The 56,115-nt window shown below is 58.5% G+C and carries 58 protein-coding genes (2 of these 58 running past the window's edge); 28 read left to right on the top strand and 30 right to left on the bottom strand.

What is annotated here, in order from left to right; genetic code table 11:
* The 12 genes from ACR3E6_RS03095 to ACR3E6_RS03040 all read left to right on the top strand — a co-directional run.
* Positions 1 to 124 carry the 3' portion of a DUF1737 domain-containing protein gene (locus ACR3E6_RS03095; RefSeq protein WP_171634933.1) on the top strand. Its footprint begins 83 nt before the window's first position, so the window shows 124 of its 207 coding nt (coding positions 84-207); its start codon lies off the left edge, out of view; its stop codon occupies positions 122 to 124.
* Complete coding sequence (locus tag ACR3E6_RS03090) at positions 124 to 1,152, top strand: MaoC family dehydratase (RefSeq protein WP_480485776.1); 1,029 nt, start codon at positions 124 to 126, stop codon at positions 1,150 to 1,152. The genes ACR3E6_RS03095 and ACR3E6_RS03090 overlap by 1 nt, the downstream gene beginning before the upstream one ends.
* Before the next feature lie 54 nt (positions 1,153 to 1,206).
* Positions 1,207 to 1,869, top strand: a complete 663-nt coding sequence (locus tag ACR3E6_RS03085; RefSeq protein ID WP_171171150.1) for a DUF1194 domain-containing protein — start codon at positions 1,207 to 1,209, stop codon at positions 1,867 to 1,869.
* Positions 1,870 to 2,083: 214 nt separating this feature from the next.
* Entirely contained in the window at positions 2,084 to 2,470 is a 387-nt protein-coding gene (gene sdhC / locus ACR3E6_RS03080; RefSeq protein WP_152456838.1) for a succinate dehydrogenase, cytochrome b556 subunit, read from the top strand.
* A gap of 13 nt (positions 2,471 to 2,483) precedes the next feature.
* The gene (sdhD, locus tag ACR3E6_RS03075) at positions 2,484 to 2,855 is read left to right on the top strand and encodes a succinate dehydrogenase, hydrophobic membrane anchor protein (protein WP_117870336.1); all 372 of its coding nucleotides are present in this window, start codon (positions 2,484 to 2,486) and stop codon (positions 2,853 to 2,855) included.
* 18 nt (positions 2,856 to 2,873) lie between these two features.
* Positions 2,874 to 4,679 carry a succinate dehydrogenase flavoprotein subunit gene (gene sdhA / locus ACR3E6_RS03070; RefSeq protein ID WP_480485773.1) on the top strand — a complete coding sequence of 602 codons (1,806 nt, stop codon included), beginning with the start codon at positions 2,874 to 2,876 and terminating at the stop codon, positions 4,677 to 4,679.
* 24 nt (positions 4,680 to 4,703) lie between these two features.
* The gene (locus ACR3E6_RS03065) at positions 4,704 to 5,303 is read left to right on the top strand and encodes a class I SAM-dependent methyltransferase (protein WP_171634926.1); all 600 of its coding nucleotides are present in this window, start codon (positions 4,704 to 4,706) and stop codon (positions 5,301 to 5,303) included.
* A gap of 147 nt (positions 5,304 to 5,450) precedes the next feature.
* Positions 5,451 to 6,077, top strand: coding sequence for a sulfotransferase (locus ACR3E6_RS03060; protein WP_480485771.1), 627 nt, complete (start codon positions 5,451 to 5,453; stop codon positions 6,075 to 6,077).
* Between the two features lie 31 nt (positions 6,078 to 6,108).
* Positions 6,109 to 6,888 carry a succinate dehydrogenase iron-sulfur subunit gene (locus ACR3E6_RS03055; protein ID WP_152456842.1) on the top strand — a complete coding sequence of 260 codons (780 nt, stop codon included), beginning with the start codon at positions 6,109 to 6,111 and terminating at the stop codon, positions 6,886 to 6,888.
* 121 nt (positions 6,889 to 7,009) lie between these two features.
* Positions 7,010 to 7,150 carry a hypothetical protein gene (locus ACR3E6_RS03050; RefSeq protein ID WP_171634922.1) on the top strand — a complete coding sequence of 47 codons (141 nt, stop codon included), beginning with the start codon at positions 7,010 to 7,012 and terminating at the stop codon, positions 7,148 to 7,150.
* A gap of 49 nt (positions 7,151 to 7,199) precedes the next feature.
* On the top strand, positions 7,200 to 7,394 hold the full coding sequence (locus ACR3E6_RS03045; RefSeq protein WP_171641649.1) for a hypothetical protein: 195 nt from the start codon (positions 7,200 to 7,202) through the stop codon (positions 7,392 to 7,394).
* A 46-nt stretch (positions 7,395 to 7,440) separates the two neighbouring features.
* Positions 7,441 to 8,304, top strand: a complete 864-nt coding sequence (locus ACR3E6_RS03040; protein ID WP_480485768.1) for an urea carboxylase-associated family protein — start codon at positions 7,441 to 7,443, stop codon at positions 8,302 to 8,304.
* Positions 8,305 to 8,341: 37 nt separating this feature from the next.
* Here the strand turns inward: ACR3E6_RS03040 and deoD are convergent, their stop codons facing one another.
* The 3 genes from deoD to ACR3E6_RS03025 form a co-directional block, all read right to left on the bottom strand.
* The gene (deoD, locus tag ACR3E6_RS03035) at positions 8,342 to 9,052 is read right to left on the bottom strand and encodes a purine-nucleoside phosphorylase (protein ID WP_171634918.1); all 711 of its coding nucleotides are present in this window, start codon (positions 9,050 to 9,052) and stop codon (positions 8,342 to 8,344) included.
* 17 nt (positions 9,053 to 9,069) lie between these two features.
* Complete coding sequence (locus ACR3E6_RS03030) at positions 9,070 to 9,387, bottom strand: H-NS histone family protein (RefSeq protein ID WP_480485766.1); 318 nt, start codon at positions 9,385 to 9,387, stop codon at positions 9,070 to 9,072.
* Between the two features lie 124 nt (positions 9,388 to 9,511).
* A complete protein-coding gene (locus tag ACR3E6_RS03025; RefSeq protein WP_480485764.1) occupies positions 9,512 to 11,479 on the bottom strand; it encodes a methylmalonyl-CoA mutase family protein in 1,968 nt (655 codons plus the stop codon).
* Between the two features lie 144 nt (positions 11,480 to 11,623).
* Here ACR3E6_RS03025 and ACR3E6_RS03020 point away from each other — a divergent pair, with 144 nt between their 5' ends.
* The 6 genes from ACR3E6_RS03020 (at position 11,624) to ACR3E6_RS02995 (ending at position 18,536) form a co-directional block, all read left to right on the top strand.
* Positions 11,624 to 12,988 (top strand): 1-acyl-sn-glycerol-3-phosphate acyltransferase, encoded by a 1,365-nt coding sequence (locus ACR3E6_RS03020; RefSeq protein WP_480485762.1) that lies wholly within the window; start codon positions 11,624 to 11,626, stop codon positions 12,986 to 12,988.
* A 136-nt stretch (positions 12,989 to 13,124) separates the two neighbouring features.
* Entirely contained in the window at positions 13,125 to 14,408 is a 1,284-nt protein-coding gene (gene ccrA, locus ACR3E6_RS03015; RefSeq protein ID WP_171634911.1) for a crotonyl-CoA carboxylase/reductase, read from the top strand.
* 368 nt (positions 14,409 to 14,776) lie between these two features.
* A complete protein-coding gene (locus ACR3E6_RS03010) occupies positions 14,777 to 15,496 on the top strand; it encodes a helix-turn-helix transcriptional regulator (protein ID WP_171634910.1) in 720 nt (239 codons plus the stop codon).
* An 83-nt stretch (positions 15,497 to 15,579) separates the two neighbouring features.
* On the top strand, positions 15,580 to 16,218 hold the full coding sequence (locus tag ACR3E6_RS03005; protein WP_171634909.1) for an acyl-homoserine-lactone synthase: 639 nt from the start codon (positions 15,580 to 15,582) through the stop codon (positions 16,216 to 16,218).
* 60 nt (positions 16,219 to 16,278) lie between these two features.
* Positions 16,279 to 17,811 (top strand): ATP-dependent DNA helicase, encoded by a 1,533-nt coding sequence (locus ACR3E6_RS03000; protein WP_480485759.1) that lies wholly within the window; start codon positions 16,279 to 16,281, stop codon positions 17,809 to 17,811.
* Entirely contained in the window at positions 17,808 to 18,536 is a 729-nt protein-coding gene (locus ACR3E6_RS02995) for an SDR family oxidoreductase (RefSeq protein WP_480485757.1), read from the top strand. Before ACR3E6_RS03000 ends, ACR3E6_RS02995 begins: the two co-directional genes overlap by 4 nt.
* 3 nt (positions 18,537 to 18,539) lie before the next feature.
* Here the strand turns inward: ACR3E6_RS02995 and ACR3E6_RS02990 are convergent, their stop codons facing one another.
* The 14 genes from ACR3E6_RS02990 to trpS form a co-directional block, all read right to left on the bottom strand.
* On the bottom strand, positions 18,540 to 19,307 hold the full coding sequence (locus ACR3E6_RS02990; protein ID WP_171634903.1) for a TIGR02186 family protein: 768 nt from the start codon (positions 19,305 to 19,307) through the stop codon (positions 18,540 to 18,542).
* A 2-nt stretch (positions 19,308 to 19,309) separates the two neighbouring features.
* Positions 19,310 to 20,230, bottom strand: a complete 921-nt coding sequence (locus ACR3E6_RS02985) for a sulfite exporter TauE/SafE family protein (protein WP_171634900.1) — start codon at positions 20,228 to 20,230, stop codon at positions 19,310 to 19,312.
* Between the two features lie 91 nt (positions 20,231 to 20,321).
* Positions 20,322 to 21,245 (bottom strand): sulfite exporter TauE/SafE family protein, encoded by a 924-nt coding sequence (locus ACR3E6_RS02980; protein WP_480485755.1) that lies wholly within the window; start codon positions 21,243 to 21,245, stop codon positions 20,322 to 20,324.
* A 90-nt stretch (positions 21,246 to 21,335) separates the two neighbouring features.
* Positions 21,336 to 22,304, bottom strand: a complete 969-nt coding sequence (locus ACR3E6_RS02975; protein WP_171634895.1) for an ABC transporter permease — start codon at positions 22,302 to 22,304, stop codon at positions 21,336 to 21,338.
* On the bottom strand, positions 22,304 to 23,398 hold the full coding sequence (locus ACR3E6_RS02970; RefSeq protein ID WP_171634892.1) for an ABC transporter permease: 1,095 nt from the start codon (positions 23,396 to 23,398) through the stop codon (positions 22,304 to 22,306). Before ACR3E6_RS02970 ends, ACR3E6_RS02975 begins: the two co-directional genes overlap by 1 nt.
* 1 nt (position 23,399) lies before the next feature.
* The gene (locus tag ACR3E6_RS02965; RefSeq protein WP_480485752.1) at positions 23,400 to 24,929 is read right to left on the bottom strand and encodes an ABC transporter ATP-binding protein; all 1,530 of its coding nucleotides are present in this window, start codon (positions 24,927 to 24,929) and stop codon (positions 23,400 to 23,402) included.
* A 95-nt stretch (positions 24,930 to 25,024) separates the two neighbouring features.
* On the bottom strand, positions 25,025 to 26,023 hold the full coding sequence (locus ACR3E6_RS02960) for a BMP family lipoprotein (protein WP_171634886.1): 999 nt from the start codon (positions 26,021 to 26,023) through the stop codon (positions 25,025 to 25,027).
* 139 nt (positions 26,024 to 26,162) lie between these two features.
* The gene (locus ACR3E6_RS02955; RefSeq protein ID WP_209834646.1) at positions 26,163 to 26,597 is read right to left on the bottom strand and encodes a GNAT family N-acetyltransferase; all 435 of its coding nucleotides are present in this window, start codon (positions 26,595 to 26,597) and stop codon (positions 26,163 to 26,165) included.
* The gene (gene tsaB, locus ACR3E6_RS02950; protein WP_480485749.1) at positions 26,594 to 27,184 is read right to left on the bottom strand and encodes a tRNA (adenosine(37)-N6)-threonylcarbamoyltransferase complex dimerization subunit type 1 TsaB; all 591 of its coding nucleotides are present in this window, start codon (positions 27,182 to 27,184) and stop codon (positions 26,594 to 26,596) included. Before tsaB ends, ACR3E6_RS02955 begins: the two co-directional genes overlap by 4 nt.
* A complete protein-coding gene (locus ACR3E6_RS02945; RefSeq protein WP_152456863.1) occupies positions 27,174 to 27,737 on the bottom strand; it encodes a NifU family protein in 564 nt (187 codons plus the stop codon). The genes tsaB and ACR3E6_RS02945 overlap by 11 nt, the downstream gene beginning before the upstream one ends.
* A gap of 69 nt (positions 27,738 to 27,806) precedes the next feature.
* Entirely contained in the window at positions 27,807 to 28,400 is a 594-nt protein-coding gene (locus ACR3E6_RS02940; protein WP_480485747.1) for a DsbA family protein, read from the bottom strand.
* A gap of 9 nt (positions 28,401 to 28,409) precedes the next feature.
* Entirely contained in the window at positions 28,410 to 28,865 is a 456-nt protein-coding gene (locus ACR3E6_RS02935) for a universal stress protein (protein ID WP_171634880.1), read from the bottom strand.
* 77 nt (positions 28,866 to 28,942) lie between these two features.
* The gene (locus ACR3E6_RS02930) at positions 28,943 to 29,806 is read right to left on the bottom strand and encodes a branched-chain amino acid aminotransferase (protein WP_209834642.1); all 864 of its coding nucleotides are present in this window, start codon (positions 29,804 to 29,806) and stop codon (positions 28,943 to 28,945) included.
* 59 nt (positions 29,807 to 29,865) lie between these two features.
* Complete coding sequence (gene trpS / locus ACR3E6_RS02925) at positions 29,866 to 30,894, bottom strand: tryptophan--tRNA ligase (protein WP_171641678.1); 1,029 nt, start codon at positions 30,892 to 30,894, stop codon at positions 29,866 to 29,868.
* An 86-nt stretch (positions 30,895 to 30,980) separates the two neighbouring features.
* Here trpS and ACR3E6_RS02920 point away from each other — a divergent pair, with 86 nt between their 5' ends.
* The gene (locus ACR3E6_RS02920) at positions 30,981 to 31,667 is read left to right on the top strand and encodes a rhomboid family intramembrane serine protease (RefSeq protein ID WP_171171106.1); all 687 of its coding nucleotides are present in this window, start codon (positions 30,981 to 30,983) and stop codon (positions 31,665 to 31,667) included.
* Here the strand turns inward: ACR3E6_RS02920 and murJ are convergent, their stop codons facing one another.
* From murJ to ACR3E6_RS02905, 3 genes are read right to left on the bottom strand one after another with little or no spacing between them, the layout of a single operon-like run.
* Complete coding sequence (gene murJ, locus ACR3E6_RS02915) at positions 31,668 to 33,209, bottom strand: murein biosynthesis integral membrane protein MurJ (protein ID WP_480485744.1); 1,542 nt, start codon at positions 33,207 to 33,209, stop codon at positions 31,668 to 31,670.
* The gene (locus tag ACR3E6_RS02910) at positions 33,206 to 36,025 is read right to left on the bottom strand and encodes a [protein-PII] uridylyltransferase (RefSeq protein WP_480485742.1); all 2,820 of its coding nucleotides are present in this window, start codon (positions 36,023 to 36,025) and stop codon (positions 33,206 to 33,208) included. Before ACR3E6_RS02910 ends, murJ begins: the two co-directional genes overlap by 4 nt.
* A complete protein-coding gene (locus ACR3E6_RS02905) occupies positions 35,985 to 37,145 on the bottom strand; it encodes a penicillin-binding protein activator (protein WP_171634868.1) in 1,161 nt (386 codons plus the stop codon). The genes ACR3E6_RS02910 and ACR3E6_RS02905 overlap by 41 nt, the downstream gene beginning before the upstream one ends.
* 88 nt (positions 37,146 to 37,233) lie before the next feature.
* Here ACR3E6_RS02905 and rsmI point away from each other — a divergent pair, with 88 nt between their 5' ends.
* The 3 genes from rsmI (at position 37,234) to gshB (ending at position 39,458) form a co-directional block, all read left to right on the top strand.
* Complete coding sequence (gene rsmI / locus ACR3E6_RS02900; protein WP_480485739.1) at positions 37,234 to 38,091, top strand: 16S rRNA (cytidine(1402)-2'-O)-methyltransferase; 858 nt, start codon at positions 37,234 to 37,236, stop codon at positions 38,089 to 38,091.
* Position 38,092: 1 nt separating this feature from the next.
* Positions 38,093 to 38,464, top strand: a complete 372-nt coding sequence (locus ACR3E6_RS02895) for a YraN family protein (protein ID WP_152456873.1) — start codon at positions 38,093 to 38,095, stop codon at positions 38,462 to 38,464.
* Positions 38,465 to 38,525: 61 nt separating this feature from the next.
* Positions 38,526 to 39,458 carry a glutathione synthase gene (gshB, locus tag ACR3E6_RS02890; RefSeq protein WP_480485737.1) on the top strand — a complete coding sequence of 311 codons (933 nt, stop codon included), beginning with the start codon at positions 38,526 to 38,528 and terminating at the stop codon, positions 39,456 to 39,458.
* Here the strand turns inward: gshB and ACR3E6_RS02885 are convergent.
* Genes ACR3E6_RS02885 through cobU form a run of 4 tightly spaced genes read right to left on the bottom strand, consistent with a single transcriptional unit; the run spans position 39,455 to position 43,053 of the window.
* Entirely contained in the window at positions 39,455 to 40,969 is a 1,515-nt protein-coding gene (locus ACR3E6_RS02885) for a YifB family Mg chelatase-like AAA ATPase (RefSeq protein ID WP_480485735.1), read from the bottom strand. The genes gshB and ACR3E6_RS02885 overlap by 4 nt on opposite strands.
* A gap of 47 nt (positions 40,970 to 41,016) precedes the next feature.
* Positions 41,017 to 41,898, bottom strand: coding sequence for a glutathione S-transferase (locus ACR3E6_RS02880; protein ID WP_480485733.1), 882 nt, complete (start codon positions 41,896 to 41,898; stop codon positions 41,017 to 41,019).
* 58 nt (positions 41,899 to 41,956) lie between these two features.
* Positions 41,957 to 42,535, bottom strand: a complete 579-nt coding sequence (locus ACR3E6_RS02875) for a histidine phosphatase family protein (protein WP_480485731.1) — start codon at positions 42,533 to 42,535, stop codon at positions 41,957 to 41,959.
* Entirely contained in the window at positions 42,532 to 43,053 is a 522-nt protein-coding gene (cobU, locus tag ACR3E6_RS02870; RefSeq protein ID WP_209834628.1) for a bifunctional adenosylcobinamide kinase/adenosylcobinamide-phosphate guanylyltransferase, read from the bottom strand. Before cobU ends, ACR3E6_RS02875 begins: the two co-directional genes overlap by 4 nt.
* A 99-nt stretch (positions 43,054 to 43,152) precedes the next feature.
* Here cobU and ACR3E6_RS02865 point away from each other — a divergent pair, with 99 nt between their 5' ends.
* The 6 genes from ACR3E6_RS02865 to ACR3E6_RS02840 all read left to right on the top strand — a co-directional run bounded on the left by ACR3E6_RS02865 (position 43,153) and on the right by ACR3E6_RS02840 (position 49,723).
* On the top strand, positions 43,153 to 44,031 hold the full coding sequence (locus ACR3E6_RS02865; protein ID WP_152456879.1) for an RNA polymerase factor sigma-32: 879 nt from the start codon (positions 43,153 to 43,155) through the stop codon (positions 44,029 to 44,031).
* Positions 44,028 to 44,852: a ChaN family lipoprotein gene (locus ACR3E6_RS02860; RefSeq protein WP_171634850.1), complete on the top strand. Its 825-nt coding sequence runs from the start codon at positions 44,028 to 44,030 to the stop codon at positions 44,850 to 44,852. Before ACR3E6_RS02865 ends, ACR3E6_RS02860 begins: the two co-directional genes overlap by 4 nt.
* Before the next feature lie 63 nt (positions 44,853 to 44,915).
* Positions 44,916 to 46,112, top strand: coding sequence for a bifunctional phosphopantothenoylcysteine decarboxylase/phosphopantothenate--cysteine ligase CoaBC (coaBC, locus tag ACR3E6_RS02855; RefSeq protein ID WP_480485728.1), 1,197 nt, complete (start codon positions 44,916 to 44,918; stop codon positions 46,110 to 46,112).
* A gap of 15 nt (positions 46,113 to 46,127) precedes the next feature.
* Positions 46,128 to 46,583: a dUTP diphosphatase gene (gene dut / locus ACR3E6_RS02850; protein WP_171634845.1), complete on the top strand. Its 456-nt coding sequence runs from the start codon at positions 46,128 to 46,130 to the stop codon at positions 46,581 to 46,583.
* Positions 46,583 to 47,632: a HesA/MoeB/ThiF family protein gene (locus ACR3E6_RS02845; RefSeq protein ID WP_480485726.1), complete on the top strand. Its 1,050-nt coding sequence runs from the start codon at positions 46,583 to 46,585 to the stop codon at positions 47,630 to 47,632. The genes dut and ACR3E6_RS02845 overlap by 1 nt, the downstream gene beginning before the upstream one ends.
* A gap of 75 nt (positions 47,633 to 47,707) precedes the next feature.
* Positions 47,708 to 49,723 carry a M3 family metallopeptidase gene (locus ACR3E6_RS02840; protein ID WP_480485724.1) on the top strand — a complete coding sequence of 672 codons (2,016 nt, stop codon included), beginning with the start codon at positions 47,708 to 47,710 and terminating at the stop codon, positions 49,721 to 49,723.
* 2 nt (positions 49,724 to 49,725) lie between these two features.
* On the opposite strand, the gene ACR3E6_RS02835 is transcribed toward ACR3E6_RS02840, so the two are convergent.
* The 6 genes in view from ACR3E6_RS02835 to ACR3E6_RS02810 are tightly spaced (at most 58 nt apart) and all read right to left on the bottom strand, a layout consistent with a single transcriptional unit that may run on beyond the window.
* Positions 49,726 to 50,658, bottom strand: coding sequence for a 2-hydroxyacid dehydrogenase (locus ACR3E6_RS02835; protein ID WP_480485722.1), 933 nt, complete (start codon positions 50,656 to 50,658; stop codon positions 49,726 to 49,728).
* A gap of 15 nt (positions 50,659 to 50,673) precedes the next feature.
* A complete protein-coding gene (gene rodA, locus ACR3E6_RS02830; protein WP_171634836.1) occupies positions 50,674 to 51,813 on the bottom strand; it encodes a rod shape-determining protein RodA in 1,140 nt (379 codons plus the stop codon).
* Entirely contained in the window at positions 51,810 to 53,759 is a 1,950-nt protein-coding gene (mrdA, locus tag ACR3E6_RS02825) for a penicillin-binding protein 2 (protein WP_171331337.1), read from the bottom strand. The genes rodA and mrdA overlap by 4 nt, the downstream gene beginning before the upstream one ends.
* The gene (locus tag ACR3E6_RS02820; RefSeq protein WP_171634834.1) at positions 53,756 to 54,292 is read right to left on the bottom strand and encodes a rod shape-determining protein MreD; all 537 of its coding nucleotides are present in this window, start codon (positions 54,290 to 54,292) and stop codon (positions 53,756 to 53,758) included. Before ACR3E6_RS02820 ends, mrdA begins: the two co-directional genes overlap by 4 nt.
* A complete protein-coding gene (gene mreC / locus ACR3E6_RS02815) occupies positions 54,285 to 55,187 on the bottom strand; it encodes a rod shape-determining protein MreC (protein ID WP_170346418.1) in 903 nt (300 codons plus the stop codon). Before mreC ends, ACR3E6_RS02820 begins: the two co-directional genes overlap by 8 nt.
* A gap of 58 nt (positions 55,188 to 55,245) precedes the next feature.
* Positions 55,246 to 56,115 carry the 3' portion of a rod shape-determining protein gene (locus tag ACR3E6_RS02810; RefSeq protein ID WP_039523195.1) on the bottom strand. Its footprint extends 177 nt past the window's final position, so only the last 870 of its 1,047 coding nucleotides appear in the window; its start codon lies beyond the right edge, outside the window; the stop codon is at positions 55,246 to 55,248.

Genomic DNA, 56,115 nt, shown 5'->3' with positions numbered 1-56,115 from the left:
GGAGCTGTACGGCGACCCGTCCTATGCCTTTGACTCAGCCAACAATGTAATGCGGTGTGCGCAGGCTGTGACCAAAGAGGTCGACGCCGACTATTCCCCCGACATGAAACTGGGACAGCAGTAATGGTAAAAACAAATCCGGGCCGATTTTTCGAGGATTATTCTGTGGGGCAGGTGTTGCATCACGCCGTGCCGCGCACAGTGACCGAGGGCGAACGCGGTTTGTATCACGCGCTTTATCCCGCGCGTCACGCGCTGTATTCTTCGGACGAATTTGCCCGGGATTGCGGTTTGCCGGAAAGTCCGCTTGATGATCTGGCGGCGTTTCATCTGGTCTTCGGCAAAACGGTTCCGGATGTCTCGTTGAACGCGGTTGCCAATCTTGGCTATGGCGAAGGCCGCTGGCTGAAACCCGTCTATGCCGGTGATACCCTGCGATCTGTGTCCGAGGTGATTGGCGTCAAACAGAATTCCAACGGGAAAACAGGTGTCGTCTGGGTCCGCACCCGTGGATTGAACCAATTGGACGAAGTCGTCATCGAATATGTCCGTTGGGTGATGGTGCGCAAGGCAGACGTGAATGCGTCAGCGCCCGAAACGGTTGTTCCCGAATTGAAGAAGGCCTTGACGCCCCAGGATTTGATCGTGCCCGAAGGTCTGGATTTCTCGAATTACGATTTCGCGTTGGCCGGTGAAGCGAATCGTTGGGGCGATTATGAAATCGGAGAGAAAATCGACCACGTGGACGGCGTCACCGTGGAAGAGGCCGAACACATGCTGGCCACGCGATTGTGGCAGAACACCGCCAAGGTGCATTTCGACCTGACGTTCCGCCCGGAAGGCAGGTTGATCTATGGCGGGCACGTGATCTCGATGGCGCGGACATTGTCGTTCAATGGGCTTGCGAACGCGCAGATGATTGTCGGCCTGAATGGCGGCGCGCATGCCAACCCATGCTTCGCGGGCGACACGATCAAGGCCTGGTCCGAAGTTCTGGATAAGGCGGAAACCGGTGTTCCCGGCGTGGGTGCGATCCGCCTGCGTCTGGTGGCGACAAAGGGTGGTGATCCGTTCGTGTTGAAGAATGACGAGGGCCGGTATTTGCCGGATGTTCTTCTGGACCTCGATTATTGGGCGCTCATGCCGCAATAGGCCTGCTGACGGTAATGTGAGCCATTTGCGTGCAAGCCGTGTTAGGCTTGCACCATGCATATTCTGCGCGCGATATTGACCAGCGTTTGTCTGGCGCCGGCGGCTCAGGCCTGCGATCTGGCGCTGGCCCTGGCGGTTGATGTTTCCGGCTCGGTCGACGCCAGCGAGTTTCGTATCCAGATGGACGGGTTGGCCGCTGGTCTGCGCGACCCGATCGTGTCCGAGGCATTGGTTCGTGGTCAGGCTCAGTTGATGCTGGTGCAATGGACCGGGTCGTCGCGCCAGCAGGTCACGATCCCCTGGACTCGAGTCGACAGTTTCGCGGCGCTGGATCGTTTTGCCGATCAGGTTGCCGAAGATCCACGCATCTGGCGGAACTTCTCGACTGCGATTGGCGAGGCGCTGCACACGACGCTGGACGCGTTTGAGTCCGTATCCGATTGCAAACGGAGACTGATCGATCTGTCGGGGGACGGCGTATCCAATGAAGGCGTCGAACCGACGCAAGTTCACGCGGCTTTGCGGGACCGAGGCATTGTCGTCAATGCGTTGGCCATTGAAGAAAGTGAACCGGACCTGACGGCCTATTTCTTTGAGAATGTCATCGTGGGCGAAGGCGCTTTTGTCGTTTCGGCCTCGGGCTTCGCGGACTACCCGGAGCGAATTCGCAAGAAACTGCTGCGCGAAGTGACGCAGCAAACAGCGGGCCTGAAATGACAGTCAGGAGATTCGTGATCACATGCCTTTGGTCTTGAAATCGCTAACATTGATGAAGGGGAATGTTAAATGTGATCACGACAATATTTTGTGTGATCACATACTTGAATAATCCGTCAAATTGCGCCGAATTTAGTGGCTTTTGCACCCGCAGCACGTGACAGTGTCGCAAAAAACAGTAAAACGTTCGGTAGCCAACCGAAAAGGAGCCGCCATGGCCGATGTAAATCGGGGCAACCGCCCACTTTCGCCGCACCTGTCGATCTATCGTCCACAGCTGACGTCGGTCACATCCATCCTGACACGCATCACCGGAAACGCGCTACTGCTGGCGGCGCTGCTGATCGTCTGGTGGTTTCTGGCCGCAGCAACGTCGCCCGAGGCCTTCGCCGTTGCGAACGGAGTGATTACTTCGGTGCTTGGCGATCTGGTGATGGCTCTGTCCGTATGGGGTCTTTGGTATCACACGCTGGCCGGTGTACGGCACCTGATCTGGGACAATGCGATTGGGCTGGACCTTCCCACAGCGACAAAGCTGGGCTGGGCCGTTGTCATCGGATCGGTCGTGCTGACCCTTCTGACCCTTGTCATCGTCGCGTGATTGGAGGCCTGACATGCGTTATCTGACCGACCGCAAACGCGCCGCTGGCCTTGGCTCGGCGAAATCCGGCACCGCCCATTTCTGGGCGATGAAAGTCAGCTCGGTGGCTCTGCTGATCCTTGTGCCTTTGTTTGTTTTCACCTTCGGCCCGGTTCTGGGTCAGCCGTTTGACGTGGTACTTGAATACTATTCGCGGCCCTTCCCTGCCATCGTGGCAGCACTGACGCTGGCAGTTGGCTTCAAACACTTCGCAGACGGTGCGCAGGTGATGCTTGAGGACTATGTTCACGGCACGCTTGAAAAGGTCCTGATCATTCTGGTGACCTGCCTGTCCTACGGTGCGGCTGCGGCCGGCATCTTCGCCATCGCGCGCATTGCCCTCTAATTCCCGGAGCTGAAAGAAATGGCTGCATACGAATACGAAACGCATGAATATGACGTGGTCGTTGTTGGCGCCGGTGGGGCCGGTCTGCGGGCGACATTGGGTATGGCGGAACAAGGCCTGCGTACGGCCTGCGTGACCAAGGTTTTCCCAACCCGTTCTCATACCGTGGCCGCGCAGGGTGGCATTGCCGCGTCGTTGTCGAATATGGGCCCCGACCATTGGCAATGGCACATGTACGATACCGTCAAGGGCTCGGACTGGTTGGGCGATACCGACGCGATGGAGTACCTTGCCCGCGAGGCGCCAAAGGCGGTCTACGAGCTGGAGCACTATGGCGTTCCGTTCAGCCGTACGGAAGAGGGCAAGATCTATCAGCGCCCCTTCGGTGGACACACCACTGAATTCGGAGAAGGTCCTGCGGTACAGCGCACCTGTGCAGCTGCCGACCGGACCGGCCACGCGATTCTGCATACACTGTATGGGCAGTCGTTGAAGAACAACGCCGAGTTCTACATCGAATACTTCGCCATTGACCTGGTCATGTCCGAAGACGGTCAATGTCAGGGTGTCGTCTGCTGGAAGCTGGACGATGGCACCATGCATGTCTTCAACGCCAAGATGGTGGTATTGGCGACCGGCGGCTATGGCCGTGCCTATTTCAGCGCCACCTCGGCCCATACCTGCACCGGCGATGGCGGCGGCATGGTGGCCCGTGCCGGGCTGGCCTTGCAGGATATGGAATTCGTTCAGTTCCACCCTACCGGCATCTACGGTTCGGGCTGTCTGATCACCGAAGGCGCGCGCGGCGAAGGCGGGTACCTGACAAACTCGGAAGGTGAACGGTTCATGGAGCGCTATGCGCCCCAGTACAAGGACCTCGCACCACGCGATTACGTTTCGCGCTCGATGACCATGGAAATCCGCGAGGGACGTGGCGTAGGGGCCGAAGGGGATCACATTCACCTGAACCTCAGCCACTTGCCTGCCGAAGCTCTGGCGGAGCGCCTGCCCGGTATCTCGGAAAGCGCCAAGATTTTTGCGGGTGTGGATGTCACGAAGGAACCGATCCCGGTTCTGCCCACCGTGCATTACAACATGGGCGGTATCCCCACGAACTATTGGGGTGAGGTTCTGAACCCAACTGCCGAGGATCCGACTGCGGTCGTTCCCGGTTTGATGGCCGTTGGCGAAGCCGGTTGTGCCTCGGTCCACGGTGCGAACCGACTGGGGTCGAACTCGCTGATTGACCTTGTGGTCTTTGGCCGGGCGGCAGCGATCCGGGCTGGCAAGGTTGTCGACGCCGAATCCCCCAACCCGGTTCTGAACCAGGTGTCGGTCGACAAGGCGTTTGACCGTTTTGATGCGGTGCGTAACGCCAGCGGTTCAATCCCAACCGCCGATCTTCGGCTTGAGATGCAAAAGACCATGCAGGCGGATGCGGCCGTGTTCCGAACCGCCAAGACCATGGCCGAAGGCGTCGAGAAGATGACGGCGATTGCCGCAAAGATGGACGACCTGAAGGTCACAGACCGTTCGTTGGTCTGGAACAGCGATCTGATGGAAACCCTTGAACTGACCAACCTGATGCCAAACGCGCTTGCCACCATCGTCGGCGCCGAGGCCCGCAAGGAATCCCGAGGGGCCCACGCGCATGAAGACTTCAGCGAGCGTGATGACGAAAACTGGCGTGTTCACACGGTCAGCCGGGTCGAGGGCAACAAGGTTGAGCTCAGCTATCGTCCGGTCATCGTTGATCCGCTGACGACCGAGGACCAAGGCGGTATCAGCTTGCAGAAAATCGCGCCCAAAGCGCGGACGTTCTAAGGGCTGGTCAGGAACAGGGGCGAGATGGCAGAGTTTTCTTCGACCGATTATTGGCAACGCCGATATGAGCGCGGCAAGACCTCGGGAGCGGGGTCTTACGGGCGTCTTGCTGTCTACAAAGCGAATTTCATCAACACGATGGTCGAGATGGAAGGCGTGGACTCGGTTGTAGAATTGGGATCGGGCGACGGAAATCAGGCGCAATTGTTTGATATCCCGAATTATACCGGTCTAGATGTCTCGGACCTCTGCGTTCGGCGCTGCAACGAAGTTTTTCGATCCCGCCCCAATTGGGTGTTCAAAAACGCCGATTCCGAGGTTGAGCCGCATGACGTTTCTCTTTCGCTGGATGTCATTTATCATCTGACCGAGGACAGCGTTTTCGAAAACTACATGCGGCGGTTGTTCGGACTGGCAAAGCGTTTTGTCGTTATCTATTCGTCTGATTTTGACCAGAACCCTTCCAACCAGCATGTGCGCCATCGCCCGTATTCCCTGTGGGTTGAAGAATTCATGCCCGGCTGGCAGCTCTATTGTGAAGAAGAGAACCCGTTTGCCGTCAAAGGGCATGCGCATGCCTCAAAGAACAGCTTTGCCGCGTTCAAAGTGTTCGAGCGGAGTTGAACGTGTGACTGGCGCAAGCACCATATCAACCCGGGAAGCCAAACAAGCCGCTTTTGATCATGTCACATGCCGGAGGGGCGTTCAAAAAAGCGCAAGTCATGGTGAAATCCCAGGCGTGCCAAGGCGTGTGCTTTGCTGGTGCCCGCAATGACGGTCGAGAAACTCAAATCCGGGCAAAGCGATCCCAAGATCATCCTGATCGGCTTGAACCGCTGTGCGACGACCTCGTTTCACAAGCTGTTTCAGAACAGCGGGATTCCTTCGGTGCATTGGGAAGATGAACAGGGTCTAAACCTTGCACATCGGATGGTAACCAATATTGCCATGGGGCGCAGACCGCTGGATGGGTTTGGTGCCGTCCGGGCCTTCACCGATATCGCCTTTGTCAATTCGCGCTTCATGCTGGACGGCGCGCGGTTCTTTCGAGAGCTGCACGCGGCTTACCCCGACGCCTATTTCTTGCTGAACACGCGCAATCGCGATGACTGGATCGCATCACGTGCCAACCATTCCGGCGGTAGGTACCTAGAGCGATGCTGCAAGGCCAATGGACAGACGGCCGACGAGGTAAAACGGGGCTGGGCGCATATGTATGACGTGCACCATTCCGAGGTCGAAGCTTTCTTTGACGACAACCCGCGCTTTCTGCGCTTTGATATCGACCGGGACGATCCGCAAAGCCTTGCGGATTGGCTTTCGCCGGATTTCGACGTGAACATCGCCCATTGGGGGCATTATAACCGAGGGGCGTCTGAATGCGCCCGGACAGGCTGAAAGGCGGCCTTGTGCTGAATGGAGAATTGACATGGTTCAACTGACCCTGCCCAAGAATTCCCGGATTACCACCGGCAAGACCTGGCCAAAGCCGGACGGCGCCACGAACGTGCGCAAGTTCCAGATCTATCGTTGGAACCCCGATGACGGGCAGAACCCGCGTGTCGACACCTATTTCGTTGATATGGATACGTGCGGTCCGATGGTACTGGACGCGCTGATCAAAATCAAAAACGAGATCGATCCGACGTTGACGTTCCGCCGGTCTTGCCGCGAAGGCATCTGTGGATCTTGCGCGATGAACATCGACGGGATCAACACGCTGGCCTGTATCTATGGCATGGATGAGATCAAGGGCGATGTGAAAATCTATCCGCTGCCGCATATGCCGGTGGTCAAGGACCTGATCCCTGATCTGACTCATTTCTATGCCCAGCATGCGTCCATCATGCCGTGGCTGGAAACCAAGACCAATCGCCCTGCGAAGGAATGGAAACAATCCATCGAAGATCGCAAGAAGCTGGATGGTCTTTATGAATGCGTGATGTGCGCCAGCTGCTCGACCTCATGCCCCAGCTACTGGTGGAATGGTGATCGCTATCTTGGCCCCGCGGCCTTGCTGCATGCCTATCGCTGGATCATCGACAGCCGGGATGAAGCCACTGGTGAGCGTCTGGATGAACTGGAAGATCCGTTCAAGCTCTACCGCTGTCACACCATCATGAACTGCGCCAAGACCTGTCCGAAAGGTCTGAACCCGGCCAAGGCGATTGCCGAGATCAAGAAGATGATGGTCGAGCGCGCGGTCTAAACACAGGCCCGATTTGCGATTTTCGCATGTCCATCTTGCAAAAATAGGCGATGCAGCCCCGGCTGCATTGCCTTATTTTTTTGGCAGGGAGGAGTGATGAGCTTTAGTCAGGATCACTCCAATGAGCAAAGACACATCCAAACGGAAAAGCGCCGCCCAAGACGCGCTGGAACTGCTTGAACAGGCATGGGCCTATTACACGCCCGAACCTGCGAAGGCTGACAAGGAACCAGAGCTTTTCGAATACGCAAACGCAGCCTGATACAGGCGGCAAGGCTTGCAAACTGACGGTTTATCGGCAAAGCAGAGGGATGCCTGTTCTTCTGCTTCTTCTGGCGGCCGGCGTGTTTGCCTATTTCCTCTGGCGCTCGCGCCATTCCGGGCTGACACGTGATTGCAGGTGGCGGCAGGACAAGAGCCACGGCATCTGGCGGTGCAGCTTCTGCGGTGCCGAAATCACTGCACTGGACCAACCTTTGCAGTGTTTGAAGGCGCGTGACCCCTGAAAGATAGGGCTTTCCGAGGGTTGAATAATGCGCCACTCTGCCCGGCATGACCGTTTCAGAAAACACTCTCCACCCGCCTGAAGATGCCGAAGCCCGTCGCGCGGTTTCCCCTGTCATCTGTTACCCGAACGAGGCATTGCCGCGACCGGATGTGACTTGGATGAAGTCCCTTCGCGAACGCGCAAGCAAAACGGGCGAAGTGCTGGTGCCGCCACGTGATGCACGTTGTTTTGAAGTGCCTGCCGGCCATTTCTTTCGCATCACTTCCGTCGAGGGGCCGCAGGTTGGCGATCTGAACCTCTGGAACCGAAACGACCTGTCGGAACGCTTCTATTCCGGAAAAACCCGGGCGCTGCATGGCACGCATCTGACCACCGGAGAGCGGATGTGGTCCAGTTTTCCTCATCTGCGCCCGATGGCCACGATTATTGCGGATACGCTGGAGTGGTACGGGATCGATTCCTATGGGGGGTCGGTTCATGACGTCATCGGCACGCGATGCGATCCGTATACGGGCAACCTTTTGTCCGGTACGCAATATCATCATTGTTGCCACTCCAACCTGACCCGCGCGCTTGCGGATCACCTCAATATTCCGCTGACCGAAGCCGAACCAGCGGTGCACGACGTACTGAACGTCTTCATGTGTACCGGTTTCACCCGCGACACGGGTCAGTACTTCATGAAAGCCTCACCCGTGCGCCCCGGAGATTTTCTTGAATTTTTTGCCGAGATTGATTTGCTGGGAAACCTCAGCGCCTGCCCGGGCGGGGATTGTTCCTCGGAACATTCCTCGGACACGGCTGCATGCCACCCCTTGCTGGTCGAGGTATTCGCTCCTGCCAGTGGTGATTTGAAGGGGTGGGACAGCCCTGCGTGCAATGGTTATGATCGCTCGCACGGGCGTTAGCAAAGGCAGGCACCCGTTTCCTCGTGCCTGCCCACCATCAGCTGTTGGGGAACGCAGCCTGAAGCGCAATTTCCACCATTTCACCAAAGCTGCTTTCACGTTCTGACGATGGCAGGGCCTCTCCGGTCAACAGGTGGTCGGAAACAGTGAGAACGGCCAAGGCGCGGCATTTGTGGCGCGCCGCCAGGATATAGAGTTCGGCCGCTTCCATCTCGACCCCCAGAATGCCGTGACGCACCATCTGTTCATTGAGATCTGGACGTTCGTCATAAAAGACATCTGACGAGTAAATTCCACCAACATGGGTCGGCGTTCCCTTGGCGGCAGCCGCTGTGGCGGCAGCTTGCAGAAGCCCCCAATCGGCGCAGGGCGCAAAGTTGAGCTCTTTCATGATGCCGCGCGACGGCGTGCTCAGCGTGGTTGATGTCATGGCCAGAATAACGTCACGAATTTTGACGCTGTCCTGCATCCCCCCGCAGGATCCGATGCGGATCAGGGTTTTCGCATCGTAATCGCGGATCAACTCGTTTACATAAATGGAAAGGGACGGCATTCCCATGCCGCTTCCCTGAATTGTTACGGGGTTTCCCTTCCAGTTTCCGGTAAAGCCAAGCATTCCCCGAACGTTATTGACCTGTTTGGCATCATCCAAAAACGTCTCGGCCGCCCATTTCGCCCGGTAGGGATCACCGGGCAATAGAACGGTTTCAGCTATTTCGCCTTTTTCGGCGCCAATATGAATTGTCATTTTCCAAATCGCTCAGATTAGATTTCCAGATCAGAAATATCCGCGCCTGCCGTCAGCGCGTCATGCACCCATTGAGGTTTGCGGCCGCGACCGGTCCAGGTTTGATTGGGATTCTCCGGATTACGGTATTTAGCCTTTGTTTTTGTGGGCTTAACACCGCGCGACGTTTCTTCGGACAGTTCAGACAAAGAGAAGCCGAATTCTGCCGCAGCCTTTTCTGCAGCTTTCAAAGCCTCCTGACGTTCGCGTTTTTCTGCCCTGACCAAAGCTTTTTCAATGTCATTGCGCAAAGCCAAAAGGTCTTTGCGTGACATATTCTCAAGATTGATCCCCATCATTCTTCTCCATCAGATAATAATTACGGTGCACATGAGCGCGCACCGTAATTCCAATTATCAGCGTATTCCATCCCGAATTTTTCAGAGACGGAAACAGGAGAAAAAGTGCCTTGCAGCTAATTTACTCTGCGGCGAGGTTCCGAGGATCCGCCAGAGTAACAATATCGCCCATTATCGAATTGAGTTCGAAGTTTTTCGGGGTGTAGACCTTGGCCACACCCATGGTTTTCAGTTTTTCGGCATCTTCGTCCGGAATAATGCCGCCCACCACGACTGGGATATGAGATAACCCTGCCTGCCGCAGACGTTCCATAACGTCTTTGACCAGTGGAAGGTGGCTGCCTGACAGGATCGACAGTCCAATGACATGCGCGTCATCTTCGCGGGCGGCCGCAACGATTTCTTCGGGTGTCAGGCGAATGCCCTCATAGCTGATGTCCATACCGCAATCGCGGGCACGGAAGGCGATCTGTTCGGCACCGTTGGAATGGCCGTCCAGTCCGGGTTTGCCTACAAGGAACTTCAGACGGCGGCCCAGCTTGTCGCTGACGGCATCAACGGCGGCACGCAGGTCGTCCAGCCCTTCGGTCTTGTTCGAAACAGACCCCGAAACACCGGTTGGGCCGCGATAGGTTCCGTAGACTTTGCGCATCTCTTCGGCCCATTCGCCCGTCGTCGCGCCGGCCTTTGCGGCGGCAATGGACGGTTCCATGATGTTTGCCCCGGTCTGTGCCGCTTCGCGCAGCGCGGCCAGGGCAGCGGCTACGGCCGCTTCGTCCCGTTCTGCGCGCCACGTGTTCAGGCGGTCGATCTGTTCTTGTTCCACGGCAGGATCAACAACCATGATGCCACCGTCTTCGGTTTGCAGGGGCGATGCCTCGCCTTCGATCCATTTGTTCACACCAACAACAACGGTTTCGTTGCGTTCGATCCGGTTCAGGCGTTCAGCGTTGGAATCCACCAGTCGGGACTTCATGTATTCGATCGAAGCGACCGCGCCGCCCATCGAATCCAGGTTGGCCAGTTCGGCCCGCGCGCCTTCTTTCAACTCTTTCACCTTGGCATCGACAGCGGGGTTGCCATCGAATAGGTCATCGTATTCTAGGAGATCGGTTTCGTAGGCCAGGATCTGCTGCATCCGCATCGACCACTGCTGGTCCCACGGGCGCGGCAGACCCAGCGCCTCGTTCCAGGCGGGCAACTGCACCGCTCGGGCGCGGGCATTCTTGGACAGGGTAACGGCCAGCATCTCGATCAGGATGCGATAGACGTTGTTTTCGGGCTGCTGCTCGGTCAGGCCCAGAGAGTTCACCTGCACGCCATAGCGGAATCGACGGAATTTCGGATTTTCAACGCCATAGCGTTGTTGCAGGATCTCATCCCAAAGATCCACGAAGGCACGCATTTTGCACATTTCGGTGACAAAGCGGATGCCAGCATTCACAAAAAAGGAAATCCGGCCGCAGAGCGCCGGGAAATCCTCGGCAGGTACACGTGGGCGCAATTCGTCCAGCACGGCGATGGCAGTGGCTAGGGCATAGGCCAGTTCCTGCTCTGGAGTCGCGCCCGCCTCTTGCAGGTGATACGAGCACACGTTCATCGGGTTCCATTTCGGAACATTGGTATAGCAATACTCGGCCACGTCCGCGATCATCTTGAGCGACGGCTTGGGCGGGCAAACATAAGTGCCGCGGCTCAGGTATTCCTTGATCAGGTCGTTTTGAACTGTGCCCTGTAGTTTGGATACATCCGCGCCTTGCTCTTCCGCGACGGCGATATAAAGCGCCAAAAGCCATGGCGCAGTGGCGTTGATGGTCATCGAGGTGTTCATCTGCTCAAGCGGGATCTGGTCGAACAGAACCCGCATGTCGCCCAGATGACAGACCGGCACACCGACCTTGCCGACTTCACCGCGGGCCAAGGTGTGGTCGCTGTCATAGCCTGTTTGCGTGGGCAGATCGAAGGCCACGGACAGACCGGTTTGGCCTTTCGCAAGATTCCCCCGATAAAGCGCGTTCGAGGCTTTGGCCGTGGAATGACCGGCATAGGTTCGGATGAGCCAGGGGCGATCTTTCTGCGTCTGCGTCATAGCGGGGCCTCGCGTTTCAGTGGGCAATAAAATTTCGTCTTGAGGTTCTAAAGCGCAATTTTCGGGACATGTCAATTCGCTGCGTTGCGGCATGCCGCAATTGTTCAGATTGTGGGCGGCTGTGATTGGTGGCAATCTGCCGCCATGACGCAAACCGTGGAACTTCCGCTTTGGCTTTTCGTGCTGATCGTGGTCTTTGCCATGGTCACTTTCGCATCGCATTTCCTGTTTCCGTCCGTCCGTTGGTTTTTCCGTCGCAGGCTGGAACGCGCGGTGGCGCGCCTGAACCAGCGCCTTCAACGCCCGATCCAGCCCTTCAAGCTGGCGCGTCGGCACGACATGATCCAGCGCTTGATTTATGATCCGCAGGTCGGCCAGGCGGTTCAGCAACATGCCCGTGAAACCGGCATGCCCGAGGCCGTCGCCTCGGAGCAGGCACGTCGTTATGCCCGAGAGATCGTTCCGTCCTTTTCCGCCTTCGCCTATTTCAGCTTTGCGATCCGGTTGGCCCGCTTGCTGAGCAACACATTCTACGAGGTGCGGCTTAGCTATCAGGACGAAGAATCCATCAGGAGCATTGACCCCGAAGCTACGGTTGTCTTTGTCATGAACCACCGGAGCAACATGGATTACGTTTTGGTCACGTATCTTGCAGCCCGACATTCTGCACTGTCTTATGCTGTCGGAGAGTGGGCCCGGGTCTGGCCGCTCAGCCGATTGATCCGGGCGATGGGGGCGTATTTTATCCGGCGCAAGTCCGGCAGCGAACTCTATCGTCAGGTTCTGTCCACCTATGTGCGCCACGCAACCGAAGCCGGCGTAACTCAAGCCATGTTTCCAGAAGGCGGGCTGAGCCTGACCGGGGCTATTGCGCGCCCCAAGCTTGGACTGCTCAAATACATTATGGACGGAACATCGCCACAGGGGCGCGATGTGGTGTTTGTCCCGGTTGCCCTGAATTACGACCGTGTGTTGGAAGACACCATCCTGACCCGCGCAGCACTTGGGACAGAGCGACGGTTTCGCGCACGGATCGGCGTCATCACGCGCTGGATAGTGAAACAGATCTGGCGTCGTTTGATCGGCCGATACAAGCGGTTCGGTCTGGCGTCCGTCCGGTACGGCAGGCCGATCTCTCTCAGGGAATTCCGCGCTGAAGGCAGTGACGACATGATGACGGATTTGGCCCGGGCGCTGATGCAGCGTATCCAGCATGCTATTCCGCTGGTGCCGGCACCAGCGGCCTGTTTGCTGGTGCGCGACAACGGCCCGATGTCCGAAGAAGACGTGCTGTCACAAATTCGACAGATGATGGAGCGCGATGATCCGCAGACCAAGGACAATTCGCAGGCCATATCAAATGCTCTGGATCAACTGGTTGAACGCCGGATTCTGAACCGACAGGGGAATATGCTGTCCGTATCAGGTCAGCGCGGCGATCTTCTAGACTATTACGCCGCATCCGTCCTAACGGATTCAAGTTACCAGGTTTCTGCATCCGCAAAATAGCTTTCTGCAACCGCTGGGTCATAAAATTACAATATGGCGCCAAAAACGGTTGCAATATTACTCATCGACCAATATTCCAGTCTGTGAAGCGCGCGATTCTGCGTCGCGGCAAAGGCACTGAACAGAGGAGGCCGGCATGGCTTTGGACACCGAAAGTGGTATCGCGTCGTACGAGGCACCTGAAAAAGATCTGTATGAAATGGGTGAAATCCCACCCATGGGATATGTCCCAAAGCAAATGTACGCTTGGGCCATTCGCAAAGAACGTCATGGTGAGCCGAACACCGCCATGCGGCAGGAAGTTGTAGATGTTCCAACCTTGGACAGCAACGAAGTGCTGGTTCTGGTTATGGCCGCAGGGGTCAACTATAACGGCGTCTGGGCCGCTCTGGGGCAGCCGATCAGCCCGTTTGACGGTCACAAAGCACCCTACCATATCGCGGGTTCGGATGCGTCGGGCATCGTTTGGGCCGTTGGCGACAAGGTGAAGCGCTGGAAAGTTGGCGATGAGGTTGTGATCCACTGCAACCAGGACGACGGCGATGACGAGGAATGCAACGGCGGTGATCCGATGTATTCGCCCAGCCAGCGGATCTGGGGCTATGAAACGCCGGATGGCTCGTTCAGCCAGTTCACCCGCGTGCAGGCACAGCAGCTTATGCCGCGCCCCAAGCATCTGACATGGGAAGAAGCGGCGTGCTACACCCTGACGCTGGCAACCGCATACCGGATGCTGTTTGGCCACGAGCCACACGATCTGAAACCGGGTCAGAATGTCCTGGTCTGGGGCGCATCCGGGGGTCTGGGGTCCTACGCAATCCAATTGATCAATACCGCAGGCGCAAATGCAATCGGTGTGATTTCAGACGAAAGCAAGCGTGATTTCGTTATGGGTCTGGGCGCCAAAGGTGTTCTGAACCGTCGTGACTTCAACTGCTGGGGTCAATTGCCCACGGTCAACACACCGGAATATGCCGAATGGTTCAAAGAGGCCCGCAAATTCGGCAAGGCGATCTGGGACATAACCGGCAAAGGCAACAATGTTGACATGGTGTTCGAACACCCGGGTGAAAGCACTTTCCCGGTATCGACCTTCGTTGTGAAAAAAGGCGGTATGGTCGTGATTTGCGCCGGAACATCGGGTTTCAACTGTACATTCGACGTGCGCTACATGTGGATGCACCAAAAGCGTTTGCAGGGCTCGCACTTTGCTCATCTGAAGCAGGCGGCAGCCGCGAACAAGCTGATGGTCGAGCGCCGCCTTGACCCCTGCATGTCCGAGGTGTTCACCTGGAATGACTTGCCCGAGGCCCACATGAAAATGCTGCGGAACGAGCACAAGCCGGGCAATATGTCCGTTCTTGTTCAGGCGCCGCGTACTGGTCTGCGTACCCTCGAGGAAGTCCTGGACGCAGGTTGATAACGCGCCAGGGTTGTAGACAAAAAACGCCCGCGAATCACTTTGCTGGTTCGCGGGTGTTTTACGTTTTTCAGGCCTCTGACAATCTTTCAAATGCTTGCAATTTTGCCCATCGCTATTTTTGGGGAGTAGAAACCGGTGAATAGGCCAAAAAAGATCATACATGTTATGGTTGTGTTAACCCTTCGTTAACTGTTTCAGAGAGACCCTGATGGCGCAAAATGAGTGGATATTGGACGTATTGTCGGACCTCAATGCTTTCGCCGTTGCGAATGGTTTGAGCGCGCTTGCAGAGCAGCTTGATGACACAAGACTGATCGCGGCTGCCGAGATTGCGTCCTTGAAGAACGAGGCACGAGCGCCCGCGAATGGCAACGAAGGTCGATTTGGGTCAAATCCTTCAGGATTTGGAAAACACCAACACGCTTGAAGAACTCAGCGCCGTAGCTGAGCGTTTGCGGGACGCGTTGAAGGTCGAGCACCTGACGTATCACTGGGTTGACGGTGCCGGAGATCAATACGGCTACACCACCTATTCAGACGCCTGGGATGAGCGCTACAGGGAAAAAAACTATCACCGTATCGACCCTGTGATCTTGGGGTGTTTCCAGCGGTTTCATCCGGTTGACTGGAAGTCGTTGGATTGGTCCGGCAAGGTGGCAAAGGCTTTCCTTCTGGATGCGCAAAACCATGGCGTTGGAAATCAGGGGTATTCCATCCCAATTCGGGGTCCAAATGGTCAGTTCGCCCTGTTCACGGTCAACCACAGTTGTGATGATCAAACCTGGAAGAACTTTATCTCGACTTACGGGCGAGATTTGATTCTTGTTGCGCATTACATAAATCGCAAGGCGCTGGAGTTTGAAAAAGACAGGCAGCCGGACTGTCCGCGCAGCTTGTCGCCAAGGGAAATCGACGCGATCACACTTTTGGCGTTGGGTTACAGCCGCGCCCAAGTGGCCCATTCCCTGACGATTTCCGAGCATACGTTGCGCGTTTACATTGAAAGCGCGCGCTCAAAGCTGGGCGCACATAACACAACCCACGCAATCGCCACGGCACTCAGCCGGGGATTAATAGTGGTTTAAGAGGCGAACGGCCTCCACACGCAAAATTAACCACGACTCTGTACTCCCTTCGTTCCTGCACAGGACGACAAGGGGAACAAGTCATGTTGCGTTATCTATATGCCGATGAGATACACAGATTTCCGACTCTGGCAGAGGGGATGTTCAAAGATCGTGCGGATCAGTTTAAGACCCGGTTGGGGTGGGATGTCCACGTCAACGAGAAGGGCGAAGAACGGGACGAATACGATGATCTCAATCCGCTTTATGTCATCTGGGAAGAGCCGGATGGCAGCCACGGAGGGTCGATGCGTGTATTGCCTACGACCGGTCGGGTGATGATCAATGAGGTTTTTGGTCATCTGAATGGCGGCAAGCCGATTTGCAGCCCCCTGATCTGGGAGGTCACCCGGTTCTGCCTGTCCCGAACAGCCAGCCCGCATACTGCCGGCGCCATCATGTTGAGCGGCGGTGAAATGATGGAAGGTTTCGGCCTGACGCATATTGCCGGTGTATTCGATGCCCGGATGATCAGAATCTATCGCCTGATCGGGTCATCGCCCGAGGTTCTGGGAACCCAGGGCAGCGGGCGCGATCAGATTTCAGTCGGATTGTGGCCCTATTCCGCGGATGACTGCAACCGTGTGGCAGAGCGTGCGGGCATCCCGCGCGACCTGTCTCGGATGTGGTTCAAGGCCGCATTCGGGCCGAAGAGACAGCACCGGTTCGCCCTGTCCGCTTAAGTGTCGGAAAACGCCAATCCACATCTGGTGATGGCTGGCGCGGCCCTGTAGGGTCGCGCCATGTCCTTGCCGAATGTAACGTTCTCAGATGATCAGGCCGCCGCGTATGACAGCATCGCCGAGATGCTGCGGGCAGCAGGTGTTGATCTGGAAGATGATGCCCTTCTGAAACTGCCGGGCGCAGGAAAATCCGGTGTGATGGCCGTGATCGGCAAAGCCGGCTCGGGCAAAACACTGCTGTTGGCCGAGCTGTACAAGGCACTGGCAGAGACGGGTGTTCAGATCGTGTCCGGCGATTATGAAAGCCGCAAATCGAAAGACAAGCGCAGCCTTGCCATCCTGGCCCCGACGAACAAGGCTGCAAGCGTTCTGCGATTGCGCGGCGTGCCTGCGACCACGATTCACCGAATATTGTACACGCCGGTTTATGATCCGGAATACGAGCGTATTGCGGAATGGCTGGCCGGCAATGACGAACGCCCCGATATCGAAGGTTTGACGGATGAAGCCTTGGATCGCGCGGCTGCTTTCTATCAAAATAACAAATCGATCCCCGGGGCCCTGGCCGCCGCCGGTTTGCGAGGGTCGGATTTCATCACAGGGTGGAAGCGCCGTGACGAACCACTGGATATCGGGTTTGTCGATGAAGCGTCGATGCTGGATGACCGTCAGTTCGATGATCTCAAAGAGATTTTCCCGACCCTTCTGTTGTTCGGGGATCCGGCTCAGCTGGCACCGGTAAACCAGTCCGGCAGCATGGTTTTCGAGGCATTGCCCGAACCCAGGAAGCTGACACTCCAGCGGGTGCACCGCCAGGATGCGGACAATCCAATTCTGGATCTTGCGCATGCGCTGGCTGACCCGGCAATGGGCTTTGAGGATTTCGAGCGACTGATCGAAGAAACAGCCCGTAGGGATGACCGAGTTGTCTGGGGCCAGCGGGTTGAGGTCGATCTGATGGCCCGAAGCCCGGTTCTCGTCTGGCGCAACGCCACGCGCATTCGTTTGATACAGGCCTTCCGGCAAGTTCACGGCGCACCGGATACAGAATTGCTGGCAGGTGAACCGCTCATTTGTGATGGGATCGAATTGCCCCTGAAACATCGCAAGAAACGGCTGGACCTTGAGGCGCGTGGGCTGATCAAAGGAGCTCAGGTGGTATATCTGGGGCCGGGACGAAAGCCGGGGTTCTCGCGTCTTCACGTGATGGGGGCCGAAGACCCTCAGGTCAGTGCCGCCTCGATCGTTCAGATCGAAAAACCGGACGAGGAAGAGCCTTTTATTCCCTACGCTGCCCGCATGGGGGCGACCTTTTTGCACGGAGCGGCCGTGACGATCCACAAGGCGCAGGGGTCACAATGGGATACGGTTCAGGTGTTCGCTCCGGACCTCTATGCCGCCGCTCGTATGGGCCGGACCGAGGCCGGACAGCCATTGTGGAAGCGTCTGGCATATGTCGCGATCACGCGCGCGCAAGAGCGGTTGATCTGGGTGGTGCGAAATCGCCTGTCAAAGCCCACGCACCCCCTGCGTGTGGATGACTTGAGGGCGATTCCGGCGGCGTCGCTGACATTGGAGGCGGAAGAGACATGAAATCCATCATCGTAACGGGTGCCAGTTCAGGTATTGGCCGGGTAACGGCCCTGCTGTTCTTGTCTCAAGGGTGGACGGTCGGGCTGTTGGCGCGCAGCAAAGACAAACTGGATGCTCTGGCAAAAGAGCATCAGGCAGCCATCGTCCTGCCTGCGGATGTGACCGACCCGAATGCGGTTGGACAGGCTTTTCGGTCTTTTACAGACCGCACCGGGCGGCTGGATGTTCTGTTCAACAACGCCGGGATCTTTGCGCCGGGCGGCACGATCGACGAGATCGCTCTGGACGATTGGTACCAAAGCGTCAACGTGAACCTGAACGGCATGTTCCTCTGCGCGCGTGAAGCTTTCAAAATCATGCGTCACCAAAATCCACAGGGCGGCCGGATCATAAACAACGGCTCGATAGCGGCACATGTTCCGCGCCCGAATTCGGTACACTATTCGGCCACAAAGCACGCCATTACAGGGCTGACGCGCAGCCTTTCGTTGGATGGGCGTCGCTTTGGAATCGCCTGCGGGCAGATTGATATCGGAAACGCGCGTACACAGATGGTTCAGGGCCTTGTTAACGCGGCGCAAGCCGCTGGCGAGACACCGGACCCGACGATGGCCGTGGAAGACGCCGCGCGTTCGGTTCTGCATATGGCAAGCCTGCCGCCCGAGGCCAACGTGCAGTTCATGACCGTCATGGCCACAACCATGCCCTATATCGGCCGAGGATGACGGTTACTTTTCTCGCAACAGCCGGAAGGCTGTCGAGGCGCCCCAGCCTGCCGCGATCGCTATAACCAGCGACATTAGACCGTACCAGACGGGTTGCTGGCGGGACATATTGTACAAAAAACGCTCTAGGCCAACTTTCCGAACATCAATGATCGTTTCATATTGCGAGACGACCTCTCCGCCACGGGTCAGGAAAATCCGGGCGGTATAATCGCCTTCGGTCAGGTCGGCGGGCATATCGATCGAGGTGCGGAACAGGGTCTGTTCATCCACTGCCACGGTATTTTCGCGGATCGAATACAGGTGTTCGTGTTCTCGAATTCTTATTACGGCGTCTGCAAAATCCTGTGCGCCCCGGATATGCATCGCGGCACCGACCGAGCGGATCGCGCGTTCGATCGAAATCCGGTAGCGCAGGTCTTCGGTGTCGGACAGGATGTCGTCAAAGGGTCCGCTGGTTGCGACGGCGTAAAAGCTGGGTGCAAGATCGACAAGAACACTGTCGGTGTTCACCCAGATCCCAAGCTTGCGTTCCTTGCGTCGCACGGTGACAGGCTCGGACGGACCAGCAACCGCGACGATGACTTCGACCGGAGGGCCTGAAGGGATTGGGGTTTCCCGCTTGATTGCCCCAAATATCAGAAGTTCCGATCCGTCGAATGTCGCGGTGATGGCAACCCGGTCCTGGCTGAGACCAAGGACAACCTGCTCTTCCGCCGCCAGAGCGGGCATGCAGAACAAGCACAGGGCGGCAATAAACGAACGCAACATCCTCAGTGCCCTCCACCGCTGCCAAGCGAGTAGAGCTCGGCAGGTTCAATAAGCAGATCAAGTGCCAGCTTGCCACATACGGCCAGTACCAGAGCGGCAAGCAGCACGCGCAATTGTTCCGCCGGCATCCGGGCTCCGATCACGGTTCCGATCTGGGCGCCAATGACGCCGCCCACCAGCAACAAGACCGCCAGAACAACATCAACCGTATAGTTGGTGGTGGCGTGCAGCATCGTGGTGAAGGCTGTCACAAAGATGATCTGGAACAGCGACGTGCCGACAACGACCTTGGTCGGCATACCCAGCAAATAGATCATGGCAGGAACCATGATGAAGCCGCCGCCAACGCCCATGATCGCGGACAAAACCCCAACGCACAGACCGACCAAAGCTGGCGGGATGACCGAGATATACAGGCCCGAGGTGCGGAAACGCATTTTGAAGGGCATGGCATGGACCCAGCCCCGCTGCCGACGCTTGGCAGGGGCCGCGCCGCCTTTCTTGGCTTTACGCAGGGCCCTCAGGCTTTCGACAAACATCAGGCTGCCGATGACGCCAAGAAAAACAACGTAACAGAGTGTCACCAGCAGATCGACCTGACCCAGGCTTTTGAGATAGTTGAAGACAACCACGCCCAGAGCGGCCCCAACAAGCCCGCCAACCAGCAATACCGTTCCCATCTTGAGGTCCACGGTCTTTCGTCGGAAATGTGCCAGAACTCCGGAAAAGGATGATGCGACGATCTGATTGGCTTCGGTAGCAACAGCCACCGCCGGCGGAATACCGATGAAGAACAGCAGCGGGGTCATCAAAAAGCCGCCACCGACACCGAACATGCCGGACAGGATGCCGACCATACCGCCCAACCCCAACAAGAGGAAAGCGTTTACTGAGACTTCGGCGATGGGCAGGTAAATGTGCATGGTACCGTTACTTTGCGTATGGCCGTGGCTTGCCTGTTATGGGTTGAGATTTCAAGGGTGGTAATTGTCGTGTGCCGTGGGTCAAACAACATCAAACTCCCCCGGGTTCCGCCAAAGAAAAGATCTCTTCTGGCGGTAGAAAAAGGTCAAACCCGATTTTACCGGCGACGCCCATGACAAGAAGCGCCAAAAGGATACGCAATTGTTCGGCTTTCAGACGTGCACCAATCTGCGTTCCCAATTGCGCACCCAAAACACCGCCCAGCAACAGGAACAGGGCGAGGACAACATCGACACTGTAGTTGGTCGACGCATGTATCATCGTTGTGAACCCGGCAACGAAAATGATCTGGAACAGGGATGTCCCGATAACCACCTTTGTCGGGATGCCAAGGACATAGATCATTGCGGGAACCATGATGAACCCACCGCCGACTCCCATGATCGCCGACAGAACACCAACGCCGAAACCGACCAGAGCCGGAGGTATGACAGAGATGTAAAGTCCAGACGCCGGGAACCGCTTCTTGAACGGCAGGGCGTGAACCCAGGTTCGCTGACGTCGCTTGGGGGCAGGACCATTGCCTGACCGGCTGGCCTTTCGGATGGCCGCAAGGCTTTCGATAAACATCAGGGTTCCGATGGCGCCCAAAAACACGACATAGCAAAGCTGTACCGCCAGATCGACCTGCCCGAGATGCTTCAGGAAATTGAAAACCACCATTCCAAGGGCCGCACCAAGCAGCCCTCCGGCCAGCAGAACGCTTCCCATTTTCAGGTCCACGGTCTTGCGTCTGAGATGGGCCAGCAAGCCCGAAATAGACGAGGCAACAACCTGATTTGCTGATGTGGCCACAGCAATCGCCGGGGGTATGCCGATAATGAACAGCAACGGGGTGATCAAAAACCCGCCTCCAACCCCGAACATGCCGGACAGAATGCCGACAGCCCCACCGATCCCCAAAAGCAGGAATGGGCTGACAGAAACTTCTGCTATGGGAAGGTATACGTGCATACCCTCTTAGAACGGTTGCGGCATGCAAAATCAACTCTGCATGCCGCTCCGCAGCGAACAGGACTGAAACTCAATTCGGAACTGGCCTTATCAGCGCTCTTTGACGTAGGGTTCTCCGCCCGCCCGAGGTGGGATGGCTTTGCCGACAAACCCGGCAAGAATCACCACCGTCAGGATATAGGGCAGGGCGTCCATCACCTGCACGGGAATCACGACGCCACCCAGGTCGATATTTTGGAACCGCAGCGCGATCGCTTGCAGCAGACCGAACAGCAAGCAGGCCCACATGGCATGCCACGGGCGCCACTTGGCAAAGATCAGCGCGGCCAAGGCGATAAAGCCACGACCGGCGGTCATTTCCTTGACAAATCCTGCCTGCAAGGCCGTAGCCAGATAGGCGCCTGCAATACCGCACAGCACACCACAGATGGCGACAGCGGCGAACCGCAGGCCAACAACCGAGACACCGGCGGTGTCCACTGCGGCAGGGTTCTCACCCACCGCCCGCAGGCGCAGACCGAACCGGGTGCGATACAGAATCCACCACGTGGCCGGAACCATCAGGAACGCGACATAAACCAGGATCGAGTGGCCCGAGAGCAATTCGGAATAGATGGGACCAATAATCGGCACACCGCTGAGGGACTCGGCGAATGGGAAGTTGATCGGTTCGAACCGGCCCCCGCCAAACAGGGAGGGTGTCCGCCCACCTTGCTGAAACCAGCTTTGCGCGACCAGGACAGTCAGGCCCGAGGCCAGAAAGTTGATGGCCACGCCCGATATCAATTGGTTGCCCCGAAATGTGATCGACGCCAGCCCGTGCAGGCCCGACAGCAACAATGAGGATGCGATACCGGCCAGCAGGCCCAGCCACACGGACCCTGTGACAGCTGCGATTGCAGCCGAAAAGAACGCTGACATCAACATTTTGCCTTCGAGACCGATGTCGAAAATCCCGGCCCGTTCCGAAAACAGACCGGCCAGACAGGCAAGCAGCAGTGGCGTGGACAGGCGAATGGTCGAATCCAGAACCTGAATGAGGGTTACGAAAAATTCCATCACTCAGCCCTCTTCCTCATACCCAGGAACAGCTTTTCAAGCGGCATGCGCACCATGTTGTCCAATGCGCCGGTGAACAGGATGACCAATGCCTGAATGACCACGATCAGTTCCCGCGGAATCGAAGCCCACAGCGCCAGCTCGGCGCCGCCCTGATACAGAAATCCGAACAAGAGCGCGGCCAGAAACACGCCGAACGGATGTGAACGCCCCATCAGAGCCACGGCGATGCCAATGAAGCCCGCGCCCTCGGTCGAGTTCATAACAAGTCGCTCGGCCTCGCCCATGACGTTATTGATGGCCATCAGCCCCGCCAGTCCGCCGGAAATCAGCATCGCGACAATCGTGATGCGCACAGGTGAAATACCGGCATAGACAGCGCCAGTCTCGGAATGGCCGTAAGCCCGGATTTCATAACCCAGACGCGTGCGCCAGATCAGTGCCCAGACAACGACGCAGGCAAGCAATGCGATGAAAAAGGTGATGTTCGCCGGGGCGCCACGGAAAACAACGTTCTCTGCGGTCGAGAACATTTCCTGGAAAGAGGGCAGATGCACGCTTTCAGAGAACCGCGCGGTGGCCGGGTCCTGCGACCCTTGGGGGCGCATGACATTGACCAGCATGTAATTCAGGAAAGCAGCGGCGATGAAGTTGAACATGATCGTGGTGATCACGATATGGCTGCCGCGCTTTGCCTGAAGATAGGCCGGAATGGCTGCCCAGAGCGCGCCGAACAGCATCGATGCCGCACAGGCGGCAAGCAAGGCAATGCTCCAATGCGGCCAGTCGACATAAAGACAGACCATGGCCACGCCCAGCCCGCCCAGCATCGCCTGACCTTCGCCCCCGATGTTGAACATACGGGCATGGAAGGCGACGGCCACCGCAAGACCGGTAAACATGAAGTTTGTCGCGTAATAGAGCGTATAGCCCCAACCATAGGTCGACCCCAGCGCACCAGTGACCATCAGTTTGACGGCTTCGACAGGGTTTTCGCCGATGGCGAGGATGACCAGCGCCGAAAGGATTGCGGCCAGTATCAGACTGATCAGCGGGATCAGAACGACATCGGCCCATTTAGGCATTTTTTCCATGTTACGCGGCCTCTCCCGCAACACCGGCCATCAGAAGGCCCAGTTCTTTTTCATCTGTCTCATGGGGCAGGCGTTCTCCCATGATATGTCCGTCAAACATCACCGCGATCCGGTCCGAGAGCGAGAAGATTTCTTCCAGTTCGACCGATACCAGCAGGATTGCCTTGCCCTGATCACGCAGCGCGACAATCTGTTTGTGAATGAACTCGATGGCGCCGATGTCCACGCCCCGCGTGGGTTGCCCGACCAGCAACAGGTCGGGGTTGCGTTCAATCTCGCGGGCGACAACGATTTTCTGCTGGTTGCCGCCCGAGAAACTCTTGGCTGCCAACCAGGGATTGGGCGGGCGGACGTCGAATTTCTCGATTTTGGCTTCGGTATCGGCGCGCAACGCCGCGTTGTCCATGAATATACCGCGTTTATAGGCCGGGTCGCGGTGATACCCGAAGGCCACGTTTTCCCAGGCGTGGAAGTCCATGATCAGGCCTTCGCGCTGCCGGTCTTCGGGCACGTGGGCAATGTGTTGCGTGCGGCGGGCCTGACCATCTGATCCGGCCCCACTCAGTGCCAGCGGTTCGCCGTTCAGCTTGATCGTGCCCTGTCCGGGGCGCATTCCACCAAGAACTTCCAGCAGTTCGGATTGACCATTGCCCGCCACGCCGGCGATGCCGACGATCTCACCTGCGCGCACGGTCAGGTCGATGTTTTTGACCCGTTCAACGCCCGCCGAATCAAAAACGCTGAGATTTTCGATCTCGAGAATGGGTTTGCCGGGCGTCGCGGGCACTTTGTCGACTTGCAGCAGAACCTTGCGGCCGACCATCAGTTCGGCCAACTCCTCGGGGCTGGTCTCGGATGTTTTGACCGTGGCCGTCATTTGCCCGCGCCGCATAACCGACACCGTGTCGGTGTTTTCCATGATCTCGCGCAGTTTGTGCGTGATCACGATGACTGTTTTGCCCTCGGACCGCAGTCGGTCGAGAATGCGGAACAGCTGATCGGCTTCGGCTGGGGTCAACACGCCGGTCGGCTCGTCCAGAATCAGAATTTCGGCCTTGCGGTACAGTGCCTTCAGGATCTCGACCCGCTGCTGCATCCCCACGCCGATCTCGTCGATGCGCTTGTCGGGATCGACGAACAGTTCGTATTCTTCCTCGAGCTCTTTCAGCTCTTTGCGGGCTTTTGCCAGTGATGGCGCCAGCAACCCGCCATCCTCGGCGCCCAGCACGATGTTTTCCAGAACTGTGAAATTTTCCACCAGCTTGAAATGCTGGAACACCATCCCGATGCCCGAGGCGATGGCCGCCTGGCTGTCCGGGATGTCGGTCTTTGTCCCATTGATCCAGATCTCACCTTTGTCGGCTTTATAAAAGCCGAAGAGAATGCTCATCAACGTGGATTTGCCCGCGCCGTTTTCACCGATGATCCCATGGATCGTACCGGGTGCAACGCTGATCGAGATGTCTTTGTTGGCCTGAACTGGCCCAAAGGCCTTGGATATCCCTTTGAGCTCAATGGCTGGGACGGTCATGTCTTGCCCTCAACTGCCGAGAAACCCATCCAGCTGTCCGCTCGGATGGCGAAGTGGGTGGCGAGGCGGAAGGCACTCTCCCGCCCCGCGCGTAATCAGAACTGCAGTGCCGGGCAGCTGTCGTTCTCGTAATAGCTTACAACATTGATGTCGCCGTTGATGATCGCCTTGCGGGCTTCGTCGACGGCGTCGCTCATGCGAACCGAAACAAGCTCTTTGTTGTTTTCATCCATGGCAACGCCAACCCCATCTTCGGCCAGACCCATGGTGAAAACGCCGGTTTCGACGTTTTCGCCTGCTTTCATCGCTTCATAAACAGCGACGTCCACACGCTTCAGCATCGAAGTCAGCACTTTGCCTGGGTGCAGGTGATTCTGGTTGCTGTCCACACCAATCGACAGGATGTCTTCGTCAGCTGCAGTTTGCAGAACACCTACGCCGGTTCCGCCGGCAGCAGCGTAAATCACATCAGCGCCCTGGCTGATCTGTGCTTTTGTAAGCTCCGAACCTTTTACCGGATCGTTCCAGGCAGCAGGCGTTGTTCCTGTCATGTTGGCAACAACATTGATGTCTGGGTTCACGGCCTTCGCGCCCTGGGCATAGCCGCATCCGAAATGGCGAATCAACGGGATGTCCATGCCTCCGATGAAACCAACGGTGCCGGATTTCGACGCCATGGCGGCCATCATGCCGACGAGGTAGGACCCTTCGTGCTCGGCAAAGCCAATCTGGCGGATGTTTGGAGCGTCCAGCCAAGTCACGTCAACAGCGACGAATTTGGTGTCGGGGTAGTCACTTGCAACAGCGGCCAGGGCGTCAGCGATTCCGAACCCCATGGTGATGATCGGATTTGCACCGGATTCCGCAAAACGGCGCAGGGCCTGTTCGCGCTGCGGTTCTGCCTGAATTTCGATTTCCAGATACTTGCCGCCGGTTTCATTCGCCCAGCGCTGCGCGCCGTTATAGGCGGCCTCGTTGAAGGACTTGTCGAACTTGCCGCCCAAGTCAAAGATCACCGCCGGCTCGGCCAGAACCGCTCCGGCTGACATTGCGACCGCAGCGGCAGCACCCATCAAGGATTTCATCAGGGTCATTTCAGTCTCCCAATATTATTTTGTTGGCACAGGGTCAGATTAGCCCCGTTCACCCACTTTTAGCGAGCATAACTGTTGTGATGGCGGGTATTAAGGGGGTTTGCAACCACCATGGTCAAATGAATTCTGACCAAATGGTCTAAAAAACGGGCGATTGCCGTTGGGGCAGGCGGCATTCCATTACAAGTGCATCAATTTTTTGGCCCGTTTCGCGTGCATAGTACGCCTTGCGCAGCCCGCACTGCCGATATCCGCATCGATTGTACAGGGAGATGGCCGCAATGTTGTCGGCCGCGACATCCAGAAAGGCACGCGTTGCCAGCAAATCGATCGCCTGATCATGCCATTCCTGCATGAGTCGAAGTGCCAGGCCCTGCCTTTGAAACGAAGGGTGGGTCGCAATTGTCAGCAACTCGGCTTCGCCCGCAATCACCTGAAACAGTGCAAAGCACCGGGAATCTCCGACGGCATAAGTAAAGCGGTTTTTAAGAAGGGCGGCAAATTCGTCTTCTGTCCAGCCGCGCGATTGCGAAAACGCTGCGGCATGGGTCGATGCCATCTCGTGCGGTGTCATTCGTTCAGCAGGACAGGGGGTGTATCGCGGGACGGAGCCGCATCGGCGGGCCTTACGTACAAAGGTGCAGGCGGCAAGCTGGTGCGATCCCAGCGCCGCGCGGCCAGCCGGGCGATGGCTTGTGCCAGCAAGGCAGGGTCAGAGCAGGAATACAACGGCCCGCCAAGTTCCGCTTCGGCCCGAGGCAAGAGACACGGATCGGCACCGGGCATTTTCACATAAACATGGTCGCGCGGGGCAGGGATCGCCGGTATCTGCCCGTCTTCCGCCAGCTCACCCAAGGCATCGAAGCCGGAAACTCCGACCGCAGGGATTTCAAGCCCAAGTGCAAGACCGCGCGCGGCCGAGACCGAAATACGGATGCCGGTGAAGTTACCGGGCCCTATCCCAACGCCGATCGCGTCCAAACTGGCCCAATCACATCCGGTTTCCGCCAGCACGTCTTCCAACAGCGGAAACAATCGTTCGGCTTGTCCGCGTGACATTGCTTCGGCACGAGACGTCACGATTTCGCCATCACGCAACAAAGCGGCCGCGCAATGCGCGGCCGATGTGTCAAACGCCAGAATCGTCGGGTTAGACGGCAACAGGGCGAACCTCGGTCACTTCCGGAATGTAATGGCGCAGAAGGTTTTCGATACCCATCTTCAGGGTCAATGTCGAAGACGGGCAACCCGCGCAGGCCCCCTGCATGTGCAGATAGACCACGCCGCGATCAAACCCGTGGAACGTGATATCACCCCCATCCTGAGCCACGGCAGGACGCACACGGCTGTCCAGCAAGTCCTTGATCTGGTTGACGATATCAGCGTCCTCACCAGAGTGCTCGGCATGGCCCGAGGCCCCGGCGGAATCTGCGCCCATAACAGGCTGGCCGGATTGATAATGCTCCATCACCGCGCCAAGAATGGCCGGTTTGATGTGGTCCCACTGTACGTCGTCCGATTTGGTAACGGTGACAAAATCGTTGCCAAAAAACACGCCAGTCACACCGTTGACCGCAAATATGCGTTTGGCCAGAGGCGATTTTTCGCCCGCTTCCGCAGTTGGGAAATCCGCTGTTCCAGCTTCCAGCACCGTTTGGCCGGGCAGGAATTTCAACGTGGCCGGATTGGGGGTGGATTCGGTCTGGATGAACATGAGGGCGCTCCGTCTGATGTGCTTCTGATATGCGCGCAGGCGCACGGGAAGTCAAGATTTGGAACGATTCTAAATTGCGGAAGAGTATTCTAATGCGTCATCCAGACGGTCATCGCCCCAGAACAACTCTTCCCCGGCCAGAAAACTTGGTGCACCAAACAGACCAAGCGCCTTGGCGCGGGCAGATTGTTCAAACAGGGCCTGTTTTATGTCCGTGTCCCCTGCGCGGTTCATCACGCTGCTGCGCAACCCTGCTTCGTCGAGGCAGGAGGCCAGAACGCTGTCCTCGGAGATATTCTGCCCGGCGCCGAATTCGGCGCTGAAGACGGCCCGAACAAACGCCGCCCGTTCCCGATGATCCTCGATGGCCAGAACCAGACGCGCTGCCCTGAGCGAATTCTGCGGAAAAGGATCGGGCTTTGCAAAAGGAAGCCCGCGCGCCTTGCACAGACGTTCCATATCGCGCCACATGTACCGGCCTTTGGCCGGATACAGGTTGAAAGGTGAGGTGCGCCATCCCTGTTCCGCGAAAATCGGACCCAACAGGAACGAGTGCCATTCAATGGCGACGCCTTTGTCTTGCGCGGCCGCTTCGATCCGCATCGCGCTGAGGTAGGAATAGGTCGAGGCGAATTCGAACCAGAACTGTATCGTCTTCGCCATCGCCGCTCCTCAGGTTATTTCTTCCAGTTTCTCTTTGCTCAGATTACCTGGAACGATCGTGATCGGAATCGGCAGGCTACCCGAGTTCTTTGTCAGTTGAGTCACCAACGGACCGGGACCTTTCTTGTCGGTCCCCGCCCCAAGAACAAGAACACCAATCTCGGGATCGGACTGAACATGTTCGATGATCTCTGGCACGGGATCGCCTTCGCGAATGGCCAGTTCAGGTTCCACGTTCTGTTTGTCCCGCATCCATTTGGCAAACACTTCGAAGTGCGCGTGGATACGTTCGCGGGCTTCTTCACGCATGGTTTCGGCCACACCGATCCAGTGATTGAACTCGTCAGGCGGGATGACGGAAAGGACCGTCACACCACCTCCGGTATGGGCAGCCCGCATTGCGGCAAACCGCATCGCGTTCAGGCATTCGCGGCTGTCATCCAGAACGACTAGGAACTTACGCATGGGTATCCTCTTTAGGTTTCCGGGATCATGCCCGACCGATCGCGCGCTGGCAACTCGGGCAAGCCTGGGGCATTGCGCTAGCGTTCGCTTGCAGCCCAATCCCAATAGAGCGCGCGGGCACGGCGAGCAATAGGACCCACCTGAAATTGCGTATCCTCCAGCGCAGTTACCGGTGTGACCTTGCTCATGTTTCCGGACATGAAGACCTCGTCGGCCTCGTGGAAATCCTCGAAGCTCAGAACCGTTTCGTGGACCTTCACACCATCCGCGCGCAGGTTTTTGATATGCCGGGCCCGGGTAATGCCGGCCAGGAAAGTTCCGTTCGGGATCGGTGTAAAGACTTCGCCATCCTTCACCATAAAGATGTTGGCCGTCGCCGTTTCCGCTACATGCCCCATCGCATCGGCCACCAAAGCGTTGGAAAAGCCTTTCGAGCGTGCCTCTTGCAGCATGCGGGCGTTGTTGGGGTAGAGGCACCCCGCTTTGGCGTTTACGACCGCGCTTTCCAGAACCGGGCGGCGGAAGCGCGTGGTCGACAGAGTGACCGACGCGGTTTCGGGGGCCATTGGGATTTCTTCCAGGCAGATGGCAAAACCGGTGCTGTTTTCCTGCGGGACTATTGCCGTGCTGTCACCGTCGATTCCCCAGTACATCGGACGAATGTAAACGGCTGTGTCCGGGCTGTAGGCCTGCAACCCTTCGCGTACCAACTCGACCATCTGTTCGGTCGTCATGGTCGGCGTCAGCATCAAGGCTTCGGCTGACCGGTTCACCCGTGCGCAATGGGCCTCCAGATCCGGGGCCACCCCGTCAAAATACCGCGCGCCATCAAAGACCGAAGATCCCAGCCAGGCGCCATGATCCGCCGCGCGCATGATGGGTGCGTCCCCCTCATGCCATTGGCCTTGAAAATAGGTCCGGATGTTCGTGCCGGTTGCCATGACGCCCTCCTTTGATTCAGGCAAACCCTAGGAGGGCGTCAGGCGAAGGTCCAGTGCAATCAGCGTGATGCGGCGCCGACCATGCCAACGATTTCGTAGGTCTTTTGCAGGATAGGAGCAGCGATTTCACGTGCGCGCTCGGCACCGCGGGCGAGAATCCGGTCAATCTCGGCCTGATCCCCCATCAGACGTGACATTTCGGTCGAGATCGGAGCCAGTTTCGCCACTGCCAGATCGGCCAGCATCGGTTTGAACTCACCGAACTGCTTGCCGCCTACTTCGGACAGAACCTGTTCGATGGTTTGATCGTTCAGGGCCGCGTAAATATTGACCAGGTTACGCGCCTCGGGGCGGTCCTCGAGCCCTTCGGCTTCTGACGGCAGAGCATCGGGGTCGGTCTTGGCTTTGCGGATTTTCTTGGCAATCGCTTCGGCGTCATCCGTCAGGTTGATCCGGCTCATGTCAGAAGGGTCGGATTTCGACATCTTCTTGGATCCGTCCCTCAGGCTCATGACACGTGTGGCCGCACCTTCGATCACTGGCTCGGTGACGGGGAAGAAATCGACGCCGAAATCGTTGTTGAACTTGATGGCGATGTCGCGGGTCAGCTCAAGATGCTGTTTCTGGTCTTCGCCGACCGGTACGTGGGTTGCGTGGTAGATTAGAATGTCCGCAGCCATCAGAGCAGGATAGGCAAACAAGCCAAGCGAAGCGTTCTGCTGGTTCTTGCCGGCCTTGTCCTTCCATTGGGTCATGCGCTGCATCCAACCCATACGAGCAACACAGTTAAATATCCAAGCCAGTTGCGCGTGTTCCGGCACTTGGCTTTGATTGAACAAAATCGATTTTTCGGGGTTTAGTCCAGAAGCGATGTAACCGGCACAAAGCTCCCGCGTTGCATGCTGTAACTCGATTGGATCTTGCCAGACCGTGATTGCATGAAGATCGACCATGCAATAGATGGTTTCAAATTCCTCGCTTTGCATTCTCACCCAGTTCCGAAGCGCACCGAGATAATTGCCGAGGTGCAGGTTACCCGAAGGCTGTGCGCCGGAAAACACGCGGGGCGTAAACTGGGTCTCGGTCATCAAAGGGAACTCCTGTCTGGAAAAATCAGCCTCCGTCGCTTACCCATGAGGCAAAGGGACGTCAACAGCCGCGAAAGGCCATCCCAATGAGCAGTGAGCATTACACACCCGCCGTTAACCCGTTGCCGCCCGTTGTGGTGGCGCTGGTTCTGTTCATCATCGGCGTCGAACTGGCCTTCACGCTGGGATCGCGCGGTTTGATCGGAGGACCGGCGGCCGTGGGTTGGCGTCTGGACGCGATACAGCACTATGCCTTCTCGGCGGATATTTTCGATTGGATGGTGCTGAACGGGCGTTGGCCGTTCGAACATCTGGTCCGGTTCGTGACCTATCCCTTTGTATCCGCCAACTTTACGCAGGCGATTTTTGTCTGTGTCTTCGTTCTGGCGATGGGAAAAATGGTTGGTGAGGTTTTCGGTGGTGTCCCCATGCTGCTGATCTTCGTCGTCTCGGGGATTGGCGGCGCGTTGAGTTATGCCGTTTTGCTGGACCCGCGCTATCCCCTGATCGGAGGGTTTCCACCTGTTTATGGCCTGATCGGAGCATTCACGTGGTTGTTGTGGCGCAAACTGTCGCTTGTGGGGGCAAATCAGGCGAGGGCGTTTCAGCTGATCGCCGTTCTGATGGGCATTCAGTTCCTGTTTGGTCTGATCTTCGGCGGAAACGCGGAATGGGTCGCCGATCTGGGCGGGTTTGCCACCGGCTTTGGCATGTCATTTCTGGTGGCGCCGGGGGCCTGGGCCCGGATCGTCGGGCGCATCCGCCGCGATTGATCAGGCCCGGCGCAAGGCGCGTTTGAACTCTGACAATTTGAACGCTCCCAGGACATGACCAAGACAGAAATACGAGACGGCGGCGACCACGATCAGGACCAAAAGCGCAAGATAGCGCCAGCCGGGAATGTCCAGCGTCCAACCCAAGAAGTGGATCAACGCAAACAAGACCGCGCCCATGCCGACCGAGGCCAGAACGATCCGTCCCGCACGTGCCCTGAAACGGTCATCGAAACGCGCTTCTTCGCCCATGCGACGTGCCCCGATCGCCAGAAGAACAACCATGACCCAGCCGGCAGTTGACGCGGCAATCGCAGGGGCGATCCAACCCACCAGCGGAAATAGGCCAAACGCCAAGGCCGCGTTCACGACCATTGCGACCACCGCATAACGGAACGGGGAACGCGTATCCTCGCGCGCAAAGAAAAGGGGTTGCAGCAATTTTTGCAGCATGAATGCAGGCAGACCGATGCCATAAATCGCGACCGCCAGCGCTGTCGCAGCGGTATCCTCGGGACTGAACTGTCCCCGTTCGAACAGCACCGAAACCAGCGGGTTCGGGATGATCAGGAACGCCACGGTCGACGGCAGCGTCAACAGCAGCATAAATTCCCCGGCGCGGGAAAACGCGTTGCGGGCTCCTTCCTTGTCGTCGACGCGCAGGCGGCGGGACAGGTCTGGCAGCAGGACAATGCCAATGGCGATTCCGACGACGCCCAAAGGCAGTTGGTACAGGCGATCCGCGGCAAACAGCCAACTCACGGCCTTTTCAGTCTTTGATGCCACCAGTTGTCCGACCACCAGATTGACCTGCGTAACCCCCATGGCCAAGGCGGCGGGAACCGCGATGCGGACCATCCGGCGCATATGGGGCGTCAGGTGGGGCAGGCCGGGTCGGATACGGATACCGGCACGCTCGGTCGCCACCCAGACCAGCACCAGTTGTGCGACGCCGGCGACCGGAATGACCGAGATCAGCCATCGTATCACCTCACCGCCAGAGATGGCCCCGGCGATCAGCGCGGTGCAGGCAAAGATGTTCAGCAAAACAGGTGCCGCTGCGGCCGCTGCGAACCTGCCGGTTGCGTTCAATACCCCCGAAAACAACGCCGCCAAGGACATGAAAAGGATATACGGGAACACGACATAGCCATAGTCCACGGCCAGATCGAAACGTTCATCCCCATGGAACCCTTCGGCCGTCAGCCACACCAGACCCGGCATAAAAACCATGGCCAGCCCGACCAGCGCCAGAACGGCCACGGCCAACAGATTGAACGCATCCTGCGCGAACCCCTGGGGGTTCTCGTCTGCCTCCAGCCGTTTCGAGAACATGGGCACAAAAGCCGCGTTAAACGCGCCTTCGGCGAAAAAGCGGCGGAACATGTTCGGCAGGCGAAAGGCCGCGACGAAAGCATCCATCACCGGCCCGGGGCCGATGAAGGCGGTCAGCAGAATTTCCCGCAGAAACCCCAGTATTCGACTGGCCAGCGTCCAGAAGCCGACCGTAAACAGGCCTGAAAACAAACGGATTTGCTTCATGAGGCCGCACGCTCGGCGCCTTCGGTGATCGCCTTGCGCAGCTTGGCCTCAAGCCCACGTTGCTTGTTTTCCGAATGATATTTCAAGCCGAACATATCCTTGACGTAAAACGTATCGACCACCTGTTCGCCATAGGTCGCGATCACGGCATTGGCGATGTAAACATTCGCTGCGGCGAGGGTCCGGGTCAGATCAAACAGCAGACCCGGACGGTCGCGGGTGTCCACTTCGATGATCGTGTATATTTCAGAGCCATCATTGTCGAAGGTGATATGCGTTGGAACGTTGAAGGCACGCTCGCGTTTCTTGATCTTGTCGCGTGATTTCAACGCCTCCTTCGCAACCACTTCGCCGCGCAGCGTCTTGTGGATCATCTGCGTAAGACGTGGCAGGCGTGAGGCTTCAAACGGGTGCCCTTCGGCGTCCTGAATCCAGAATGCATCGGTGACATAGCCGTCTTTGGTCGTATAGCTGCGCGCATCCACGACATTCGCGCCGACCAGGGCCAGCGCGCCGGCAATGCGGGCAAAGATACCGGGGTGGTCGCCCATTGCAAAACAGGCTCGGGTTGCGTCGCGATCCTCGTCCGGTTGCAGGCGGATCTCCATCGCGCCGGGGTCGCCGCTTTGTTCCAGCGCACGCAGCATGTTCGCAAACTCGACATGTGTGGCCAGATTGAGACCCTGCCAATACGGGTCATAGTGGCGCCCCGTCTCGGATTTGAGATCGGCCTTGGACCAGGCCGCCAGTTCGGTGCGCAGGGCCTTTTTTGCCTCGGCGCCGCGATTGGCGCGGTTGAGGTCCTCCATCCCGGTCTCCAGCGCGCGCTTGGTTTCGGCGTGAAGGGCACGCAAAAGCGTGGCTTTCCAGTTGTTCCAGGTGTTCGGTCCCACGCCGCGAATGTCGCAGACGGTCAGAACGGTCAACAGATCCAGCCGTTTGACGGTTTGAACTGCCTTGGCGAAATCGCGCACTGTGCGGGGGTCTGAAATGTCACGTTTCTGTGCCATGTCGGACATGAGCAGGTGATAACGCACCAGCCATTCGACCGTTTCCGAATCTGCTTTGTTCAGGCCCAGTCTTGGTGCCACCTTGCGCGCGATCTGTGCTCCAAGAATCGAGTGATCCTCGGGTCGCCCCTTCGCGATATCATGCAGCAACAGGGCGACATACAGCACCTTGCGGTTGACCCCACCTTTCAGAATCGAAGAGGCAAGAGGCAGCGATTCAATCAACTCTCCGCGTTCGATCTGGGCCAAGTTCACGATGCACTGGATGGTATGCTCGTCCACCGTATAGCTGTGGTACATGTTAAACTGCATCATTGCCACGATGGGCTCGAATTCGGGCAGGAAGGCTGACAGCACACCCAGTTCGTTCATCCGCCGCAAGGCACGCTCTGGGTTGCCGTGTTTCAGCATCAGGTCCAGAAAGATGCGCCGCGCCTCTTTGTCATTGCGCATTTCGTCGTCGATCAGATGCAGATTTGCCGCCACCAGACGCATGGCATCCGGATGGATCAGCATTCCTGTTCGCAAGCCTTCTTCGAACAGGCGCAGAAGGTTTACCTTGTCGGACAGAAATTTGTCAGGGTCCGCTACGTCCAGACGACCGTGAACAACCCGGTATCCCGCTTTGATCCGCCGGCGTCTGCGGAAAATGCGCTCCAGCAATGGTGCGCCTTTCACGTGCAGCGCCTCAAGCTTCGTCAGAAAAATCCGCGTCAACTCGCCCACACGCGTGGCTTCGCGGAAATAGCGTTGCATGAACACCTCGACCGCCCGGCGACCGGCGTGATCCTCATAGCCCATGCGCGCGGCGACCTCGACCTGCATGTCAAAGGTCAGTTGCTCGGTGGCGCGACCCGTCACCAGATGCAGATGCGAACGAACGGCCCAAAGAAATTCTTCGGCCTGAACGAAGGTCTTGAACTCTTCCGGGGTGAACAGACCCAAAGGCACAAGTTCGGCCACGTCCTGAACGCCATAGATGTACTTTGCGATCCAGTAGAGGGATTGGAGGTCGCGCAACCCCCCTTTGCCCTCTTTCACGTTGGGCTCGACCTTGTAGCGTTCTCCCTGTTTCAGGTGCCGCTCATCTCGTTCGTTCAGTTTGGCTTCGATGAACTCCCGCTCGGTTCCTTTGAACAGCTCGGTTTTCAGGCGCCGTTCAAGCTCGTCGGCCAGCGCCTTGTCACCCGCCAGATAACGTTGTTCAAGCATTGCTGTGCGGATCGTGAAATCCTCGGTGCCCAGCCGAAGGCAGTCTTTGATCGTGCGCGAGGAATGCCCGACCTTAAGCCTGAGATCCCAAAGGATATAAAGCATCGATTCGATGACGCTTTCGGCCCAGGCCGTGATTTTATAGGGGGTCAGAAACAGCAGATCGACATCCGAAGAGGGCGCCATTTCACCGCGCCCGTATCCGCCAACGGCCAGTACGGCGATCTTTTCACCTTGTGTTGGCGTCGCAAGCGGATGCAGGCGCGTGCTGGAGACCAGCATCGCGGTTCCGACCAGCTGGTCCGTCAGGTAAGTATAGGAGCGGGTCAGCGCGCGCGCGTCGAACGGACGCTCGCTGAAGGCATCGGCGATGGCTTTGCGACCCGCTTTCTGAGCGTCGCGCAGAATGCGCACTGTTTCAGAGCGCATTTTGCTGTTGTCAGAGCTGGTCTCGAACACCTCGGCCAGCGCATCATTTACGCTGACGCTGTCAAAGATGTTTTCGGCAGGGCAAATTAGCGCGCCATCCGGCGCCATGGTCTCGCCCGATCGCTCAGAAACCGGCACCAGAGAAACTTTGCGGGGCAGGGTCAATCACAACCACCTGTTTATTCTGAATCGTCGCTACGGCAAGGCCGCGTTCATTGGTGCCGTTCGGGCGGAGGCGGAAGATACCGCCAACACCCTGGAAACCGGCATTTTGGGTCAGGGCAGCACCGGTCAGCGCATCGGATTTGCCCTGGCTGACCAAAGCACCAATCGCCGCAATGCCGTCATACGCCAGACCGCTGATCGGATGAGGCGCTTCTCCATATGTCGCGTTATACCGTTGACGATAGGCTTGGGCTTTGGACGGGTCGGGCAGGGCGAACCATCCCCCTTGCACGCCTGGCAGCTCCAGCGTTTGCGGGGGGATATCCCAACGGGTCAGACCGATGAATTGTGTCGTCGCCGGAGAAACGCCGGCCTCAGGCAGCAATTGCGAGAAAAGTGGCAAGGCACCCGCTGTCGTTGCCGTCATGAAAATCGAGTCCGCCCCTGTCGAATCGACGGTGGCCTTGATGGTGGGAACCGAGTTGATAACACCCTGTTGCGACCGGTCGTATCCGACCGTTCCCGCATTGTTGACCCGGCTGTTTGCCAGTGCATTGGCGATGGCAGCTTGCCCCACTTGCCCCGCGGCATCATTGCTGTGCACGATAACCGTGTTCGTTTTGCCTTGCCTGCCCGCATAATTTACCAGCCGGTTGGCGGTGTTTTCAAAGGTCGGTCCAAGTACAAATACATTGCCACCCGCAATGCTGGTGTTGTTCGAGAACGACAGGACATTCACGTTATTGTTCAGTACGGCCAGCCCGGCAGCGTTTGCCGCCTGGGCGTAAACAGGGCCGACAATGATCTTGGCGCCTTCGGCAACGGCCTGCTGGGCCACCGCTGTCGCCGTGGTCGGATTTCCTGCCGTATCGTAAACACGCAGGTCGATTTTGACGTTAGGCAGATCGGACATTGCCATACGGGCCGCATTCTCAAGGCTCTGCGCCAGCGCGGCGTCGCCCGAGCGGGGAACCAGCAAAGCAACCGGAACAGGATTCGACGTGTCAATCGAAGGGCCACCCCCAACGCCGCCGGGCTCACAAGCAGCCAGAAACGCTGCGGTCGTCAGGGCAATGGCGGCTTTCGCCAGCTTGCTTACGGGCTTGCAAACGGTAAACATCTAAATGAAAACTCCCTGATCCGGCGGCTGTGAATGCTTCTGTTCTGTTGAGCCGCGATAATAAACGTCACGCTGTGAGGGTCCAGCTTTGAATTTCCAAAAGATCAGATTGGCTGCGGGCCTGTATTTTGTTGCCACTCCGATCGGAACCGCGCGCGATATTACGCTCAGGGCGCTGGATGTTCTGGCCTCGGCCGATGTGATAGCGGCGGAGGACACCCGGAGCCTGCGGCGGTTGATGGAAATCCATGGCATCCCGCTGGAGGGTCGGCATATCCAGGCCTACCATGATCACAGCGGCGCCGGGGCGCGTGGCAGACTTATGGATGCCCTGGCGCAGGGGCAATCTGTCGCCTATGCATCCGAGGCGGGTATGCCACTGATCGCTGATCCGGGATATGATCTGGGCAAGCAGGCGGCCGAAGCCGGGCATATGGTGACCTGTGCGCCCGGGGCATCCGCCGCAATAACAGCGCTGACCCTGGCGGGCCTGCCAACGGATTCATTCTTCTTCGCAGGTTTCTTGCCCAATGCATCGGGCGCACGCCGGACCCGGATTGAGACTTTGAAAAACATACCAGGCACCTTGGTGTTCTACGAATCCCCCAAACGCGTCTCGGCCAGCCTTGCAGATCTTGCGGATTGCCTGGGGGCAGACCGTCAGGCGGCCTTGTGCCGTGAACTGACGAAAAAGTTCGAAGAAATCCGCCGTGGAAGACTGGCCGATCTGGCGGCAGAAATTCAGGAAAAACCGGTCAAGGGTGAGATCGTTCTGCTGGTGGACCGTAGTCATTCGCAAAGTGTCAACGAATCCGACGTAGAAGAGGCTTTGAAGCGAGCTTTGGAAACCCACTCGGTTCGGGACGCAGCGGATCTTGTGTCAGAAATGTATGATCTGCCGCGCCGTCCGATTTACCAGAAAGCTCTGAAACTGGGAAAGGGATGACATGGGGCGGCGTGCAATTCAGGGCTCGGTTTCCTATCAGGCGGGGCAGTCGGCCGAGCTTCGGGTCGCCTCGGACTATGAGCGCCGGGGTTTTGCAATTGCGCATCGCCGGTGGCGGGGTGCCGGTGGTGAAATCGATCTGATTGTGCGGGATGGCGACGGGCTCGTGTTCATCGAGGTCAAGAAAAGCTCCAGTTTCGAAAAAGCTGCAGCCCGGATCAGTCAAAGACAAATTGACCGAATCTGTGCCTCGGCCGCGCAATACCTGGAAAACGAACCGGGTGGGCAATTGACCAATGTCCGATTTGACGCGGCACTGGTAGATGGCACTGGCGCGGTTCAAATCATCGAAAACGCCTTCGGTCACGCCTAAGCCCCATTGAACCCTCAGGCCTGCTGGGCCATGTATCTTGCGTGAAACTGAGGGACACGACATGAAAATCGCCTTTCAAATGGACCCGATCGGGGCCGTGGACATCAACGCCGACAGCTCATTCCGTCTGGCGGAGGAGGCGCAGGCGCGCGGTCATTCGTTGTTTTTCTATGGGCCGGATCAGCTGGCCTATCAGGAAGGTCGTATCACGGCGCGCGGCCATGACATGACCGTGCAGCGGGTCGCCGGCGATCCGGCGATTCTGAGCCCCGAACGTGAAGTTGACCTGGCCGATTTCGACATGGTCTGGCTGCGTCAGGATCCACCCTTTGACATGCATTACATCACGTCCACCCATCTGCTGGACCGCCTGAAAGGGCAAACGCTGGTGGTCAACGACCCGTTCTGGGTGCGGAACTATCCTGAAAAACTGCTGGTTTTGGATTTCCCTGACCTGACGCCGCCGACAACGATTGCCCGTGACATAAAAACGATCAAGGCGTTCAAGGAAAAGCACGGCGATATCATCCTAAAGCCGCTTTATGGCAATGGCGGTGCGGGCGTGTTCCGACTGGATGCCAATGACCGCAACCTGACCTCTCTGCACGAGCTGTTCACGGGGTTCTCGCGCGAGCCTCTGATCGTGCAAAAGTTCCTGCCGGATGTCAGCAATGGCGACAAGCGGGTGATCCTCGTGGACGGTGAACCGGTTGGCGCAATCAACCGGGTGCCAGCCGCGGGCGAAACGCGGTCAAACATGCATGTGGGCGGACGCCCGGAAAAGGTCGGGTTGTCAGAGCGTGATCTGGAGATCTGCGCAGCCATCGGACCGCTGCTGAAAGAAAAAGGCCAGATTTTTGTCGGGATCGACATCATTGGCGACTATCTCACCGAAATCAACGTGACCTCGCCCACCGGCATTCAAGAGCTGGAACGGTTCGACGGCGTGAACATCGCCGAGAAGATCTGGCAGGCGATTGAAGCCAAGATCTAAGCCATGACCCGGGCGCTGATGCGAAAGCTCAGCGCCTCTGCAACATGTGGCCTGCGGATGTCGGCTGAACCGTCCAGATCGGCGATCGTCCGCGCCACCCTCAGGATCCGATGAAAGGCACGCGCCGATAGGCCGAACCGATCTGCGGCCTTCAGCAAAACGGCTTTTCCTTCTGCATCGGGTGTTGCGATCTGTTCCAGAACTTTGCCTTCGGCGTCGGAATTCTGACGCAGGTCCGGCATTCCCCGAAACCGCTCTGCCTGTATGGCGCGGGCGTTTTCAACCCGCGCAGCAACTGTCGCCGAGCTGTCGCCGGATGGGGGCAGATCAAGATCGGTGAAGCCCACGGGCGGAACTTCGATCCGCAGGTCGAACCTGTCCATCAGGGGCCCCGAGATACGGTTCAGATAATCCTCGCCGCAGCCGGGTGCGCGAGAGCAGGCGCGCGATGGATCCGTCAGGTAGCCGCATTTGCACGGGTTCGCGGCGGCCACCAGCATGAAACGGCAGGGGTATTTCACATGGGCATTGGCACGCGCCACCATGACTTCTCCGGATTCTATTGGCTGGCGCAGGGTCTCCAGAACCGAACGGGGAAATTCGGGGAACTCATCCATGAACAGCACGCCGTTATGCGCCAATGAGATCTCACCGGGCTTGGCACCTTTGCCCCCGCCGACAATGGCTGCCATCGAGGCCGTATGATGCGGTTCCCGAAATGGACGCGTGCGGTTGATGCCGCCTTCATCCAGCAACCCGCACAGGGACTGGATCATCGAAGCTTCCAACGCTTCGACTGCGGTCAGCGGTGGCAAGATGCCCGGAAGCCGTGCGGCCAGCATGGATTTGCCCGACCCCGGCGTGCCGATCATGATCAGATGGTGACGCCCGGCTGCCGCGATTTCCAAGGCGCGCTTGGCGCGTTCCTGCCCCTTTACATCGCGCAGATCCCGCACGCTGGGCGCCAGATTCACCTCGCCGGGTTGTGCCGCCGGCAAAGGGCACTGTCCCGAGAAATGGCGGACAACATCGCCCAGGGAACCCGCGCCGATAACCTGAGTGGCGTCGACCCATGCAGCCTCGGCGCTGGAGGCTTTGGGACACAGCAACATGCGATCCTCTGACGCGGCCGTCATGGCCGCGGGCAGGGCGCCGACGACAGGCACCAGAGATCCATCAAGCGACAACTCTCCCAGTGCAACTGTTCCTTCGGCGGCATCGGCTGGGATGACCTCGAGTGCCGATAACAGCGCGACTGCGATGGGCAGGTCGAAATGGCTGCCTTCCTTGGGCAGATCCGCAGGAGACAGGTTGATCGTAATTCGTTTCGACGGCAGAGCGATGGCCATCGCACTCAGCGCGCTGCGGACACGGTCGCGGGCTTCGGACACGGCTTTATCGGGAAGGCCAACGATGGAAAAGGCCGGCAAGCCGGGCGATACGGCACATTGCACCTCGACCGGGCGGGCTTCGACGCCGTGAAAGGCAACAGTGTGGGCGCGGGCGACCATGGCAGTCCTGTTCTTGGTTAACAGGGTGTTGCTGCCATGATTGTGGTTTAAGAGTCGTTAACGGTTGCGCGCAATGCAGCGAATTTTGGCCACGCGTCGGGATCGGCAATTGTTTTGTCGCGGCAGAATGGATTGCAGAAGCCCCAGCATTTTCCATCCAACTCCAGAAATTCCGCAACGGGTTTGCCGGAATACGGGCAAACTTGGTTGATTGACGGGCCGGAGACCGGCTTGGCGGTTGAAACCCCTCCGATCGGCCAGGGCTTGGACGGCAAATCCTGACGATAGGGAAAAGGGTCGTATCTGACAGTCAGGCCCATTGCGCGCCATTGTCTGACGGCGGGGTCTGACAACAGGTCCAGGCAATAGGTCCGGTTCGCCTTGGAAACTGGCAGCCCATATCCGATGATCCGCGCTGCGACAGGTGAGTAAAACACGTCCACCAGCGAATACGCGCCGAACAACGGGCCTTGTCCCGCACCGGACACTTTGCGTGCATGGTCCCAGAGTATTTCGATGCGTGCCAGATCTGCCAGTGTTTCATCTGAGGGGTCGAAACCCTGCCAGACGTGCAGCAATTGCATCGGGCATTCATCCCGCAAGGCACCAAACCCTGCCACCATCTCGGCGCATAGCCAGCGGGCGGTTGCCCGGGCGGCGGGATCTGATGGCCACAACCCGGCATCAGGGTGGCGCTCGGCCAGGGTTTCAGCCATGGCCAGGCTTTCGCCCACCACAGTTCCTTCCGGCAGGCGCAGGGCAGGCACAAGTCGCGCTGGGGCCAAGGGCTCCATATCCTGTGCCATGGTGCCCGAATACAGGCCAATCATGTGGCTTCTGTAGGGAAGGTTGAATTTCTCAAGCATCAACCAGCCACGCATTGACCAGCTGGAGAAGAGGCGGTCGCCGATATACAAATCATATGTCATACGCAGACGATGCCGCAGGTTCGCAACCCGGTAAAACAGTGATTTGTGTGGGGTCTGTTCACGGAAGGTGATTGATCGTACCGACGGACCACCTGCCTGCGTCGATCAGGATATCCGTTACCGACAGGTTGTCGATTCGGTGTGAAAAGGTCTGTTGTCCGTCCAGATCAAGGGCGCGCTGCACTTGCGTGAGGATAACGCCGAAATGCGCGACGATGACCAGATCGCGGCCTGAATGTACTGAAACAAGCGTGTCGATCGCCGCATCAACCCGATTGCGGACGTCGTTCCAGCTTTCACCTTTCGGAGCGCGGACATCGCCGGGGTTGTCCCAATATGAAAAGGCCAGTTCCGGGTCTTCGGCTTCGATTTCGGAAAATCCGCGCAACTCCCAGTCGCCAAAATGGATTTCCCGCAAGCCCGGATGATGGGGAAGGCGTTGACGTTGACCTTGTATGGCCGTGGCGGTGTCAACCGCCCGTGACAGATCGGACGAGATCACAAGCGCCTTGGGCGGCAAATGGTCGTGCAGACGTTTCAGTGCGGCTGTATCGCTAAGGTCAGCGGGCAGGTCGGACCAGCCGACCATGGTTTTCGCATGTGTCGGCCCGTGTCGAACAAGGTGAAGGCGCATCACGGCATTTGCCCTTTCAGAACCAAGGGCAACCCGACAGTGATCTGCACCACCAGATCGGCCTGCGCTGCAAGCGCGATGTTCAGCCGCCCCTGTGCTTCGCGAAACCGGCGGGCCAGGGCGTTGTCCGGGACAATGCCGTGGCCAACTTCGTTCGAGACGATCACGATTTGCGCAGGGCATGCACGAAGGGCGTCAAGCAGGGCGGTTTGTGCCGCTTCCAGATCGGTTTCGGCCAGCAGGTGGTTGCTCAGCCACATGGTGGCGCAGTCAATCAGGCAAATCTGATCGGGCGACAACGTGGCCAGAACCGGCCCCGGGTCGAAGGGTTCTTCAACCGTGGTCCAACCGTCGCCGCGCTGTTCAAGATGGCGCTCAATCTTCTGGCGCATCTCGTCATCAAACACTTGTGATGTCGCAAGGTAAACTCGGCTTTTCCCCTGAGAAACAACCAGTTCTTCGGCGAAAACCGACTTGCCCGACGCGGCCCCGCCCAGAACCAAGGTTAAATCCGGCGACACAGTACTTACCTATAGTTGATCCGTTTGGTGCTGTTTTGCGTAATGGTCATAGGTCGGCAAAGCAAGTCTGACCAGTACCTGCAAACAGGGGAGAGGTTTATGGCACTGGATAATGCGACGGACTTTTCGATGTCCCGGCAAGCAATGAAGGCCGAGCTGCTGGATGCGGAAACCGAACTGAAACTGGCTTATGCATGGCGTGATGAGCGTGATGAACAGGCGTTGCACCGTCTGATCACCGCCTATATGCGTCTGGCGATTTCGATGGCGGCCAAGTTCAAGCGCTATGGCGCGCCGATGAATGATCTCATTCAGGAAGCAGGCCTTGGCCTGATGAAGGCCGCAGACAAGTTCGACCCAGATCGCGGCGTGCGGTTTTCGACCTATGCCGTATGGTGGATCAAGGCAAGCATTCAGGACTATGTGATGCGGAACTGGTCCATGGTTCGGACCGGGTCAACCTCATCTCAAAAATCGCTGTTTTTCAACATGCGTCGCGTTCAGGCCCGGCTGGAACGGGAAGCCGCCACCGAAGGGCAGGAGTTGGACCGTCATCAGTTACACCAGATGATCGCCACGGAAATCGGTGTGCCGCTGCGCGACGTCGAGATGATGGAAGGTCGTCTGTCCGGCTCTGATTTTTCGCTGAATGCGGTGCAATCCGCTGATGAGGATGGGCGCGAGTGGATCGATGCCCTGGAAGATGACCGCGAGCAGGCAGCCGAAGCAGTTGAACACAGCCATGATACCGAACAGTTGCGCAAGTGGCTGTTGACGGCGATGAATGCCTTGAATGATCGCGAGCGTTTCATTGTGCGCGAGCGCAAGCTGCGAGACCCTGCGCGAACCCTGGAAAGCCTGGGAACCGAGCTGGGTCTGTCAAAAGAACGTGTACGACAGCTTGAAGCCGCAGCCTTTGCGAAAATGCGCAAGAACCTTGAAGCCCAGTCGCGCGAGGTGCAACACTTCATCGCATGAAACAGTTTGCGATTCTTGCGTTTGTTCTGGGTCTTACGGTTGCGGCAGCGCGACCGGGGCTGGCAGATAGACTTGTTCCCGCTGATGCCATGTCCGCGATGCGGGACGCCGATGTCTTGATATTGGGGGAAGTTCACGACAACCCGACGCATCATTTGGTGCAGGCCGAGGCGCTTGAAGCTGTTTCACCTTCGGCCGTCGTCTGGGAAATGGTCACGGAAGAGGGCGCGCAGAGACTCGCTCAGAAAGCTGTGTCAAACCCGGAAGAACTGAGCCGCATTCTGAAATGGGCTGAAAGTGGCTGGCCGCCGCTCAGCATGTATTATCCGGTGTTCGAGGCGTCAGGCGCGCCGGTTTACGGGGCTATGGTTCCGCGTGCTGCCGCGCGTGCCGCGATGGAACGCGGTGCCGCCACGGCGTTGGGGGCAGACGCGGCGCGTTATGGTCTGACGGTGCCTCTATCGCCCGAAGAACAGGCCGCGCGCGAAGCCGACCAGTTGGCGGCGCATTGCGATGCGCTTCCGGCTGAAATGTTGCCCCAGATGGTAGCGATTCAACGATTGCGCGATGCTGTGCTGGCCCGTGCCGTGGTCCGTGCGATGGACGAAACCGGGGGTCCGGTTGCCGTGATTACTGGAAATGGTCACGCGCGAAAGGACCGGGGCATACCGACCTATCTAGCGCGCCTCAGACCAGGTTGGAAAGTCGTGGCCGTCGGACAATCCGAGGATGGAGCGATCGACGGAGAATTCGATATCGTGATTGATAGCCCTACGGCCGAGCGCGAAGACCCCTGTGCGGCATTTCAGGTTCAGAATTAATCGCTGGAACTACCTGCGGGCCTTGCCTAATGTCGGGGCCGACCGGGACGGGAAGGGCTGAACATGCTGTCATCCAAACGCATTCTGCTGATTATCGGTGGCGGAATCGCGGCCTACAAATCGCTGGACCTGATCCGCAGGTTGCGCGAGCGTGGCGCGGACGTAACCCCTGTATTGACGCGCGCTGCGGAAGAGTTTGTGACGCCGCTGTCCGTATCGGTTCTGGCAGGTGAAAAAGGCTATCGCGATCTGTTTGATCTCACCGATGAGGCCGAGATGGGGCATATTCAACTGTCCCGCTCTGCGGATCTGATCGTCGTGGCCCCCGCAACGGCGGATCTGATGGGCAAGATGGCCGCAGGGTTGGCCAACGATCTGGCCTCGACCCTTCTGATGGCCACGGACACACCCGTTCTGTGTGCGCCCGCGATGAATGTGCGGATGTGGACCCACCCGGCAACACAGCGAAACCTGAAGCAGCTGCAAGCGGATGGCGTGCGCTTTGTGGGCCCGAACGAAGGCGACATGGCCTGTGGCGAATACGGCCCGGGGCGCATGTCCGAGCCGCTGGAAGTTGTCACGGCGATTGAGGCTCGGTTGTCTGCGGGGCCTTTGACGGGCAAGCGGGTGCTGGTGACGTCCGGCCCGACGCATGAGCCGATAGATCCGGTCCGGTATATAGCCAACCGCTCGTCCGGGGCCCAAGGTGCCGCCGTAGCCCGGGCGCTGGCGGAATTGGGGGCCGAGGTGACCTTTGTGACTGGCCCGGCAGACGTGCCGCCCCCGGCGGGTGTGCGGGTCGTACCTGTCGAAACCGCGCAACAGATGTCTGATGCGGTTGATGCAGCTCTGCCCGTCGATGCCGGAATATTCGCGGCTGCGGTCGCGGACTGGCGTGTCGCCAGCGCGTCGGACAAGAAGCTGAAGAAAAGTCGCGATGGCCTGCCGGTACTGGAATTCGCCGAAAACCCGGACATTCTGAAACGTGTTTCCGGGATGGGCGCGAACCGTCCGCCATTGGTTGTCGGCTTTGCGGCCGAGACGGACAATGTGATCGAACACGCCACGGCCAAGCGTCTGCGCAAAGGCTGCGACTGGATCGTCGCCAACGATGTCAGCCCTGCAACAGGCATTATGGGCGGGCCAGAGAATGCGGTCATCCTTATTTCGGACAACGGGGCCGAGGAATGGCCTCGTATGGGCAAAGACGAAGTTGCCCGGCGTCTGGCGGCGAAAATCGCGGACGCGTTGGCAGGCTGAAGGAAAGGCAAGGGCATGGTTGCAATCCGGGTGATCCGCGAAGACGGGGCAGACCCCGCCGTGGCGCTTCCCTCTTACGAAACCTCGGGGGCGGCCGGCGCGGACGTGCGTGCCAATCTGCCCGACCGCGCGCCGATTACGCTGGACCCCGGTCAGCGGGCGCTGGTGCCGACCGGCCTGCGCATTGAAATCCCGCAAGGGTATGAAGTTCAGGTTCGGCCCCGCTCGGGCCTTGCGTTGAAACATGGGATTACACTGCCCAACACGCCGGGCACCATTGACAGCGACTATCGTGGGCCCTTGGGCGTGATCGTGATGAATGCGGGCCAGGAACGGTTCGAGATCGCCCACGGAGATCGTATCGCGCAGCTTGTGGTCGCGCCGGTGGTGCAGGCCAGGTTTGAACTGGCTCAGGCGCTGGGCGAAACAGATCGTGGGGCTGGCGGTTTCGGCTCGACCGGGCGCGGCTGATGCTGTTGGTTTTCATCCTGGCTGCGGGGCTTTGGGGCGTCGGTTATATCGCCGGCACGTCGAAAAAAGCGCGCATGGTTTCCGTGAGTGTGTTGTTGGCCGGCGTCATACTGTCCCATCTAATCTTGCCGGATGGGCACCCTCTTCGCGAAGCAACGGGTGGGTCTGCGGCGCTTTGGCTGATCCTCGTGGGTTTCGCGGCGCTGGCTTTGCTGTATGGCAGAATACTCAAAGCCTTACGCAACCGCGCAGTTTCAACTTCGGAACCGGAGCCCGACATGCCCTCGGACCGATTTACCGAGGCCGAGCTGGACCGCTATGCCCGCCATATCGTGTTGCGCGAACTGGGTGGGCCCGGTCAGAAAAAACTTAAGAAAGCCCGCGTGCTGGTGATCGGCGCAGGTGGTCTGGGCGCACCTGCGCTGCAATATCTGGCGGCTGCGGGTGTCGGCACGATCGGGATCATCGACGATGACGTCGTCGAGAATGCCAACCTGCAACGACAGATCATTCACCGCGACGCGGATATTGGAATACCCAAGGTCTTTTCGGCCCAGCAGGCGATGGAGGCGCAAAACCCGAACGTCGTTGTTCTGCCCTATCACCGCCGCTTGAGCGAGGAAATCGCCACTGACCTGTTTGCAGACTTCGATCTGATTCTTGACGGAACCGACAATTTTGAGACCCGGTATCTGGCAAACCGAACCGCTGTCGCGCTGGGCAAACCGCTGATTTCGGGGGCTTTGTCGCAGTGGGAAGGTCAACTGAGTGTGTTTGACCCCGCCAGTGGCAGCCCCTGCTATCAGTGTATCTTCCCAGAGGCCCCGGCCCCCGGTCTGGCCCCGTCCTGTTCCGAGGCCGGAGTGATCGGCCCGCTGCCGGGCGTCGTCGGATCAATGATGGCGGTCGAGGCGATCAAGGTGATAACGGGCGCCGGCGTGGCGCTGCGCGGCGAGATGCTGATCTATGACGCGCTGTACGGCGAAAGCCGCAAGATTGTTCTGACCCGCCGGGGCGATTGCCCTGTTTGTGGCATGAGAAACGATTAACCTTTCTTCACATGGGTTGGGTGTTCTGGAACACCCGGCCGTGGCGACATAGCTATGGGATCAAAGGAGATCCGCATGACCAACCCAATCCTGTCCAACTGGACCACACCGTTTGAAATCGCCCCTTTTTCCGATATCTCGGATGATGATTTCTCGCCGGCACTGGAGCAGGCGATGAAAGAGCATAACGCCGAGATTGACGCGATAGCGGCAAATCCGGATACCCCCACATTCGCCAACACGATCGAGGCGCTCGAGGCTGCGGGCGGGCAACTGGACAAGGTTCTGTCGGTCTTCTTCACGATTGCGGGCGCGGACAGCAACCCCAAGCGGGAAGAACTGCAACGCGCGTTTTCCCCCAAGCTTTCGACGCATTTTTCGGGCATTTCTTCCAACAAGTCGCTGTTCAAGCGTGTGGCCGACCTATGGGCACGGCGCGATGATCTTGACCTGACCGAGGAACAGGCGCGTGTGCTGATGCTGACCCACCGGGGCTTTGTGCGTGCCGGTGCGGCTTTGGTAGGGGACGAAGACACCCGTATGCAAGAGATCAAGTCGCGCCTTGCGTCGCTGGGCACCTCGTTTACCCAGAACCTGCTGGCGGATGAGCGGGACTGGTACATGGATCTGACCGAAGGGGATCTGAACGGCCTGCCGGATTTCGTCGTGGACGCGGCGCGTGCCGCGGGGCAGGAGAAGAAGGCACAGGGGCCGGTGGTCACCTTGTCACGGTCGCTGATCGTGCCGTTTCTGCAATTCTCGCCCCGCCGGGACCTGCGTGAAAAAGCCTATCGCGCCTGGGCCGCACGCGGTGCCAATGGGGGCGAGACAGACAACCGAGACATCGCGGCCGAGATTCTGGCCTTACGCCAAGAACGTGCCAAGCTTCTGGGCTATGACACGTTCGCCGACTACAAGCTGGAAACCGAGATGGCGCGCACGCCGGATCGGGTGCGCGAACTGTTGATGCAGGTTTGGGAACCGGCCAAGTCCCGCGCAGACGCCGACGCGGATGTTCTGACGCAGATGATGCAGGAAGACGGCATCAACGGCCCGCTGGAAGCTTGGGATTGGCGGTACTATGCTGAAAAGCGGCGCAAGGCGGAACATGATCTGGATGAGGCTGCGTTGAAACCCTATCTGCAACTGGATCGTATGATCGAGGCTTCGTTTGCCTGCGCCAACCGGCTTTTCGGGCTGGATTTCAAACCGTTGGACGTACCCCTCTATCACCCGGATTGCCGGGCTTGGGACGTTACCCGCGACGGGCAGCATATTGCCGTATTTATCGGAGACTACTTTGCACGAGGGTCCAAGCGGTCAGGCGCCTGGTGCAGCGCGATGAGGGCGCAGGCCAAATTCCCGAAGAAGCAGACACCGGTTGTCATCAATGTCTGCAACTTTGCCAAAGGGGATCCCGCATTGCTGTCCTATGATGACGCGCGGACCCTGTTTCATGAATTCGGCCATGCCCTGCATCAGATGCTGTCCAACGTGACATATGAAAGCATCTCGGGCACGTCCGTGGCGCGCGATTTCGTAGAGTTGCCCAGCCAGCTTTACGAACACTGGCTGGAAGTGCCCGAGGTTCTTGCCGAGTTTGCGACCCATGCGGAAACGGGCGAGCCGATGCCGCAGGAAATGCTGCAAAAGGTGCTGAAAGCGGCCAATTTCGATCAGGGTTTCCAGACGGTGGAATATGTCGCCTCGGCCCTTGTTGATCTGGCCTTCCACGATGGCGAGGCACCGGCAGATCCGATGGCGAAACAGTCAGAAGTTTTGGCCAGGTTGGGGATGCCGAAAGCCATTGGAATGCGCCACGCTACTCCGCATTTCGCGCATGTCTTTGCAGGCGATGGCTACAGCTCGGGGTACTACAGCTATATGTGGTCCGAAGTGATGGATGCCGACGCCTTTGCCGCCTTTGAAGAGGCGGGAGGTGCCTTTGACCCCGAACGCGCCAAAGCGTTGGAGGACAACATCCTGTCCACTGGCGGTTCGCGCGAGGCAGAAGACCTGTATCTGGCGTTCCGGGGAAGATTGCCGGGGGTTGACGCCCTGTTGAAAGGCCGCGGTCTGATCGCGGCCTGAAATCAGTAGCCCAAAGCGCGATCCACCAGGTGCACGAAGGGCTCTCCGGCTTCGCCACGCCGGATGTTTTCGCAAATGACCTGCGCGGCTGTGACCGGGCGGGTCTCGGACGCGATATGAGGGGTCACCGTCACGTTCGGATGTGCCCAATACGGATGATCGGGGGGCAGGGGCTCGACCCGGAACACATCCAGCGTCGCGTGACCGACCTGACCCGCGTTCAAGGCATCCAGCAGCGCATCGTCATCGATCAGGGGTCCGCGACCCGGGTTGATGATCCGCGCGCCCTTGGGCAGCAGGGCCAGCGTTTCAGCATTCAACGCGTTTTCGGTGGCAGCGGTGTCAGGCAGCAGCAGAACCAGTATCTCGGCCCGGGAAAGCGCGTCACGCAGACCGTCAGGACCATGCAGGCAGGTTACGCCGGGGATGCCCTTGGCGGTGCGGCTCCAGCCTGTGACCGTGAAATTCAGCGAGGCCAGGGTGCGGGCCGCGGCTTCGCCCAACGCGCCGAGGCCCAGAATGCACACTTTGCGCTCTTGCGCCAAAGGTGGGGCATCCGGGGCCCAGACGCCATCCTGGATGGTGATGTGGCGATCCATTCCCAGATGATAGCGCAGCACATGGCCCACCACCCATTCGGTCATACCTTGCGTCAGCCCGTGATCCACCATTCGCGCCAAGGGGACGGTCAGCGTGTCATTGTCCGCGATCTTTTCAACCCCAGCCCAGAGGCTCAGAACCGCCTTCAGGCGTGTAAAGGGCGAAAAATCCAGTAACCCGCCATTCGGAGCGTAGACAACGTAATCGACCTGATCCGGGTCAAATTCCGTACAGAGCCGCGCCTCAACGCCGGCCTCCGCAAGGTATCGAGTGAGCAGCGGTTCATACACGGGCCACAGGGCAGGGCGCGCGGAAAACAGTACGTTTACGGGCATCGGGGGCCTTTCGGATCAGCGGGGACGATGGATATGAGCGCTTTGGACGATGCCGAACGCGGCCATCAGCACCAGCATGGCCGATCCGCCATAGCTGACCATTGGCAGTGGGACGCCCACAACCGGTGCCATGCCCATCACCATCGACATGTTGACGGCAAAGAACAAGAAGAAGTTCAGCGCGATGCCCAGAGTAACCAGTGACGAGAACCGATCCTTGGTGGCCAGTGCGGTCGCCATGCAGAACACAAGGATCAGGGCATAGAGAATCAAGAGCGTGATGCCACCGACGAATCCGAATTCCTCTGCGAGGGTGGTGAAGATGAAATCGGTGTGTTTCTCGGGCAGGAAGTTCAGCCGGGATTGCGTACCCTGCATGAAACCGCGCCCGTTCCAGCCCCCGGAACCAAGGGCGATCTTGGATTGCGTGATGTGATACCCGGCACCCAAAGGATCGGTAGAGGGGTCAAGAAACGTGTCGATCCGGCGGAACTGATAATCCTTGAGCAACTGCCATTCGGTCCCGCGACTGTTGAACACGGCGGCGATCAGGCCCACGACGGCGGCAATGACGGCTGCAAAGTAGGCCCAGTGGACACCCGCAAGAAACATCAGCCCGCCACCGGCAGCCAACAGCAGGATCGACGTGCCGAGATCCGGCTGTTTCAGAACCAGCAGGGTTGGCAGGACAATCAGGGCCACGGGAACAAAGACCCAAAGAGGGCGCGACGTCTTGTGCGATGGCAGCCAGTCGTAATACGCCGCCAGAACCATGACCAGGGCCACCTTCATGACTTCTGAGGGTTGCAGGCGCATGAACCCAAGGTCGATCCAACGCTGCGCGCCCATGCCGATGGTGCCGAACAACTCCACGAATACCAGCAACGCGACCGACCCGAGATAGGCCAGCACGGACATGTTGCGCCAGAACCAGATCGGAACCAAAGCAATGATGAACATCGCGATCAGGCCAAGCCCGAACCGCTCCATCTGTGGTTCCGCCCAGGGTGTCCACGACCCGCCTGCAACCGAATACAGCATCAGGAACCCTGCGCTGGCCGTGCTGATCAGCAACAGGGTCAGCGGCCAATTCATGTACAGGAATTTCCGAAACCCCGACGGCGTGGATTTCACGGCATATTCAAGATAGCTCATGCGCGGTCCTTTCCGTCGGGACGCGCTTTGGGGCGACGGTCGCCCTCGAGCCGTTTTTGCTGTTCCTTGATCCGCTCGCGGTCGGCAACCGGATATGCCTCAAGCGGCGGGGTACCGTTGTAGAGCGCCTGAAGCATGATATCGCGGGCGACCGGTGCCGCCGCCTTGGACCCGCCGCCGCCATGTTCAACGACCACGGCAACCGCGTATTTCGGATTGTCATAGGGCGCGAAGCAGACGAACAAGGCGTGGTCGCGACGCTCCCATGGCAGGTCTTCGTTGCGGATCACGCCGGCGGCACGTTCGGCCTTGGTGATGTTGCGGACCTGGCTGGTGCCGGTTTTGCCGGCCATGCGGAACTCGTCTGCGATGATGCGGCTGCGATAGGCCGTCCCACGCCGATCGTTCGAGACCGAGTACATGGCCTTGCGCACCTGTTCCAGATTGTAGGCGTTGATGTCCAGCGGTTCCCCTGCGCCCGAAGGCTGTTCGACACCGTCGATCGAACGTACAAGGCGCGGTGTCACCGATCGGCCGGTGGCGATACGAGCCGTCATGACGGCCAGTTGAAGCGGTGATGCCAGCATGAACCCTTGCCCGATGGACGCGTTGGCCGTGTCGCCCACCAGCCAATCCTGACCGTGTGTCCGCTGCTTCCATTCCTGATTGGGGGCAAGTCCAGCGGCGACCGCCGACATCGGAATATCGTGTTTGACGCCTAGGCCCAAAGTACGAGCCATTTCGGATATCTTGTCGATCCCGACCCGCAAAGCCACGTCGTAGTAATAGACGTCGCAGCTGCGTTTCAGCGACAGGTTCAGATCGACCGTGCCATGCCCGCCGCGCTTCCAGCAGTGGAACCTGCGGCTGCCGACCTTTAGATGCCCGGGGCAATACACTGTGTTTCCAGGGCCTATCACGCCGGCCTCCAGCGCGGCCAATGCGGTGACCATCTTGAAGGTCGACCCCGGAGGATAAGTGCCTTGCACGGACTTGTTGGCCAGAGGGCGGTACTTGTCCCCCGTCAATGCCCGATAATCCGCGACCGAGATACCGCGCACAAACAGATTTGGATCAAAACTGGGTGTAGAGCTGACAGCGCGCAGGTCCCCGGTTTCGCAATCCAGAACAATTGCCGCCGCGCTTTCTCCTGCCAGCCGCGCTTGCGCATATTGTTGCAGGTCGGCATCGATCGCCAATTGCAAGTCCGCACCCGGCTGACCTTCCTGCCGGTCCAGCTCGCGCATGACCCGCCCTGTGGCATTGACTTCGACACGCTTTGCACCGGCTTTGCCACGCAGGGCTGTTTCCTGCTTGGCTTCCAACCCGACCTTGCCAATCTGAAACCTGGGAATTCGCAAAACCGGCTCGGGGTCTTCGAGCTTGCTGAGATCGTAGTCGCTGACCGGGCCGACATAGCCGACGATATGGGCGAAATCCTCATAGCGTGGGTATTGCCGTGTCAGGCCCACTTCGGGCGTCACACCCGGAAGGGCCGGGGCATTGACTGCGACTTTCGAGATGTCTTCCCAAGTGACCTGATCCGCCAGAGTGACCGGCAGGAACGGGGCTGATCGGCGCATTTCAGTCCGGGCGCGTTCGATCTCATCATCGTTCAGCGGGATGAGTTCCGACAATTTGGCAATCACCTTGTCGACGTCACCTGCGTCTTCACGCACGATGACGATGCGATAGGATGGTGAGTTCTGACCGATGATTTGACCATTGCGGTCATAGATACGTCCACGGGTTGGCGGGATGAGTCGAATGTTGATGCGGTTTTCTTCGGCCAGCAGGCGGTATTCGTCGGCCTGATCCACCTGCATGAAACGCATCCGTGCGGCCAGCCCGCCGATAAAAGCCGCCTGCAAACCGCCCAGCAGTAGCGCCCGGCGTGGCAGGCGTTTATAGGCAAGGCCCTGCGACTTGGGTTTGCGTTGTTTCATGCTCCGCCCCCTACGGCTCCGGCATCCGCAGCAGACAGGCGGTGGACGCCAAATACGCTTTGGCTCAACAGCACGATGAACGGGTAGAAGGCGATTGTCAGCACAAGTTGCATAACGACTGGCCACAAAGCGGCCTGCTGCACAGACAAGATCGACAAAACGACTCTGTTCGTCAAAAAGACCATGGCAATCACCACACCGACAGACATCCATTCTCCGACAAACCCAGTGTCCTTCATACCCGGAGCGGCAGAGCGCAGATAGGCTGTGCCAAACACCACCAGCGCAGCCAGAAGGCCGGGCGGGCGTTGCAGCAACAGATCCGCCATCAGCATGACAAACGCGACCAGCAGCGTGGGCACATAATCGGGGCGCCGCAATACCCAGGCAAAGGTCAGCGCAATCAATACATCAGGAAAAGGCCAGCGATCCGGTTGCGCATCAAGCGGCAGCAAATGCAGAAACAGAACGACAAAGGCCAGCGCAACGTAAAGGCCGCGCATGGCCCAGTTGTATGAGGCGGGCCTATCCATCGCTGACCTCATCCGGCACAAGCGCAGTTTCGGGCCGAGTTGGCCCGACGATCCCACCCGGATCCTGAATCGGCGGGGGCGAATGGAAGCGCAGAACACGAAGAAACTCGAGCCGTTCAAAATCTGCTGAAAGGCGAACGCGCAGGCGGCCGCCCGGATCTGCGGCGATCTGGCCGATCAAAAGGCCTGCCGGAAAAACGCCACCGTCGCCGGATGTGATCACCCGATCACCGGGGCGGACCAGCTCTCGGTTTTCAAGAAACTCGACCACTGGGGCCGGAGTATTGTCTCCTTTGATCAACGCGGTCTGGCCAGAAGGCTGAATCGTTGCCGGAATGGCGCTGGTGGCATCCGTCACCAGGATCACCCGAGCCGTGTCTGGCCCGACGCCGGAAATTCGGCCAACCAGCCCGATTCCATCCATCGTGGCCCAGCCATCAACGATCCCGTCGCGTTCCCCCACATTCAACAGGACGGACTGCCGAAAGGGTGATCCGCTGTCGGCCATCACAACACCCGTGATGTATGTCAGGCGCGGGTCGAGGCGGACATTGTTCAGATCCAACAGCCGCGCATTTTCCTGCTCCAATTGCAGTGCGGCCTCTTTCCAGGCACGCATCAGGCGCAGTTCGCTGCGCAGCTCGCGGTTCTGCTCGCTCAGACGCTGGTAGCTTTGGAAATCGCGCACAAGGTTCACAGCGGCGGTCACGGGCACCATGGCCCAATCCATCGATGGTACGACCGCGTCCACCACCTGCGCGCGGAACCGCTCGACGCGCGGGCTGTCGATCCGCCAAACCAGAAAGATACCCAGCAAGCACAGGATAACGATCCCCAACAACAAGCGGCGCAGAGGGGTCGTGTAGTCATCGCGCTGTGATCGGTCTTTTGCCACAGGTTACCTTCCCGTGCTGCTCGTGCCGAATTCAGACTGCCCCTAAAAGGTGCGCGCCTCAGCTTTCGTAGTCAATCGCGTGGCGCAGCTGTTTTTCGTATTCTAGCGCCTTGCCGGTGCCCAAAGCCACACAATTCAGGCTTTCGTCCGCGATGGACACGGCCAGGCCGGTCTGTTCGCGCAGGGCCAGATCCAGATCACCCAGCAATGCACCACCGCCTGTCAGCATGACGCCCCGATCCACGATATCGGCGGCGAGATCGGGCGGAGTGGTCTCCAGCGCGGTCATCACCGCTTCGCAGATCTGCTGGACGGGTTCCGACAGCGCCTCGGCGACCTGGGCCTGGCTGATCTCGATTTCCTTGGGTACGCCGTTCAACAGGTCACGACCCCGGATATGCATCGACTGGCCGCGGCCATCATCAGGCATCCGCGCCGTGCCGATCGTCGTCTTGATGCGTTCCGCAGTGGATTCACCGACCAGCAGGTTCTGCTGACGGCGCAGGTACGAAATGATGGCTTCGTCCATGCGGTCGCCACCTACGCGGACCGAGCGGGCATAGACGATGTCGCCCAGCGACAGAACGGCCACTTCGGTCGTACCACCGCCGATGTCGACGACCATGTTGCCGGTCGGGTCGGTGATCGGCATGCCCGCGCCGATGGCGGCGGCGATCGGTTCCGCGATCAGGCCCGCGCGGCGCGCGCCTGCGGACAAAACCGACTGACGGATTGCGCGTTTTTCGACTGGGGTCGCACCGTGAGGTACGCAGACGATGATCTTGGGTTTCGAAAAGGTCGAACGTTTGTGCACCTTGCGAATGAAGTGCTTGATCATTTCCTCGGCGGTGTCGAAGTCGGCGATCACGCCTTCACGCATGGGGCGGATGGCTTCGATCGAACCGGGCGTTCGTCCCAGCATCAGCTT

The organism is Ruegeria sp. AL3 (genome assembly GCF_056536065.1).
Note: the sequence above shows the minus strand (reverse complement) of the source record. Positions and strands in the feature narration are given on the sequence as shown.

Coding starts and splice junctions, on each gene's coding strand:
- ACR3E6_RS03090 (WP_480485776.1), top strand. CDS start 124: ATGGTAAAAACAAATCCGGGCCGATTTTTCGAGGATTATTCTGTGGGG.
- ACR3E6_RS03085 (WP_171171150.1), top strand. CDS start 1,207: ATGCATATTCTGCGCGCGATATTGACCAGCGTTTGTCTGGCGCCGGCG.
- sdhC (WP_152456838.1), top strand. CDS start 2,084: ATGGCCGATGTAAATCGGGGCAACCGCCCACTTTCGCCGCACCTGTCG.
- sdhD (WP_117870336.1), top strand. CDS start 2,484: ATGCGTTATCTGACCGACCGCAAACGCGCCGCTGGCCTTGGCTCGGCG.
- sdhA (WP_480485773.1), top strand. CDS start 2,874: ATGGCTGCATACGAATACGAAACGCATGAATATGACGTGGTCGTTGTT.
- ACR3E6_RS03065 (WP_171634926.1), top strand. CDS start 4,704: ATGGCAGAGTTTTCTTCGACCGATTATTGGCAACGCCGATATGAGCGC.
- ACR3E6_RS03060 (WP_480485771.1), top strand. CDS start 5,451: ATGACGGTCGAGAAACTCAAATCCGGGCAAAGCGATCCCAAGATCATC.
- ACR3E6_RS03055 (WP_152456842.1), top strand. CDS start 6,109: ATGGTTCAACTGACCCTGCCCAAGAATTCCCGGATTACCACCGGCAAG.
- ACR3E6_RS03050 (WP_171634922.1), top strand. CDS start 7,010: ATGAGCAAAGACACATCCAAACGGAAAAGCGCCGCCCAAGACGCGCTG.
- ACR3E6_RS03045 (WP_171641649.1), top strand. CDS start 7,200: ATGCCTGTTCTTCTGCTTCTTCTGGCGGCCGGCGTGTTTGCCTATTTC.
- ACR3E6_RS03040 (WP_480485768.1), top strand. CDS start 7,441: ATGACCGTTTCAGAAAACACTCTCCACCCGCCTGAAGATGCCGAAGCC.
- deoD (WP_171634918.1), bottom strand. CDS start 9,052: ATGACAATTCATATTGGCGCCGAAAAAGGCGAAATAGCTGAAACCGTT.
- ACR3E6_RS03030 (WP_480485766.1), bottom strand. CDS start 9,387: ATGGGGATCAATCTTGAGAATATGTCACGCAAAGACCTTTTGGCTTTG.
- ACR3E6_RS03025 (WP_480485764.1), bottom strand. CDS start 11,479: ATGACGCAGACGCAGAAAGATCGCCCCTGGCTCATCCGAACCTATGCC.
- ACR3E6_RS03020 (WP_480485762.1), top strand. CDS start 11,624: ATGACGCAAACCGTGGAACTTCCGCTTTGGCTTTTCGTGCTGATCGTG.
- ccrA (WP_171634911.1), top strand. CDS start 13,125: ATGGCTTTGGACACCGAAAGTGGTATCGCGTCGTACGAGGCACCTGAA.
- ACR3E6_RS03010 (WP_171634910.1), top strand. CDS start 14,777: ATGGCAACGAAGGTCGATTTGGGTCAAATCCTTCAGGATTTGGAAAAC.
- ACR3E6_RS03005 (WP_171634909.1), top strand. CDS start 15,580: ATGTTGCGTTATCTATATGCCGATGAGATACACAGATTTCCGACTCTG.
- ACR3E6_RS03000 (WP_480485759.1), top strand. CDS start 16,279: ATGTCCTTGCCGAATGTAACGTTCTCAGATGATCAGGCCGCCGCGTAT.
- ACR3E6_RS02995 (WP_480485757.1), top strand. CDS start 17,808: ATGAAATCCATCATCGTAACGGGTGCCAGTTCAGGTATTGGCCGGGTA.
- ACR3E6_RS02990 (WP_171634903.1), bottom strand. CDS start 19,307: ATGTTGCGTTCGTTTATTGCCGCCCTGTGCTTGTTCTGCATGCCCGCT.
- ACR3E6_RS02985 (WP_171634900.1), bottom strand. CDS start 20,230: ATGCACATTTACCTGCCCATCGCCGAAGTCTCAGTAAACGCTTTCCTC.
- ACR3E6_RS02980 (WP_480485755.1), bottom strand. CDS start 21,245: ATGCACGTATACCTTCCCATAGCAGAAGTTTCTGTCAGCCCATTCCTG.
- ACR3E6_RS02975 (WP_171634895.1), bottom strand. CDS start 22,304: ATGGAATTTTTCGTAACCCTCATTCAGGTTCTGGATTCGACCATTCGC.
- ACR3E6_RS02970 (WP_171634892.1), bottom strand. CDS start 23,398: ATGGAAAAAATGCCTAAATGGGCCGATGTCGTTCTGATCCCGCTGATC.
- ACR3E6_RS02965 (WP_480485752.1), bottom strand. CDS start 24,929: ATGACCGTCCCAGCCATTGAGCTCAAAGGGATATCCAAGGCCTTTGGG.
- ACR3E6_RS02960 (WP_171634886.1), bottom strand. CDS start 26,023: ATGACCCTGATGAAATCCTTGATGGGTGCTGCCGCTGCGGTCGCAATG.
- ACR3E6_RS02955 (WP_209834646.1), bottom strand. CDS start 26,597: ATGACACCGCACGAGATGGCATCGACCCATGCCGCAGCGTTTTCGCAA.
- ACR3E6_RS02945 (WP_152456863.1), bottom strand. CDS start 27,737: ATGTTCATCCAGACCGAATCCACCCCCAATCCGGCCACGTTGAAATTC.
- ACR3E6_RS02940 (WP_480485747.1), bottom strand. CDS start 28,400: ATGGCGAAGACGATACAGTTCTGGTTCGAATTCGCCTCGACCTATTCC.
- ACR3E6_RS02935 (WP_171634880.1), bottom strand. CDS start 28,865: ATGCGTAAGTTCCTAGTCGTTCTGGATGACAGCCGCGAATGCCTGAAC.
- ACR3E6_RS02930 (WP_209834642.1), bottom strand. CDS start 29,806: ATGGCAACCGGCACGAACATCCGGACCTATTTTCAAGGCCAATGGCAT.
- trpS (WP_171641678.1), bottom strand. CDS start 30,894: ATGACCGAGACCCAGTTTACGCCCCGCGTGTTTTCCGGCGCACAGCCT.
- ACR3E6_RS02920 (WP_171171106.1), top strand. CDS start 30,981: ATGAGCAGTGAGCATTACACACCCGCCGTTAACCCGTTGCCGCCCGTT.
- murJ (WP_480485744.1), bottom strand. CDS start 33,209: ATGAAGCAAATCCGTTTGTTTTCAGGCCTGTTTACGGTCGGCTTCTGG.
- ACR3E6_RS02905 (WP_171634868.1), bottom strand. CDS start 37,145: ATGTTTACCGTTTGCAAGCCCGTAAGCAAGCTGGCGAAAGCCGCCATT.
- ACR3E6_RS02895 (WP_152456873.1), top strand. CDS start 38,093: ATGGGGCGGCGTGCAATTCAGGGCTCGGTTTCCTATCAGGCGGGGCAG.
- gshB (WP_480485737.1), top strand. CDS start 38,526: ATGAAAATCGCCTTTCAAATGGACCCGATCGGGGCCGTGGACATCAAC.
- ACR3E6_RS02885 (WP_480485735.1), bottom strand. CDS start 40,969: ATGGTCGCCCGCGCCCACACTGTTGCCTTTCACGGCGTCGAAGCCCGC.
- ACR3E6_RS02880 (WP_480485733.1), bottom strand. CDS start 41,898: ATGACATATGATTTGTATATCGGCGACCGCCTCTTCTCCAGCTGGTCA.
- ACR3E6_RS02865 (WP_152456879.1), top strand. CDS start 43,153: ATGGCACTGGATAATGCGACGGACTTTTCGATGTCCCGGCAAGCAATG.
- ACR3E6_RS02860 (WP_171634850.1), top strand. CDS start 44,028: ATGAAACAGTTTGCGATTCTTGCGTTTGTTCTGGGTCTTACGGTTGCG.
- coaBC (WP_480485728.1), top strand. CDS start 44,916: ATGCTGTCATCCAAACGCATTCTGCTGATTATCGGTGGCGGAATCGCG.
- dut (WP_171634845.1), top strand. CDS start 46,128: ATGGTTGCAATCCGGGTGATCCGCGAAGACGGGGCAGACCCCGCCGTG.
- ACR3E6_RS02845 (WP_480485726.1), top strand. CDS start 46,583: ATGCTGTTGGTTTTCATCCTGGCTGCGGGGCTTTGGGGCGTCGGTTAT.
- ACR3E6_RS02840 (WP_480485724.1), top strand. CDS start 47,708: ATGACCAACCCAATCCTGTCCAACTGGACCACACCGTTTGAAATCGCC.
- ACR3E6_RS02835 (WP_480485722.1), bottom strand. CDS start 50,658: ATGCCCGTAAACGTACTGTTTTCCGCGCGCCCTGCCCTGTGGCCCGTG.
- rodA (WP_171634836.1), bottom strand. CDS start 51,813: ATGAGCTATCTTGAATATGCCGTGAAATCCACGCCGTCGGGGTTTCGG.
- mrdA (WP_171331337.1), bottom strand. CDS start 53,759: ATGAAACAACGCAAACCCAAGTCGCAGGGCCTTGCCTATAAACGCCTG.
- ACR3E6_RS02820 (WP_171634834.1), bottom strand. CDS start 54,292: ATGGATAGGCCCGCCTCATACAACTGGGCCATGCGCGGCCTTTACGTT.